Below are 57,671 nucleotides of genomic sequence, written 5' to 3' on the forward strand. Positions count from 1 at the left end.
GAATTCTAAATCTTGATTCTTGTATAGTTGCTACAACAGATTCAAAGCCGATAATTACTTCTTTTGCTCAATCAATGCACACTATGGTTTTGGATGGTAAGTTTTTGAACAAAATTAAATCTATCACCAATGAAAATGAGCGTATCTCTGAAGAAGATTTATTAAATGAACTTTCAAAATATAAAAGTTACAAAACCTACAATAATAAGAGTTGGAAATATATCTATGAATTTTCAAAATCAAGACTTCTTACAGAATTAGACTACTCAGGGTTTAACTCCTCTATAATGGACTTAAATTACTTTATTACTAAATATATTGCTGACGAACAAAAAAGAGCAATTTCATTAAGAATGGTCTATGTAATACTAGCACATACTCTTATTATAATGGATTTTATTTTAAAAGACATCGCCTTTTTAGAACAAAAAGATAGAGAATCAAAACTTTCTATTGGATTAAAGTATGGAAATTTAGGAAAAGAAGGAATTGATAAAATAATATCTATGGCAATGCATATCTCGGGAGTGACTTCAGCCAATACTATCATGAAGTCATTAGATAGTATCCCTGTAGATATTCTTAAAGACTTTTTTTTCAAAAAAATGAGAATGCAAAAAAAGCATTTGGTTGGGCTAAAGAACTCAGCATATTAGCATTCTCTTCCACATTAATATATCCAAATGAAATCGAGTCTTCCTTAAAAGGCGTATTATCTGTCATTTTAGATTTTCTATCCATTGACAGAAAGACTTTTTTCGAAACTAAATAAATTTTATAAAAAACAATCTACTATTTCCTCCATTTTACATAGAAAGGAACATTAAAAAAATTATGTTCCAAAATATCGAATACAGAAACAACGACAACCCTAGCATATAAACATCTATATAAGCTAGGGTTTAAATTTCCTCTTCCACTGGAGTATCAGGTAAAAAGTCCCGAGGAGAACAACCAAAGACTTTAGCAAGTATATTCAAATGGTTTAGATTATATTTTGCCCTCCGTTTAGGATTCTCAATATCAGCAATAAAACTTGCAGACATATTCATGTAATCTGCCAATTCCATCTGCGACCATTTTCTTTCCATTCGCATAGCCTTCACTTTCTGTATTACAAACTCTTCTATTTTAGTCATATACCAATTATTTAAATTGGTAAAGGAAAGATTATTGCAGAAATATTTTGAGCGTACATGTACGTGTATCATCTTTGCAGTCTCAATTATACAAGAAGTGTTTAACTAAAAAAAAGAAAAATGAAAAAGAAAACCATTTTTTTATTGACCATTTTATTAATGCCAATTTTCGTAACAAGCTGTTCAAGCGATGATGATAATGAAAAAACAGAATTCACATCAACACTAACAGTAAATGGAAGTGCTGTCAAGATTACAAATCTCGAAGGTAAAGCAATAGCGAATAGTATGTTTGAATTTTGGGTAAATGATGCAATATCCGATTTTTATATTCAAGGTAACATTGACTATCGTGAAGAGCTAACAACGGGGAAAGATGTAACCAAGGGTTGCAAAATGTCAATTGCTTTAGTAAAACTTGAAGAATGGTATTCCTCTGAAAAAGAGTATGTTTCTGGTACTGTTACAATTGAAAAATGGGATTTGGAAAATTTCAGAGTTACACTTGTATTTAAGGATTATAAATGCAAATCGGGTTCAAAGAGTATTGTTTTAAACGGTAGTGTTACCTTTCCAACATCCATAAATATTTAATCAATAGAATAAACAACTTTAAATTGAGTAGTTACATACAAGTATAACTGTTAAATACGGCTTCATTATTCCTATGAATAAAATTGCACTTGCACTTATTTCATTAATATTACCATTCTCTTTAGTCTACACATCACCACGAAAAAAGGTAGGTATCGTTTTAAGTGGTGGTGGAGCTAAAGGGGTTGCGCATATTGGAGTAATAAAGACCCTTGAAGAATTAAATATACCTATTGATTATATTGCAGGAACAAGCATCGGAGCTATTATTGGCGGATTATATTCTATAGGTTATACATCCGAACAATTAGAAACAATAGTGAAACAAACAGACTGGATAGACTTACTTACCGATAAAGTTTCACGCAAAGAAATTCCTTTTCCGTTTAAATCCGATGACAGTAAATACCTTATGTCATTTCCTATTAACAATAGTGGAAAGAATGGAGGTATAATAAAAGGGAAGAACATATCACAGTTATTACATCAACTTACAGAAGGCTATCAAAATGTAACTAATTTCGATAGCCTTCCAATTCCTTTTGCATGTATTGCCACAGATATGGTAAGAAATCAAAAAGAGGTCATCCGCTTTGGCAAACTTTCAGAGGCAATGCGTGCAAGTATGGCTGTTCCCGTTGTTTTTTCACCAATATATTCAGGACAAAAAGTTTTAATTGACGGAGGATTTAAAGACAATCTACCAATTGATGTTGTCAAAGCTATGGGAGCAGATATTATTATTGGCATTGATGTACAATCTGAATTATCAGATGCGGATAACTTGCATTCCATTGCAGGAATAGCCAATCAGCTTATGTTAATGATTTGTCAATCATCGCTTGATGAAAGTACTAAGGATATAGATGCTTATATAAAAGTTGATGTAGAAAACTATAATGCTGCAAGTTTTACAAAAGCCGCAATAGACACTCTCATTATAAGAGGAGAAAATGCCGCAAAAGCCAATTACAACACATTATTATCAATCAAGAATAGGGTAGGCATAGTAAATAATAAAAAAAACAATAAAACCAAATTCCCCTTGTTTTATCCGCAATATGCTCCAAGCAATGATAATCAACTAAGAATTGGACTAAGATTCGATAGCGAGGATATTGCAGCAGTGATTCTTAATATCAATTTGAATAAACAGAAAATCGGGAAAGCCGAAATAGTGGCAAGAGGAGGAAAACAATCTTTTCTCAGAACCCAATATCATCTTCCTATATCAAAACCACAATGGATAACACTTTCAAATCAAATTGGTTACAATGATATATTTTTATACAGTCATGGACACAAAATATCTAATCCAACCTTTATACGGAATACTAGCAGTCTGATTTACTCTATTATACCTTCAAGAAATCTTCAAATGGAAGTTGGAGCTTCATTAGATTACCATCGGTATTATAGAACATTGGTAAGTGAAGATGCAACACTAATGAAACGAAAGAATTTATTTCTTAATTATCATACAAAATTGAAATATGAAACTTTAGACAAAAGATATTTTCCTACTAAAGGTTTGAAAACTAATATTTCTTATACAATATATACCAATTTGCATACTAACACTGCATACTCATCACTTGCTGCCCAAATCACCAAGATATTTCCAATCACACTAAATACATTTATTATACCGACAATATACGGAAGATTTATTTTCAATAATGGTATTCCGTTTATGTACAGCAATGTTATCGGTGGAGAAGGATATAATCCACATTACGAGCAACAAATACCTTTTTCAGGGCTGACTCATACAGAATCCACCCTGAAATTATTGGGAAATGCACAAATCCAAGTAAGACATAAATTTCACGAAAAGCAATACCTTACCTTATCAGGAAATTATGCCATTCATCAAAATCAGTTTTCCAATTTCCTTCAAGGCAAAAAAATATATGGGACAAGTATTGGATATGGCTACGATAGTCCATTGGGACCTATAGAGGGATTTATATGTTACTCCAATAGGACTAACAAACTGGGATTTTATCTTAATATCGGATTTGGATTTTAAAAAATACAGATTTAAAAACTGAGCATATCATACGTTTCTAACAACTCTTCTGTTCTTAATCCTAAATAACGCCTTGTCGTTTGAATATCGGCATGATTAAATAATTCCGATAGTTTGATAAGAGCAAATTCCGAGTTTTCCCCAGCGGTCTCTACAACCTTCCTACCAAATGTTTTTCTCATCGAGTGGGTGGAAAAATGTTCTATCTTCAATCCATATTTAATTTTTATTGATTTAAATAACACATTAATTCGTTGCGTACTATACACTGTTTTTTTTCGACTAACAAAACATTTTTCATCTTTATCTACTATATCCAAAGCCTTGAAACAGTCTGCAATATGCTTTTGGAAATTGGAATTGACTTTTATTTCCCGTCTCTTACCTGTCTTCTTTTCAATGATAACAAACTTTTCATCATCTAATAACATAGACCATGTAAGAGCGAGAATGTCTGATATACGTAACCCAAAGAAGCTACCACAGCCTATTAACAATGACAAACGATATTCCTTATCCCTATATAGTTTGTGAACTAGCGATAACATTGAATCCCATTCCATATAGTCAGAAGTAACATAACTATTTTTTAAGCTCATAATATTCTTTTTTAATTGAAATCTATTGTTTTTAAATCTAACACGAACCCATTTATTATTAAAGCATTGATAATCAACTTATATTCAAAAGTTATATTAGTGAATATTAAAAAACTCTTTTAATTAGTCACCACAATAGAAATTGTTACCTCTTCTATATCCCATTGCATAAGAAAGAGTTTCTGAATCAATTCCTTTATACCAATTCTCATTTGTCTTGGCTTCTTTTCTTTCGTTGTGCGCTTTCCAACTTGCGGCTATCATTGCATCAAGCCTTGCTGCTTTTTCTTCGAGAACTTTGACTGCATCCCGTTCCCAACTCCAAGCTGCTCTAAGACACTCCGACCAAGAACGTCTCCTGCGTTGAAAATCGTTATTGTAAAGTCTATGAGCATCTTTCATCACTTGTCTTTTATTATACCGTTTCATATCGTCTTCGTTTTAATCACAACGCAAAGATATGACATATATTTAATACATGCAATTTATTTACACTAGAAATAGTTAAAAATATGACATTTATTCATTCTATGTCACACAATTACTATTTTTGCAAAAAACTATTGCATTATGGAAGAAAAAGAGAAGAAAGAACGGACAGTAATTCATCTTTATATAAAAGAGAACGACACCCACCACTATTACGGAAGCATAGCCAATGTTTTTGAATATTTTTCGCCTAATATACTTGGGATTTCCTACGGTTCTTTACGAAATTACGGATTATCCAATGAAAAAACTTTTCAAAACTCAAAGTGCATCATTCGAAAAGGAACCCTTTTGTCAAAATCGGGGAATAGGGGCAAAAAATAAATAGCAAACAGTGTGCTACCTAACATTCGTATATATATCCAGTCACTTATATTTCATATAACACATTGTATTACAACAAATTGATAGTACATCGCAAAAATCAGATAATAATAAGACACTTTATACCATACTTGTACTTTTTGAGGGCTTTTCAGGCAAAATTTCTTATTAAAAGGTGGTAATAGATATTAGAAAGTCGTATATTTGCATAAACAAAATATACTTATATTATATAGTTGAAAGTAGGCATACTTGGAAGTAATGGTTTGTTAAGGTTACATTGCCTCCTTTGTTCAACTATCAAACCTTAACATCCTAAATAAGTGACACGTACAAGTCACACAATAATATCAACCTTAACATGTACAAAAATGAAAAATTCTCTTTTAAACTGATGATTTCCGTCAATGGTTACACAGAAAAACCTACCAGTAAAGACTACAACAAAATATCCTTTGAAGAAAAGGAAATTACTATTTCTGGATTGGAGCAATTTATAAAACAAGGATATATATTCTCTTGCACATATATCGACAAGGAAATAAAATCCCTCTTTGGTTATAAGAAGAAAGAAAGGGCTTTACATACTAACATAATAGTATTTGATATTGATAATACATTATTATCATTCGATGAATTATTAGTAACATTGAAATATCAGCCAAGCATTGCGTATACCACATTTTCACATATTACTAAAGGAAACAGATATAGACTTCTATACATTTTCAATACACCACTAAATCAAAATCAATATCAGATACTATATGATAATATTATAACAAATATAGAATTAGATAATCATAATAGAGCAATCTACCAATTTTATTTAGGGAGCTACGCAAATTGTAAACTTATAAACAATCTTATCATTTATAATTATGATGATATTTCCATTTCTAACAGTATAAAAGAAAAGCCAACACCATACAATATACAGTTACAAATGGAAAAGAGGGATAAAGTTGTAGTTGAAATAAAGGACCATGAATATATTAGCAATTTTTGGAACCTTTCCCATAAAGACTTAATAGAAAAATACAGAGAAAAATATCCATTCTTTGAAAATAATTTGGAAGAAGCCAATGAAGATATTCCATATATTACAATACCTGAAAACTATTGCTGTATCAAAAGATATTGGTTCAAGGAAAAAACAAAACTTAATAATGGTAATTGTGTTTACTCCAACAGAGTATGTAAAATTAAAGACGGGAACGGGCGTAGAAAAAAACTCTTTTTAAATGCTATAGTACGCAAATATATGTACCCACAAATTGAATTTGAACATTTGCTGCACTGTTTAGCCAACGAACTATACTATTACATCAATAACAGCAAGGACCCAATAAGCAAACAAGAATTATATGATATCGCAGAAAATGCATATAATGAAAACATTGACAAATACTCAACAATGATTAAACAACAGCAGACAGAAAAAAGAAAATGGATAATAAACCCTCAATATTGCATCAAATACAATCTTTCAGCTAAGACTGTACGAAATATGGTAAAAGGGAAAATCAATAATGAATTAATTGGCTTATATTATGATTGTTCCAAATCCCTAAAAGAAAATCTATCAACCTTTAAAGCACTGAATTTAAAAGTAGGAAAAAGTAAATTATATGAATGGTGTAAAGAAAACAACATTCCAACCAATATAAAAAATAATCAATCAACTAAAAATACTGTTGGCTTATATCTGTATAACCCTATTTCGGCAATAGCAGGATAGGATTCCACTATAGAAATCCACCCGTTACAAACTATAGGGGGGACTACAAAAATCCTTCCCCTGAGTGAGGGGTTACGGTGGTAGGAATATTATTATTTATGACTCGGATAATAAACGTTCCAAGACCTTGTCATTGTGTGCTTTCCAATCAACTCTGTTCTCTTGTAAAGATTTTCTAAATTTTTCATTAAAAGGTACGCTTAAATCTTTATCACTATCTTCATAAGCATAAAAAGGGAAACATCCCATCCATCCTGTTTCTTGTATCATTTGATTAAATGTATCATAATCATACTCACCTGATTTAAACTCCACATATATTTTACTTCCACCATGATAAGTAATAATACGTGTACTTTTATCATACGAAAAACAATGTTCCGTATTATTAAGTAACCACCCCTGAAATTCAACACCATAATGACAATGCAATTCATCATAAAACATCTCCTCCTTTTTATAACGAGCGCATTTAATTGTTCCCCACATCTCCTCACCTCCTTTATAAGATACTACGACCAACAACCAAAGTTCATGTAAACGAAATATAGTAATTTTATCAATATATTCATCAACCATAGTCTTTACCAAATCCCTATTTTTCCTAATCTCATCCATTTTATTAATCAACAAAGGATTGGCATTCAAACGCTTCAAATTATCAATAGTAATTCTCTTTGTTGTGATTTCTCGTGACAATTTATCCATAGTTTTGTTCAACACGTTTTTAGTTTCATCATATTTATGTTTTGCATCTGAAATCAAATTCTTTGCAACCTCATCGTCTTCAATCGCAATAAGACGTTTAAGTGTCTTTTTATAAAGATTCTCCGCTTCAACCAATTCTGTATTCTTTGATGATTTTATTTGAACCAACTCTTCGATTTCTTTCCCTAAATTTTCTATCTTTAAAATATTGGTCTGCTGAATATTAATCTCAGCAAACATTTGAATTGACAACTGTAAAACAAGTCCATCCAATTTCCATTGTCGAAGTTCTGCCCCATTCGTGCATGTTCGTGGTTTATCTTTACGATTCACTCTACCATAACATTTGTAAGTACGTCCACCACTGATATAATTTTTAGATGTTTCATTTGATTTCCCTACAGAAAAATTAGCACCGCATTCGCCACATACCATTAAATGTTTCAATAAATTCTCATGCCTGACTGCATTATTCTTATTATAATGCGCTTTGGAAAGTTTATCTTCGGCTTGCTGAAACAACTCGTCTGATACAATTCGCAGACTTTCCACATGTTCCGAATATTCATAAACAATCTCTCTATCTTGCCTTTCGGATAACGGAAGTGGATTGGTAGGGTCTGGTTTATAAAATGTTATTCTACGATTTCCTTTATATAACTCATTGTGCATAAGTCTGTTTATTGTAGAAATACGCCATTTTAAATTATCTGTATCAAATTTATACTCTTTCACCTCCAATCCTTTTGCTTCTCTATTCTTCTTGTACTCATTCAATTTCCTTACGTATGGAGCAGGTACTTTCTCTGCATTCAATATCTCTGATATTTGAATTGAAGAATATCCACCAACATACATTTCAAAAATACGGGTAACAATCTTACTTTCGATAGGATTTATAACAATCTGTTTATTTTTATTGTGCATATAACCATACGCACGTTCATCCCCGCCTCCATGACCTGCTTGCACTTTTGTTATCTTGCCACTTAATGAACGTTCAATAAACAATTCTATCTCATAGCTTGACATAACAGCAAGCACATGCAATAAAATAATACTACCTACATCTTTATTACTATCTCTTACCCACAATTTTTGTTTATCAAAATACAAGTTAATACCTTTATCTATAAACAATTTGATTTGTTCTAATAACTCCGTAGCATTTCTTGCAAGACGAGAAAATTCAGAGAATAAAATTATATCAATATCCCCATATTCAACTCTTTCAAGCATCTTCACATATTCAGGACGGAACTCTCCCTTTTTAAAACCACTAATAACATCTATGAAAATATCCTCTTCTTCAACGTTCCAATGATTTTCTACTGCAAACTTCAACAATTCCTCTTTTTGTCTATCAGTTGTCTGTTGTTGCGTACTAACACGACAATAGATTAGTACCTTCTTATCCATATTATTCATTATCTTTGCGCTGTTAATTACATCAATATCAATTAATATGGAAACAAATATAGAAATAAATAAACCAAGTCCCAAGTTTCAGGATGTGTCAATCGCACCTATGCATACAGCAGAGCATTTACTCAATGCAACCATGGTAAAAACCTTTGGCTGCCCGCGTTCTCGCAATGCCCACATCGAAAGAAAAAAGAGCAAATGTGATTATATACTTTCGTCATGTCCGACAGCAGAACAAATCCAGTCCATTGAAGAGACAGTAAATGAAGCAATCAGTCAAAACCTACCTGTGACTATTGAGTATATGACACATGAACAGGCCAAAGACATCGTAGATTTAAGCAAGCTACCTGCTGACGCAAGTCCTACCCTTCGCATTGTCCGCATTGGAGATTATGACGCCTGTGCCTGTATCGGATTGCATGTATCAAATACTTCTGAAATGGGAACTTTCAAAATCATTAGCTATGACTATGACGAAGAAAGGCAAACATTAAGAATGAGATTTAAACTAATCGAGAAGAAATAGATACATTATCAAATTAATATCTATCTTATATAAAATAAATAAAAATAGAATACATTTTGTCATTATTATTGCAAATTTGGCATTATTATAATGACAAATAGACAATTTTAGTCTCAAAAATCACTTGGCATGAGGTTTGCACTTATAGAAACGAACAACGGTTCGAAAGCAGACGATGGAAACCGGGACAACCGGTACCATCAGAAGTGAAAATACCGAAGTTCAAGAATAATTAACTGAATGTTTAACTTAAAGATAGGAGACTAAAATTATGATGCCTGTTAGAAGAACTCAAAGTTGGTTACCAAGTATCTTTAATGATTTCTTTGATAACGATTGGATGGTAAAAGCAAATGCTACTGCACCTGCAATTAATGTTTTGGAAACAGAAAAAGAATACAAAGTGGAATTGGCTGCTCCGGGTATGACGAAGGATGATTTCAATGTTCGCATTGATGAAGACAATAACCTCGTTATCAGCATGGAGAAGAAGACTGAAAACAAGGAGGAAAAGAAAGACGGTCGCTATCTGCGTCGCGAATTCTCATACTCTAAGTTTCAGCAAACAATGATTCTACCGGATAATGTAGACAAAGAAAAAATTGCTGCATCTGTAGAACATGGCGTTCTAAATATCGAACTTCCGAAACTCTCTGAAGAAGAAGTAAAGAAGCCAAATAGACAAATCGAAATAAAGTAATACAGTAACCACTTACTATTCACCGGAGACGGTGATGAAAAGGATCAAAAACAGCTCTCTCCCTTAAAGGGAAACGAGCTGTTTTTTTATTGTCTTTGCAGGCAATGCCGCCTTATTAACATAACATACCCACAGGGTTTTCGGACTGCCCCCTTATTATCTTCAGTTGTTCTTCCGATAGCTAATTACCGCCCAACTATTAAACACGACTGCAAAAAGCAACAATATTCCGAACTGCGGCAGCAAATCAAAGAAACCACTCCCCTTCAGATATATCATTCGCATCACCTCCATAAAATACTTCAAAGGATTGAATATCGTTATTATTTGTGCCCATTCCGGCATGCTGCTAATGGGGGTAAACAAACCGCTCATCAAAATCACCACCAACAAACAGAACCACATAACAAACATTGATTGCTGCATCGTTGCTGAATAGTTGGAAATGACTAGTCCGAAGCCGGACATCACCAGAACAAAAAGAACCGCGAAAAAGTAAATCAACAGAAAATGCCCGACAGGTACTATGCCATAAATTAACCAGGCTAATATGAAACACACCGTCAGCACCAGAAAACCAATCAGCCAATAAGGCAGGAGCTTTGCCAAAATAAAAACAAACTTCGGAACCGGAGTCACATTGATTTGTTCTATTGTCCCCACTTCCTTCTCGCTAACCACATTCAACGCAGGCAAGAAACCACAAATCAAAGTCAACAACATGACCATCAATGCCGGAATCATATAGAGCTTATAGTTCAGATTCGGATTAAACAATCCCTGCGTATCAACCTGTATGGAAGGGAAAGTGCCGGAAACGGTAGCTGCTTCGGGATGTTCCGAACGTAGTTCGGCTGCATAATCATTAATGATAGAAGACAAATAAGAACTACCCAGACCGCCTTTCGTTCCATTCACGGCATTGGCTGCTATCAATACATGAGCATCCTCTCCATTCATCCAATCCCGTTCCAAATGCCTTGGAATTTCCATCACAATATCAGCCGTTCCAATTTCAATGTTTCGAAGACCTTCTTCATACGAGGTCGGTACTTCTACCAAACGAAAGTAAGTGGCGGCAGCAATCTTATTCACTAAACGTTGTGAAATAGCCGAATGGTCATTATCCACAATATTCAGCTGTATATTCTTGATTTCCAGATTTACCGCCCAAGGCATCAATAGCATAATCATGCATGGAAATACAAGAATCAATTTTGGAAGAAACGAATTGCGAAGCAATTGTTTAAACTCTTTTTCTATCAGGAACTTTATCATAAATAATTCTTCAATTTGCTGATATGTTTATATGTCAATGCCATGTAGTATAACACAGCCAATTGGCACATTAACATATTATTCTTATCTACTCCAATCTATACTTGAATTTCTTGATACTGATCGTAATAAGTACCGTCGCCATTAATAATAAGATACCAATCTCCTTATATACCAATACAACAGGTACTCCTTCAATCATCAACTTTCGCACAGCCTGAATATACCAACGTGCCGGAAGTATATCCGAAATCCACTGAAGTATCAACGGCATACTCTCAATAGGGAAAATCATCCCCGATAAAAGCATCGTGGGCATCATCAACATCAAACCGGAAACCAGCATGGCCGCAACCTGTGTACGCGTGACTGATGAAATCAATAAGCCCAACGCCAAGGATACGAAGATAAACAACAAAGAGACGGTTATCAACCAGAATAAACTTCCTACTACCGGAACATCCAGCACAAAGACCGAAAGTAAAAGAATTGTTATCAGATTGACAAACGACAACACAAAATAAGGCACAGCCTTTGCCAAAATAATAAATAGTGGCTTCACAGGCGAAACCAGTAATACCTCCATGGTCCCCGTCTCTTTTTCACGAACAATGGAAATCGAGGTCATCATAGCGCAAATCAGCATCAGGATCAACCCCATTACCCCCGGAACAAAGTTATAAGCACTCTTCATTTGCGGGTTATACAACAGTTTTATATCCGACGTTAAACGGGCAGCCGACATATTGGGCGGCATCATTTCCTGACCTACCATAGAAACAATTCCCGTCGCATAATTAACCTGCGAAGTCGACATATTCGGATCTGTTGCATCTACTACCAGCTGCACATGAGCATCACCCGTATAGAGATCATCAACAAAACGTTCGCTAAAAACAATCGCCATATCAACCTTATTCTTCAGAAAAGCAGCTTCCATTTCCTGGGGCGAATGAAAACGCGCGGTAACAGTGAAATATTCACTGGCGTCCAAACGATCAATTATTTTTCGTGTCACCACATCATTAGAAGGATCGAGTACCGCCAACCGGACATTTTTCACCTCTGTACTGATGGCAAAACCGAATAGTATAATTTGTACAACCGGCATCCCCAACAAAATCAGCATGGTTCGCCGGTCACGGAAAATATGATAAAATTCCTTCTTTACAAAAGCTATAAACTGTCTCATAATCAATCTGCTTTGCGCACCGCACCGCGGGCTAATTGCTGAAAAACATCATCCATCGTTTCTGCACCGAATTGTTGCTTCAGACGGGCAGGTGTATCAAGAGCTTTAATCTGACCGTCCACCATGATAGATATCCGGTTACAATATTCCGCTTCATCCATATAATGGGTAGTGACAAATATGGTGATTCCCTGGTCGGCTGCCTGATAAATCAATTCCCAGAACTGCCTTCTCGTAGCGGGATCTACTCCACCCGTCGGCTCATCCAGAAAAACAATTCTCGGCTCGTGGAAGATTGAAACTGAAAAAGCTAATTTCTGCTTCCACCCCACCGGAAGGCTCTTCACCAAAGTATCCCGCTCGTCAGCAAGCCCCAGGCGATCCAACAATTCTTCTGTCTTCCGCTCTATTTCTTGCTCTTTCATCCCATAAATCCCGGCAAACAGACGGATATTCTCCCACACTTTCAGGTCTTCATATAGCGAAAACTTTTGGCTCATATAGCCGATATGCTTCTTTACTTGTTCAGCTTCCCGGAAAATATCATATCCTGCCACCTTTCCTATGCCTGATGTCGGTTTGCTCAATCCGCAAAGCATGCGCATGGCCGTAGTCTTTCCGGCTCCATTAGCACCCAGAAAGCCAAATATCTCTCCCCGGTTCACCTGAAAGGAGATATGATCTACCGCTGTAAAATTGCCAAAACACTTTGTCAGCTGCTCCACTTCAATGACCGGAGCGGTTTCATGTCTCACCTCCTCCCGTTCCAAAGAAGGAGGACAAAGGATGGATGCAAATTGCTGAAGAATACGCTCGGGGGTATCAATTCCATGAATCTTTCCATGATTGATAAAAGCAATCCGGTCACATTGCCGGGCTTCATCCATGATGGGAGTAGAAACAACAATGGTAATACCTTGTTCCCGCAAGTTACGAAGCATTTGCCAAAATTCCTTGCGCGACACAGGATCCACTCCGGTAGTGGGTTCATCCAGAAATAAAATATCAGGCTTATGGATCAAAGCACAACTCAATGCCAGTTTCTGCTTCATTCCACCCGACAAAGCTCCTGCCCTTCTTTTCCTGAACGGTTCTATCTGCTGATAGATATCTTTAATTAAATCATAGTTCTCCTGAACAGTCGTATGGAATACGGTAGCGAAAAACTCCAGATTCTCCTCTACTGAAAGATCCTGGTAAAGTGAAAAACGACCGGGCATATATCCCACCTTCGTACGAATCTGTTTATAGTCTGTTGCCACATCCAGTCCGCCGATCGTGGCCGTTCCCTTATCTGCCAGCAGCAAAGTAGTCAGAATACGGAATAAGGTACTCTTACCGGCACCGTCAGGACCTATCAGCCCAAAGATCTCTCCCCGTTCTACCACAAAAGAAACATCTTTCAGCGCTTCCACCGTTCCATAGCTCTTGCCGACTTCTTTCACAACCACTATGGGTACATCCTTCTCCATTTCCCTGACTTTAATTTTTAATCTTCATTCTTTAATTTTACTCCGCCATACATACCAATCTTCAACGCTCCGTCATTCTTCACCGCAATCTTCACTGCATATACCAGATTAGCACGTTCATTCTTCGTCAGAATTGTTTTTGGAGTGAATTCCGAACGATCGGAAATCCAGGTCACTTCCCCCGGATAAGCTTTCTGCTCCGAGTTGCCATAGTCAGCATACACAGTCACTTGATCTCCCAGTTTCACTTGCGACAACTGTTCGGAAGTGATGTAAGCCCTTAAATACATACGATCCACTTCGCCCACCTTAAATAAAGGCTTGCCTATCGCCGCCAATTCACCGGCTTCCGCATATTTAGCCAATACTGTACCTGCGATAGGTGACTGAACATGACATTTAGCTAACTGATCCTCCACTTGCGCTACCTGTATAGCAACCGAATTGCCTTGTTCTGTAAGGCTATTCGTACTATTACGCAACGATGATTCCTGTGCAACGAGCTGTCGTTCGAGTAATTTGACTTGCGCGTCCCAATCATCCAGTTGTTTTTGATTGGCCGCACCTGCAGCAAGCAAGTTTTCCACCCGTTTCCTCTCACGCTCTGCCGTGACAATTTGCTGTTTGGTAGCGGCAATCTGTTTGGCAAGATCAGGACGCTGGTTTTCTACTGATTTCATACTGGCTTCCAATTGCAGTTTCTTTAAATACAATTGTACCGTATCTACCAACCCGATCTCCTCACCCGCTTCCAGCTTTGTACCCTCTTCTACTTCCAGTCGTAGCAATTTTCCGGCAGCCTCGGCGGACACTATTACTTCCGTAGCTTCAAATGTACCGGTTGCGTCATAATCAGGTGTTCCATTTCCACAGGCAGATAACATCATCAGCGTTATCCCCCACATTCCTATTTTTGTTATTCTTTTCATATCCGGAGAAGTTATATTAATCATTTATTGTATATTTCAATTGATAAATTCCCATTAACCGTTGAATCTCATGCATGGCTTTCGACTGACGCGCCAAGCTCTCATTAGTCAGTTCACGTAACATTTCAGTCACGGTCAATGTTCCATTTGCCACCTTTGCTTCGGCAGCTTTACGGATATTTGTACGCAACCGGATTATTTCATCATCATCCCGCATTTGCTTCTCCAAAGAATGGATAGCCTGATCCTGCTGCGTCATTTCCAGTCTTGTATTGAAAAGGAATATATCCCGGTTATTATCCAGTTGCTGTCTTTTCTTCTCGATCACCCGACGGTCATTTTTCAAAGTATACAGACTACCGAAATTCCATGAAAGCCGGACACCTGCCATATAATAAGGAGAAAATTCATTCTTCAGCATATCCAATCCGGGATTTCCGTATGCCCCCTGCACAAACAGTCCGAACTGCGGAAGATGACGCACATTCAAAGCCTTCTCCTGCACTTGCAGTCCGGCTCCCTGTGCATCAAACAAAGCCAACTCCGGCCGACGAATCTCACTGACAGCCGAAACCGTACTTTGAGGTACAGGTTTCTCCAGCACCGTCTCCGGAGACAGTGCTTCTCCTACCAACAGCGAAAGCATTTTCAAATAAGCTGCCCGTGATGATACTAAATCAATTCTTTTCTGTTTTGTATTCAACTGCTCCACTTTCACTGCATCCAAATCAGCTTGATTGGCTATTCCATTTTCCACATAAGCAGTAATCTGACGATAATTTCTCTCTAACTCATCTTGTAACAATGTATTCTGTTTGATTTGCTCGTCCAGCAGGAGAATTCCAAAATAAAGATCATTCACGCGGTCATTCAGCGCATACATATCTACATTCAGTTTTTCTTTCTCCACTTCAGCCTCTGCAATCGTCTGCTTCTTCTGCATACGGATTCCTCCCCCGTCCCATATCTTCTGTTGCAACTCCAACATGACCTGATATTGGTCTTTGGGCAATCCTTTTAAATCTACTCCGGGAAGTTTTACCGGAATTTCTGTCACATCACTCTGATAAGAAGCCTTTGCCGAAAGAGCAAATTGAGGTAAATATCCCTTGGCTGCATTTTCCAGATTATATTCCTTTGTCTTCTCCACTAAACCATACTGATGTACCAACGGATAATTATCCTGCGTCTTCCGCTGACATTCTTCCAATGTTATCTGCGCATACGCTCCTGCTACATACAGTAAAAAGGAGAAACTGAAAATCATTCTTTTCATATCCATTATTTCTTTGGTTTCTTCGAAAGACAAAGATAAGGATTTCAAAGATACTGGTCATTTCCAAGAGTTGGTAAATGTGTTCCATTAGTTCGATAAAACAGAAAAAAGCAAATAAGTATGCCGCATTTTATTACCTTTGCCGGAAAAGAGAAAAGAAAATGGGACAAAAAGAACCGATAGAGTTAGCACTTAAATTATTAGACAATCTTAAAATTGTCCGGCATAACGAGCATCGTTATATATCTTCTGATTTCGGATTCGTCAATAGCTTTGTAAAGATGGAAACGACTCTTTTCTCACTCGGTCAACCGTATCGTATTAAAGAAGGACGTATCGCATTCGTCAAGCAAGGCTCTGCCCGAATTCTCATTAATCTGATCGAATATACCATCCAACCGGGATACATCGCAGTGATCGCTCCTAACTCCATTATTCAAATCACAGAAGTGTCTCCTGATTTTGATATGCAAATGATAGCAGCCGACCACAATTTCCTTCCTATATCCGGAAAAGACGATTTTTTCTCTTACCTTCTCCATCATCAGAAAAACATCATATTGTTACTATCTCCACAAGAACAGCAACAAGTGGAACATTATTTCACCTTGACATGGGGAGTATTGCAGGAACCGCCATTCCGCAAAGAAGCTATACAACATCTTTTGGCCAGCCTCCTCTATTATTTAGAATATATCGCTCAAAACAGCATTGAGCAGAATCCTGCACAGTTGACAAGACAGGAAGAGATTTTCCAACGCTTCATCTCTCTTGTCAACACACACAGCAAGAAAGAGCGTAACGTGAACTTCTATGCGGATAAGCTATGTCTCACTCCGCGTTATCTGAATACAGTTATCCGGCAGGCCAGTCAACAAACAGTAATGGACTGGATAAACCAGTCCATTATACTAGAAGCAAAAGTATTGCTAAAACATAGCAATCTGCTCGTTTATCAAGTTTCTGATGAATTAAATTTCCCTAATCCTTCTTTTTTCTCGAAGTTCTTCAAACGAATGACAGGAATGACACCCCACGAATATCAGCAAACGAAATAATCTTTATTTCGAGAACTCTTTAATCCGTTGTTCCTCTTCCAGTTTACAAATCAGTAATGTATTATCTTTCTCTGCGATGATATATCCATCCAGTCCTTGAACGACAACTCGTTTTTCTTCGCTGGCATGCACAATACAATTCTTACTGTCATACAAACGTATATCGGTTCCTACCGTAGCATTTCCCGATTTATCCTGTGGCAAAAGACCGCGAAGTGCTCCCCATGTGCCTAAATCCGACCAGCCGAAAGAAGCCGGCAAGACGTAAATCGCTTCTGCTTTTTCCATCACCGCATAGTCGATAGAAATACTTTCGCAAGTCGGGAACAACTTTTTGATTGTTTCATTTTCTTTTTCCGTATAGAAATCCGGGAAAATACGGTCAAAAATCTGTGCGATACCCGGAGCATATACACGCATCACGGAAGTGATAGTACGCACGTTCCACACAAAGATTCCCGCATTCCAGAAGAAATTACCTTCCGCCAAATACTTTTCAGCTGTCTCTTTATCGGGTTTTTCCTTGAATGCGTCTACTGTATAAATTTCTTTATCTGTTTGAAGCTGGTTGGCAGCAGCAATATATCCGTAGCCTGTCTCCGGACGAGTCGGTCGAATACCTATTGTGACAATAGCACTGCTATCATCCGTAAAACGAAGTGCTTTCTCCATCACTCTACGGAACTCGCCCGTATTGATGACTAATGCATCCGAAGGAGTTACTACAATGTTAGCACGGGGATGCTTCTTTTTGATTTTCCAGCAAGCAAACGCGATACAAGGCGCAGTATTTCGTGCACAGGGTTCCGCTAAAATATTACTTTCCGGAATTTCCGGCAACTGCTCCCGAACAATATCAATGTATTTTTCAGAAGTTACCACCCACATATTTTCCCTGGGGCAAACACCATCAAAACGGTCTGCCGTCAATTGAATCAGTGACCGGCCACATCCCATTACATCAATAAATTGTTTAGGACATTCCGGAGTGCTCATCGGCCAGAAACGGCTCCCTATGCCACCAGCCATTATTACAACATGATTATCCATACCTATCATCCTCCTGTAAAAAAATATTATTTAAATAAGCGCGCAAGTTACATTAAAATGTCCAAAACAGCAAATAAAGACCAAGAGTATTTAATTTTCCAACTGAATAATCGAATAATTGTATTTCTACAATAATAGACAAAGGCCGCTCTCGAATAATAAGAACGACCTTTGTCTTTTCATTTCAATAGAATATAATCATCTTATTTATATTCTGCCCAGCTCTTGATAGCTATATCATCCACACTCATCGTACAGAAGGCATTGATAAACGCACTAGCCAGACGAGCGTTCGTAATCAACGGAATATTTAAATCGATGGCGGCACGACGGATTTTATACCCATTACTTAATTCTCCGGCAGTCAAGTTCTTTGGTATATTGACTACCATATCTATTTCCTTACTATGAAGCATCTCCAACGCCTGCGGATGTCCCTCTTCACTCGGCCAATAAACATGAGTACTCTCAATACCGCTCTCGGCAAGCGCTTTATGTGTACCGCCCGTCGCAAAGAGTTTATATCCCTTATTCACCAACATACGGGCTGCATCCATCATATCCGCTTTTTGCTTCATCGTACCCGTAGAAAGCAAGATATTCTTCTTCGGAATACGATAACCTACAGAAAGCATTGCTTTCAATACGGCACAAGAAGTATCCATACCAATACAACCTACTTCACCGGTGGAAGCCATATCTACTCCCAACACCGGATCGGCTTTCTGCAAACGGTTGAAGGAGAATTGGGAAGCCTTGATTCCCACATAGTCCAGTTCGAAAAGATTCTTTTCCGGTTTTTCGACAGGCAGGCCAAGCATAACTTTGGTTGCCAGTTCAATAAAGTTGATCTTCAGTACCTTGCTGACAAATGGGAAAGAACGACTAGCACGCAAGTTACATTCAATCACCTTGATATCATTATCTTTTGCCAAATACTGAATATTAAACGGACCGGAGATATTCAAAGCCTTGGCAATCTCACGGCTGATACGTTTGATACGACGAACAGTTTCTACATATAGCTTCTGTGGCGGGAACTGAATAGTCGCGTCACCGGAGTGTACTCCTGCAAATTCGATATGCTCACTAATAGCGTATGCCACAATTTCTCCATTCTGCGCCACGGCATCCATTTCTACTTCCTTGGCATGTTCAATAAACTGACTTACTACTACCGGATGTTTTTTCGAGACATTGGCTGCCAGTTTCAGGAAACGCTCCAGTTCTTCCTGATTGGAACAAACATTCATTGCAGCTCCCGAAAGCACGTATGACGGACGAACGAGTACGGGGAAACCTACTTCTTCAACAAACTCCTGAATGTCATCCATAGATGTTAATTCACGCCAACGAGGCTGATCCACACCGATACGGTCGAGCATAGCAGAGAATTTCTCACGGTCTTCAGCGTTGTCAATGCTCTTGGCACTTGTGCCAAGGATATTGATATTCTGTGCATCCAGACGCAAAGCAAGATTATTTGGAATCTGACCGCCGGTAGATACAATTACACCATGCGGATTCTCCAGTTCCAGAATATCCATCACACGTTCAAAAGTCAATTCGTCAAAGTACAAGCGATCGCACATATCGTAGTCCGTAGATACAGTTTCAGGATTATAGTTAATCATCACGCTGCGCCATCCTTCTTTACGAATAGTATTCAAAGCCTGCACACCGCACCAGTCAAATTCTACGGAAGAGCCGATACGATAAGCACCGGACCCCAATACGACAATGGATTTATGGTCGCCCAAGTAATGAACATCATTTGCCACACCGCTATAAGTAAGATACAGATAATTGGTTTGTGCCGGATATTCGGCTGCCAAAGTATCAATCTGCTTCACTACCGGAAGAATACCCGCCTCTTTACGATGTTTGCGGACATAAAGAATACCATCCTCCATATCACCTTCGTAGCCGATGGCACGGGCAACCTGGAAATCAGAGAAACCTTGAACCTTGGCTTTACGAAGCAGTTCGTTTGGCAGATCGGCTATTTGTTTGTGATTATTTCCCCAGCTATGCAGTTCTTCGGAAGTCTGCATGATATTCATCAATTTCTGAAGGAACCATTTATCAATCTTAGTCAGTTCGTGTACCTGATCGATGGTGTAGCCGGCACGAAAAGCCTTCGAGATAACAAAAATACGTTTATCAGTCGGTTCGCGCAAAGCCTTGTCGATGTCGGAAATAACTAGCTCCTTATTTTCTACAAATCCGTGCATTCCCTGTCCGATCATGCGGAGCCCTTTCTGGATAGCTTCTTCAAAAGTACGACCGATAGCCATCACCTCACCGACAGATTTCATAGAAGATCCCAATTCTTTATCTACACCGTGGAACTTACCCAAATCCCAACGTGGAATCTTACATACAACATAGTCCAGTGCCGGTTCGAAAAAAGCAGAAGTAGTCTTTGTTACAGAGTTCTTCAGGTCGAAGAGTCCGTAACCCAGTCCCAATTTGGCCGCAACGAAAGCCAGCGGATAACCCGTTGCCTTAGATGCCAAAGCCGATGAACGGGAAAGACGGGCATTTACTTCAATCACCCGATAATCTTCGGATTCGGGGTCGAAGGCATATTGTACATTACATTCGCCCACAATACCGATGTGGCGGATGATACGTATTGCCAGTTCCCGAAGTTTATGATATTCTTTGTTCGTAAGCGTTTGTGACGGAGCAATAACGATAGATTCACCGGTATGAATACCCAGCGGGTCGAAGTTTTCCATATTACAAACTGTGATACAGTTGTCGAAACGGTCGCGCACCACTTCATATTCCACTTCTTTCCAACCACGAAGAGATTTTTCCACCAATACCTGCGGAGAGAAAGAGAACGCTTTTTCTACAAGAATATCCAGTTGCTCTTCGTTATCACAGAAACCGGAGCCCAAGCCACCCAATGCATACGCAGCACGAACAATTACGGGATACCCCAGTTCTTTTGCTGCGCGACGCGCAGCTTCCGCATTTTCTACGGCTTCACTCTTAATGGTCTTTACATTGATTTCATTCAATTTCTGAACGAAAAGTTCACGATCCTCGGTATCCATAATGGCTTGTACCGGGGTACCAAGTACTTTCACATTATATTTTTCAAGAATACCTTCTTTGTACAATGCCACTCCACAGTTCAAGGCTGTCTGACCACCGAACGCCAGCATAATGCCTTCCGGTTTTTCTTTCTGAATCACTTTCTCTACGAAATACGGAGTCACCGGGAGGAAGTAGATTTGATCCGCCACTCCTTCGGACGTCTGTACCGTAGCAATATTAGGATTGATAAGAATCGTTTCAATGCCTTCTTCTTTCAAAGCTTTGAGTGCCTGCGAACCGGAATAGTCAAACTCACCGGCCTCACCGATCTTCAGGGCACCGGAACCCAACAGCAATACTTTCTTTATATTTTCTTTCATTGATTCTACTTTCTGGTTCACCACAGATTACACAGATAAACACAGATTTTTTATAATCCGTGATGAATATGGGTTATAATAGTTTTACAAATTCGTCGAACAGGAATTCCGTATCCGTAGGTCCACTCGCTGCTTCCGGATGGAATTGTGCAGAAAACCAAGGGTTTCTTTTATGCTTGATTCCTTCGTTAGAGCCATCATTCATATTAATAAATAACGGTTCCCAATCTGCACTCAACGTATTATTGTCTACGGCATAACCGTGATTTTGCGAAGTGATGAAGCAACGTTCCGTACCTACCATACGCACCGGTTGGTTATGGCTACGGTGACCGTATTTCAATTTATAAATCTTGGCTCCTCCGGCTTTCGATAGCAGTTGGTTACCCATGCAGATTCCGAAAATAGGCAGTTTCTCGTTTGCCATTGCCTTGCGGATATTCTGCACCGCAGCATCACAGGTATCCGGATCCCCCGGTCCGTTAGAAATAAACAGTCCGTCAAATTCGAATCCGTTATAATCATAATCCCAAGGTACACGAATCACCTCAACATTACGTTTCAGCAGACAACGAATGATATTAGTCTTCACACCGCAATCTACCAGGACAACTTTTTTTAATGAAGAATGAGGAATGAAGAATGAAGAATTAGCTGCGCTGTGGCTGCTTGTTCCACTAGGGAAATAATGAATAATTTCTTTACAGGAAACCTGGTCTACATAGTTTATATCGCTATAAGACGGAAATTCTTCATTCTTCATTCTTAATTCTTCATTTTCAAATACTATTTTCCCCATCATTACTCCATGTTCACGAAGAACTTTCGTCAACTCGCGTGTGTCAATGCCCGTGATACCAGGAACCTTTTCGCGTTTCAACCAGTCACCGAGGCTCTCCACAGCGTTCCAGTGGCTGTATTCATAAGAATAGTCACTTACGATAATCGCTTCCGCGTGGATCTTCTCACTTTCCATGAAAGTGGCAAGTCCATTCGGCTCGATAGTAAAAGGAGGAACACCGTAGTTACCTACCAAAGGATAGGTAAGCGTCATCAACTGTCCGGCGTATGAAGGGTCAGTAAGGCTCTCCGGGTATCCGGTCATGGCAGTATTAAACACTACTTCGCCCGCCACCGGCTTCTCGTAGCCAAACGACTTACCGGAAAACCGGCTCCCGTCGTCAAGGATTAATGTCACATTTCTCATTCTTATTATTGAATCGTTGTATGGTTGTTAGAATTGATACATTTGTTCTATATAGTCGATGAACGCCCGGTTCACCATTTTCACACCACCCGGTGTAGGGTAGTTACCGCTAAAATACCAGTCGCCTTTATGATGCGGACAAGCCTCGTGCAATCCCTCCAACGGTTGATAGACGATTTCCACTTTCGCCTTGGTTCCCTTGGGTGTCAGCAGTTCCACCATTTTGGCAGAGATTTCCTCATCAGTGAACGGAGCATAAATGTCTTTCACATAGTTTACCATCTGCTCTTTCGGCAGTCCTACCTGCTCTTTCGATTTACGGTAGGCGGCCGCAATCACATCTTTCATATCCCGTTCCTTTAAAAGTTCGACAGCAGCCCTGAAGGCGATAAACTCGCTCATCTTTGCCATATCAATACCGTAATAGTCAGGATAACGCACCTGCGGAGAAGAAGATACGATGACAATCTTCTTCGGACCGAGACGGTCGAGAATACCGATAATACTTTGTTTCAGCGTAGTGCCACGCACAATGCTGTCATCGATAATCACCAGATTATCAACACCGGGTACAAGACTTCCGTATGTAATATCATACACATGGGCAGCCAAATCATTACGACTGTTTCCTTCGGCAATAAACGTACGGAGCTTAATATCCTTGATTGCCACCTTTTCGCTACGAATACGACGGGAAAGAATAACTTCCAACTCCTCCATATTCGGGTTATGCCCCAATGCAGCGATCTGCTGCACTTTCTCCTCATTCAAGTAATCATCCAGTCCCTGCAACATTCCATAGAAAGCAACCTCCGCAGTGTTTGGAATAAAAGAGAAGACCGTATGATCGATGTCATTATTGATTGCTTTCAGTATTTTCGGAACCAACTTTTCGCCCAGCCGTTTCCTTTCTTTATAAATATCGACGTCACTGCCACGGGAGAAATAGATACGTTCGAAGGAACAAGCCTGATTTTCACGCGGCTTATTGATTTGCGAAGTACGTATCTTACCTTCTTTGCTAATCAACAATGCCTGCCCCGGTTGCAGTTCCTTGATTTCCTCAAACGGAACATTCAAAGCTGTCTGGATAACCGGACGTTCGGAAGCAAGAACAGCTATCTCGTCATCCTGATACCAAAATGCAGGCCGGATGCCCCACGGGTCACGGATAGCGAAAGATTCACCGCTTCCGGTCAATCCACAAATAACATATCCCCCATCCCATTCGCGACTGGAAGTACGCAGTACGTTTGCCAAATCAATATGTTCTTCTATATAATGCGTGATGCCCATGCCTGTAAGCCCTTCGGCTTCGGCAAGATTGAATACACGCTCCACTTCACGGTCAAGACGGTGTCCCACCTGTTCCAACATGATATATGTATCGGCATATTTACGCGGATGCTGGCCAATGGCAGTGATACGGGCAAATATTTCGTCCACATTCGTCATATTGAAGTTTCCGCAAAGAGCGAGATTCTTGGCACGCCAGTTATTTCTTCTTAAAAATGGATGCACGTATGAGATTCCGGATTTTCCCGTAGTGGAATAACGAAGATGCCCCATATATACTTCCCCGGCAAAAGGCAGGACTCGTTTGGCATACGCAGCATCATGCAACTGTTCGGAAGTGAGCTCCTTAAAATTGTTTTGAACATTTTCAAAAATCTCCGTAATAGCTCCGGAGCCTAAAGCACGTTCACGAAACATATATTCTTCACCCGGATTTGCTTCCAGTTTCACACATGCCAGTCCCGCACCTTCCTGTCCACGGTTATGTTGTTTCTCCATCAACAGGTAGAGCTTATTAAGACCGTACATCCATGTTCCGTACTTTTTCTCGTAATACTCCAACGGTTTAAGCAAGCGTATCATGGCAACGCCACATTCATGTTTCAATTGTTCCATCTATACTATTTACGATTTGACGATTTACTATTTACGATTTAAATTACCACCTGCCAATCAAACAACTTACTATCTATCATTGATTCTTCAATCGTAAATAGTAAATAGTAAATTGTCTAATTGTAAATCACATTACTCCACCGTTACCGACTTCGCCAGATTTCTCGGCTGGTCTACATCCATCCCCTTACATACCGCAATGTGATAAGCAAGAAGTTGGAGAGGTACTGTAGTAATTAACGGATCGAGACACTCTATTGTTTCAGGAAGTTCGATACTACAATCGGCAATCTTGCTGATAACCGTATCTCCCTTCGTAACGAACGCAATCACTTTTCCCTTCCTTGCCTTGATCTCCTGAATATTACTTAGCACTTTTTCGTACAGTCCATTCTGCGTAGCAATCACCACTACCGGCATTTCCGCGTCAATCAAGGCAATCGGTCCGTGCTTCATCTCGGCAGCCGGATAACCTTCGGCGTGAATATACGATATTTCTTTCAATTTCAATGCACCTTCCAATGCAACAGGATAACTATATCCGCGTCCCAGGTAAATAAAGTTATGCGCATACGTGAACGTTTTCGATAACTCCGCCAGGGTATCATTCAGTTTCAGCACTTCTTTCATCTTCTCCGGAATATGATTTAATTCCTGTACTATTGAAAGATAATGCCGTTCGTCAATTGTTCCTTTCGCTTTGGCAAGCGTCAATGCCAGCATTGCCAACACAGTGACCTGTCCGGTAAACGCTTTGGTGGAAGCGACTCCGATTTCCGGACCTACGTGGATATACGAACCGGTGTGAGTAGCACGGGGAATAGAAGACCCGATAGCATTACAAATACCATATATAAATGCTCCACGGCTTTTTGCCAATTCCACAGCAGCCAAAGTATCCGCAGTCTCACCACTTTGGGAGATTGCTATCACTACATCCTGTCCGTCAATCACCGGATCACGGTAACGGAATTCGGAAGCATACTCCACTTCCACCGGTATGCGGCAGAAACTTTCAATCAGATGCTTACCAATCAGTCCGGCATGCCAGGAAGTTCCGCAGGCAACGATAATAAACCGCTTGGCATTCAGTAGCTTTTCCCGATGATCGATCACAGCGGAAAGTACCACATTGTCTGCTTCCACATTGATACGTCCGCGCATACAATCATGAATACAATCGGGCTGTTCGAAAATCTCTTTCAACATAAAATGCGGATATCCCCCTTTTTCCAGCTGGCCGAGATTAAGCTCCACCTTTTTAATTTCAGGTGTCATTTCAACATTACTCAAGTTGACCACCTTTAATTCTTTTCCCAAATGGAGAACTGCAATTTCTCCGTCTTCCAGATAAACCACCTTATCTGTATATTCTACAATCGGAGTGGCATCCGAAGCAAGGAAGAACTCGTCCGCTCCAATCCCCACTACCAGCGGGCTACTCTTACGGGCAGCAATAATCTCATCGGGATGCTCTTTATCAAGAATCGCAATCGCATAGGCACCAATCACTTCTCCCAACGCCAATTGAACGGCTGTCAGCAAACTGACTTGATTAGTGACTTTCATGTATTCTATTAATTGAACAAGGACTTCGGTATCTGTACTACTTTTAAAAATATAGCCTTTGGCTTGAAGTTTTTCTTTGAGAACGGCGTAGTTTTCAATAATACCGTTATGAATGAGAGCGAGCTTTTCGGAAGAAGAGTAATGAGGGTGGGCGTTAGCGGAACAAGGTTCCCCGTGAGTAGCCCAACGAGTATGGGCAATTCCGATCGTACCGGAAATATCTTTTTGTGTGACGAAATTTTCAAGATCGGAGACTTTTCCTTTCGTCTTATACACATTTAACTGTCGGTCATCACTGATGATTGCTACCCCCGCGCTATCATATCCACGATACTCCAGTCGCTTCAGCCCTTTTATAAGGATAGGGTAGGCTTTTCGTTTACCAATATAGCCTACTATTCCACACATATTATGATATTTTTATTTCGACTGCAAATATACACATTACAAATAACATAAAGACAACAAAAAGCATATTTATTTGACAGAAACGCATAAAAAAGTTGTAAACACATCAAAAAGTTAAATAATATATTATTTTTAGGTCAAAAAGAAACAAATTACAATTAAATCACCATTCACCCAAAAGAGCTAACAAATTAAAAGTAAATCTCCTTCTTTTAATTACAAATTAGAAGAAGACAGGCTCTTCTTCTAATTTCGCGTTACAGAAAATTTATATTTTACTATCATTTTGAAATTAAACCACTAACTTTGCCGAACAAATTGACACTTCAATTAGGTATTATCATACAATAAAGCTAGTAAGAATGAAGAAACAAGAACTTTTTAACAACGTAACAGAAGGATCCCCTTACCAACGACAGCCCAAACAGATGGGCTTGTACAATGCGGCATACGAACACGATGCCTGCGGTGTTGGTATGCTGGTAAACATTCATGGAGAAAAGTCACACGACATTGTTGAGTCGGCTTTAAAGGTATTAGAGAACATGCGCCACCGTGGCGCCGAAGGTGCGGATAACAAAACCGGCGACGGTGCAGGTATCATGTTGCAAATTCCGCATGAGTTTATTTTATTGCAAGGTATTCCTGTACCCGAAAAAGGACGGTACGGCACAGGATTGCTATTTTTGCCGAAAAATGAGAAAGACCAGGCAGCCATTTTAAGTATCATTATTGAAGAAATTGAAAAAGAAGGACTCACATTGATGCATCTGCGCAATGTGCCCACCTGCCCTGAAATTCTAGGAGAATCTGCTTTGGCAAACGAACCTGACATCAAGCAGGTGTTTATCACCGGATTTACAGAAACGGAAACGGCCGACCGGAAGTTATATCTGATCCGGAAAAGAATCGAGAATAAGGTCAGACTGTCATCCATTCCGACAAAGGACGATTTTTATGTTGTTTCGCTTTCTACAAAAAACATTATATATAAAGGTATGCTTTCGTCGTTGCAACTGCGCAACTACTATCCGGACCTGACGAATAGCTATTTTACCAGCGGACTGGCACTGGTGCACTCCCGTTTCAGTACCAATACATTCCCTACATGGGGATTGGCACAACCATTCCGCCTTCTGGCACACAACGGTGAAATCAACACGATCCGTGGTAACCGCGGATGGATGGAGGCCCGCGAAAGCGTACTCTCCACTCCTACCTTGGGTGACATAAAAGAACTTCGCCCGATTATACAACCGGGCATGAGCGACAGTGCTTCTCTGGATAATGTACTGGAGTTCCTGGTGATGTCGGGGTTGAGCCTGCCACACGCTATGGCTATGCTCGTGCCGGAATCTTTCAACGAAAAGAATCCCATCAGCGAGGATCTGAAATCATTCTACGAATACCACTCTATCCTGATGGAACCGTGGGACGGACCGGCTGCACTTCTCTTCAGTGACGGACGATTTGCCGGAGGTATGCTCGACCGTAACGGTCTGCGCCCTGCCCGTTATCTGATTACTAAAAACGATATGATGGTAGTGGCTTCGGAAGTCGGTGTGATGGATTTCGAACCGGGAGACATCAAAGAAAAAGGTCGCTTACAGCCCGGTAAGATTTTGCTGGTAGATACAGAAAAAGGTGAAATTTATTATGATGGCGAACTGAAAAAACAGTTGGCTGAAGCCAAACCTTACCGCACCTGGTTGTCTACGAACCGAATCGAACTGGATGAACTGAAGAGCGGACGCAAAGTACCTCATCATGTAGAAAACTACGACTGTATGCTTCGCACTTTCGGCTACTCCAAAGAGGATATTGAAAAACTGATTATGCCAATGGCAAGCACCGGAGCAGAACCGATCCATTCAATGGGTAATGATACTCCGTTAGCTGTACTTTCGGATAAGCCGCAATTGCTTTACAACTATTTCCGGCAGCAATTTGCACAAGTGACCAATCCTCCCATCGACCCGCTCCGCGAAGAACTGGTAATGTCATTGACAGAATACATCGGGGCAGTCGGCATGAACATTCTGACACCCAGCGAAAGTCATTGCAAAATGGTCCGCCTGAATCATCCGATTTTGAGCAACACACAACTGGATATTCTTTGTAATATCCGCTATAAAGGTTTCAAAACAGTCAAACTGCCCATGTTATTTGAAGCAGCGAAAGGGAAAGCCGGATTGCAGGAGGCACTGAACAGCCTCTGTAAAATGGCGGAAGAATCTGTGACGGAAGGCGTAAACTACATTGTCCTGACCGACCGTGACGTGGATATTACCCATGCTGCTATTCCTTCATTGCTGGCAGTAAGCGCCGTTCATCACCATCTGATTTCAGTCGGCAAACGTGTACAAACAGCATTGATTGTAGAAAGCGGTGAAATACGTGAGGTGATGCACGCTGCGTTATTACTGGGTTTCGGAGCAAGTGCCCTGAATCCTTACATGGCATTTGCCGTTCTCGACCGCTTGGTTAAAGACAGGGATATTCAGTTGGATTATGCCACTGCTGAAAAGAATTATATCAAATCCATCTGCAAAGGCTTGTTTAAAATCATGAGTAAAATGGGGATCTCTACCATCCGCTCTTATCGTGGTGCAAAGATCTTCGAAGCCGTCGGTTTGAGCGAAGAATTGAGTAAGGCCTATTTCGGTGGACTCGGTTCGCCCATCGGAGGTATTCGCTTGGAAGAAATAGCCAGAGATGCCATCGCTTTCCATGAGGAAGGATTTTCAGAAATCAAAAATGGAAATGAAGGCACACAAAGTAATTCCCAATCTTCCACTTTCAACTTTCCATTATTAAAAAACAACGGTTTGTATGCCTTCCGCAAAGACGGAGAAAAGCACGCATGGAATCCGGAAACAATCAGTACACTGCAATTGGCTACACGGCTGGGAAGTTACAAGAAGTTTAAAGAATATACTCATTTGGTAGACGAAAAAGAGAAGCCTATTTTCCTTCGTGACTTTCTGGGATTCCGTCGTAATCCGATTTCAATCGATCAGGTAGAACCGGTGGAAAACATTCTGCATCGTTTCGTCACGGGGGCCATGTCTTTTGGTTCTATCAGCAAAGAGGCTCATGAGGCAATGGCTATTGCCATGAATAAAATTCACGGACGCAGTAATACCGGTGAAGGTGGCGAGGACGCTGCCCGTTTCCAACCACTGCCCGATGGCAGTTCCTTACGAAGTGCAATCAAGCAGGTAGCTTCCGGACGTTTCGGTGTAACGGCAGAATATTTGGTTAATGCGGACGAGATTCAGATTAAGATAGCACAGGGGGCAAAGCCGGGTGAAGGCGGACAACTTCCGGGATTTAAAGTGAATGATGTGATTGCAAAAACACGCCATTCCATTCCGGGAATTTCACTGATTTCTCCCCCACCTCATCATGATATTTATTCGATTGAGGATTTGGCACAATTAATCTTCGATCTGAAAAATGTAAATCCACAGGCCAAAATCAGTGTGAAACTGGTAGCAGAAAGCGGCGTCGGTACAATTGCCGCCGGGGTGGCAAAAGCAAAGGCGGACCTGATTGTCATCTCCGGTGCTGAAGGGGGAACAGGTGCTTCTCCGGCTTCTTCTATCCGTTATGCGGGCATCTCACCGGAATTGGGATTGAGCGAGACACAGCAAACATTGGTTTTGAACGGACTTCGTGGTCAAGTAGTTCTGCAAGCCGACGGACAACTGAAAACCGGACGTGACATCATCTTAATGGCGCTAATGGGTGCCGAAGAATATGGCTTCGCCACCTCGGCATTGATTGTATTAGGGTGTGTAATGATGCGCAAATGCCATCAGAATACTTGTCCGGTGGGAGTTGCCACACAGAATGAGGAATTACGTAAACGCTTTCATGGGCGTAGTGAATATTTGGTAAATTTCTTCACATTCCTGGCGCAGGAGGTCCGCGAGCATTTGGCCGAAATGGGATTCACCAGGATGGATGATATTATCGGGCGCACAGACTTGATCGAACGCAAATCCGTTGCCAATGACCCGAATCCGAAACATGCGTTAATCGACTTCACCAAATTGCTGGCACGCATTGATAACAACGCGGCTATCCGCCATGTCATCGATCAGGACCACGGTGTTTCTACTGTAAAGGATGTAACCCTCATTGATGCGGCACAGGAAGCTATTGAACATGAAAAAGAGATTTCTTTAGAATATACGATTGCCAATACAGACCGTGCAATAGGTGCGATGCTCTCCGGAGTGATTGCCAAGAAATACGGTGCCAAAGGATTGCCGGAACACACGCTGAATGTGAAGTTCAAAGGCTCGGCAGGTCAGTCTTTCGGGGCTTTCCTCGTACCGGGAGTTAACTTTAAACTGGAAGGTGAAGCGAACGATTATCTAGGTAAAGGATTGAGCGGCGGACGCATCTCCGTATTGCCTCCTATCCGCAGCAACTTCGAAGCCGAAAAGAATACAATTGCCGGTAATACCTTACTTTATGGAGCAACAAGCGGTGAAGTATATATCAACGGTTGTGTAGGAGAACGTTTCGCAGTTCGTAACTCCGGTGCAGTCGCCGTAGTGGAAGGTGTGGGCGACCATTGTTGCGAATATATGACAGGAGGTCGTGTGGTAGTCCTCGGACAAACCGGACGCAACTTTGCAGCCGGTATGAGTGGCGGTGTGGCTTACGTATGGAACAAGGATGGCAACTTCGATTATTTCTGCAACATGGAAATGGTGGAACTGTCACTCATCGAAGAAGCCAGCTACCGGAAAGAGCTACACGAACTAATCCGCCAACATTATCTGTACACAGGCTCAAAACTAGCCCGTACCATGCTTGACAACTGGAATCATTATGCAGAACAGTTCATCCAAGTAGTACCCATCGAATACAAAAAAGTATTGCAGGAGGAACAGATGAGAAAATTACAACAAAAAATTGCAGACATGCAAAGAGACTATTAGATTTACAATTTGACTATTTACAATTTACTATTTGAATGTATAGTCTGTAAATAGTCAAATAGCAAATGACAAGATAGTCTAAAAATAGTAAATCGTCAAATAGTAAATAACAAGATGGGAGATCCTAAAGCATTTCTAAATATACCTCGACAAGAGGCGGGATACCGCCCTGTAAACGAGCGAATCGCTGACTATAGTCAGGTAGAACAGACTTTGAATACAAACAGCCGTAAATTGCAGGCGTCACGCTGCATGGATTGCGGTGTACCTTTCTGTCATTGGGCATGCCCGATAGGAAATAAACAACCGGAATGGCAGGATGCATTATACAGGGGAAAATGGAAGGAGGCATACGAAGTATTGTCGTCTACTTGCGATTTTCCGGAATTTACGGGACGTATTTGTCCTGCTCTTTGCGAGAAATCGTGTGTGTTGAAACTTTCCTGCGATCAGCCGGTGACTATTCGCGAGAATGAAGCAGCTATCGTGGAAGCGGCTTTTCGTGAAGGATATATACAGGTAAAGACACCGAGAAGAAACGGAAAGAAAGTGGCGGTGATTGGTGCGGGTCCTGCCGGATTGGTAGTGGCTAATCAGCTGAATTTAAAAGGATATAGCGTTACTTTATTCGATAAGGATGAAGCACCCGGAGGGTTATTACGGTTCGGTATTCCTAATTTCAAACTGGATAAGAATGTAATTGACCGACGGATGAAGATATTGGCTGCAGAAGGAATACTGTTTGAAATGGGAGTAGAAATAGACGTCAATCATTTGCCGGAAGGATTCGACGCTTACTGCATCTGTACCGGAACGCCGACTGCACGTGATTTGAGTATTCCGGGACGTGAACTGAAAGGCATCCATTTCGCACTTGAAATGCTGGCACAGCAGAACAGGCTTCTGGCAGGACAGACTTTCCCGAAAGATAAATTGGTGAATGCCAAAGGCAAAAAAGTACTTGTGATAGGTGGCGGAGATACCGGTTCCGACTGCATCGGAACCAGTGTGAGACAGGGAGCCGTCAGTGTCACTCAAATCGAAATCATGCCGAAACCTCCTGTCGGCTACAATCCGGCTACTCCTTGGCCACAATGGCCGGCAGTCTTCAAAACGACTTCCAGCCATGAAGAAGGTTGTACACGCCGCTGGTGCCTGGCTTCCAATCAGTTCCTCGGAAAGAATGGAAAAGTGACAGGTGTAGAAGTGGAAGAAGTGGAATGGATTCCGGCAGCAGATGGCGGACGTCCCACGATGAAACCAACAGGGAAGAAGGAAGTCATCGAAGCTGATATGGTATTATTGGCGATGGGATTCCTGAAACCGGAGCAACCGAAATTTGCAAAGAATGTATTCCTTGCTGGTGACGCCGAGACTGGTGCCAGCCTGGTAGTACGCGCCATGGCGGGAGGACGAAAGGCTGCTGCGGAAATAGATGCTTATCTAATACAATAAGTTTTGCAACAGTGTACAACAAGAAGCTCGATTGCTATTATCGGTTCGTTCCATATCTGTGGAACTAAAGGATAACAGATATGGAACTAAAGGGAAACAGTTGTGGAACTAAACGATAACAATTATGGAACGAATTAAGAATAGCTAGTCAGCTTCTTAGAAATAGCGAATAAACAATCAACAGATTACATTACCCCCTCTAAAAATTAAAGTTATGTGTGGAATAGCAGGTATACTCAACATCAAAGTTCAAACGAAAGAACTAAGAGATAAAGCACTGAAAATGGCCCAGAAGATCCGTCATCGCGGACCGGACTGGAGCGGAATCTATGTAGGCGGAAGTGCCATCCTGGCACACGAACGCCTTTCTATTGTCGACCCGCAGAGTGGCGGACAACCGTTATACTCTCCCGATCGTAAACAGGTGCTCGCCGTCAACGGTGAAATTTACAATCACCGTGATATTCGAGCTAAATATGCGAGAAAATATAACTTTCAGACCGGAAGTGACTGTGAGGTAATTCTTGCCCTTTACAAAGATAAAGGCATCCATTTTTTGGAAGATATCAGCGGTATCTTCGCTTTCGTGCTTTATGATGAGGAAAAGGATGAATTTCTAATTGCCCGTGACCCGATAGGGGTTATTCCTTTATATATAGGAAAAGATAAAGAGGGAAAAATCTACTTCGGCAGCGAGTTGAAAGCTCTCGAAGGATTTTGTGACGAATATGAAGTATTCCTTCCCGGACATTATTTCTATAGTAAAGAGGGAAAAATGAAACGTTGGTATTCGCGCGACTGGACAGAATATGAAACCGTCAAAGAGAATGATGCACAAACCGAGGATGTGAAAGTGGCATTGGAAGAGGCTGTGCACCGCCAGTTAATGAGTGACGTACCGTATGGAGTGTTGCTTTCGGGCGGGTTGGATAGTTCCGTTATCTCTGCCATTGCCAAAAAATATGCGGCAAAACGCATAGAAACAGACGGTGCAAGCGATGCATGGTGGCCTCAACTCCACTCTTTCGCCATCGGTCTAAAGGGCGCGCCCGATTTGATTAAAGCGCGTGAGGTAGCCGAATATATCGGTACCGTCCATCATGAGATCAACTACACCGTTCAGGAAGGTCTGGATGCTGTTCGCGACGTAATTTATTTCATCGAGACGTATGATGTAACTACCGTACGCGCTTCCACTCCCATGTATTTATTGGCGCGTGTCATCAAATCAATGGGGATCAAAATGGTGTTGAGCGGTGAAGGTGCTGATGAAGTTTTCGGGGGGTATCTGTATTTCCACAAGGCCCCTACTCCACAGGCATTTCACGAAGAAACAGTACGTAAACTTTCAAAGTTGCACATGTACGATTGCCTCCGTGCCAATAAAAGTTTATCAGCATGGGGAGTAGAAGGACGCGTCCCTTTCCTTGATAAAGAATTTCTCGACGTGGCAATGAACCTGAACCCGAAAGCTAAAATGTGCCCCGGAAAAAACATCGAGAAACGAATTGTTCGCGAAGCCTTTGCCGATATGTTACCGGAAAGTGTGGCTTGGAGACAGAAAGAGCAGTTCAGTGACGGTGTAGGATATTCATGGATTGACACTTTGAGGGAAATCACAGCAGCTGCCGTGAGCGATGAGCAAATGGAACATGCTGCCGAACGTTTCCCGATCAATACGCCACAAAACAAAGAAGAGTACTACTATCGTAGCATTTTCGAAGAGCATTTCCCCAGTGAAAGCGCAGCACGCACCGTCCCCAGTGTTCCGAGTGTAGCCTGCTCCACAGCAGAAGCACTGGCATGGGATATCGCTTTCAGGAATCTGAATGAACCTAGCGGACGTGCAGTGAAAGGAATACATGAAGAGGCCTATACCTGATTAATAAAAGAGTGACAAACTCCTTTTGTGCAAACTATCAGACGTGTCCGGAGAATGTTTTTATGACAGACAGTCTTATTTTTGACACTCTTTTGTAGCATTTCTATTCTAAAATCCCAAGGATTAACGCAGATTAGCATATTATCGGCTGATTTGCGTTTTCTTTTTTATAATTTTGAGGCCAAACCCAATTAAATCTATCAAACTTTTAAAAGATCAAACAAATGAATTTAAAAAAAATGATGATGGCTTCTGCCCTTCTAATGGCTGCTTGTTGTATGCAGGCACAGACAAAAGTGATAGCTCACCGCGGTTTCTGGAAAACTCCGGGATCATCGCAGAACAGTATTTCATCACTTCTAAAAGCAGACTCCATCGGTTGTTACGGTTCAGAATTTGACGTATGGATCGCGAAGGATAACAAGCTGGTGGTTAACCATGATCCTGTATATAAGATGAGGCCGATGGAATATTCCAAAGGTGATGCACTGACCGGACTTAAATTATCCAACGGAGAAAACTTACCCAGCCTGGAACAGTATCTGGAAACCGGAAAAAACTGTAAAACCCAATTGATTCTCGAACTGAAAGCGCATAGCAACAAGAAACGTGAGACTAAAGCGGTACAAGGAATTGTTGCCATGGTGAAGAAAATGGGACTGGAAAACCGTATGGAATATATCACGTTCTCTCTACATGCCATGAAAGAGTTTATCCGTCTGGCTCCTGCCGGTACTCCGGTATATTACCTTAACGGAGAATTGTCTCCCAAAGAGTTGAAAGAACTGGGTGCTGCCGGTCTGGACTATCACATGGGAGTGATTAAGAAACACCCCGAATGGATCAAAGAAGCTCACGACCTCGGCTTGAAAGTCAACGTATGGACAGTAGACGAAGTAGAAGATATGAAATGGCTGATCGAACAAAAGGTAGATTTCATCACCACTAACGAACCGGTCATCTTACAAGAAGAACTTAAAAAGCTTCAATAAGAAAAAATATTCACATATTAAAGAATTTAATATCTGGCTTTAAGGAAACGGAATCTTCCTTTAAAAGAAACAGATTGTTTCTCGGTGTCAAACGGGTGTTTCCTTTAAAAGGAAACACCCGTTTCTTTAAATGAAAAAATGCTCTTCTATAATACTCTTAATACCAACACTTTAGAAATATCAATCTTTTAACGAAAAAAGAAAAGAGTCCTTTTTATGAATACCAATAAAAGATTACAGACAATTCATTGAAAATCATCCAATACCTCTTTTAATTCTTCTACCGTAAGCTCTCCTACCTGCCTCCAAAGTTCATGCCCCTTATGCAATAGAAGGAAAGCCGGTACTGTTTCTACATTATGAGCATCAGCAATTGCTCTATTCTCTTCTGCATTCACTCTAATCAATTCCACAGTTCTCTTTTCGTAAGTTCGAAGCACAGGCCCTATCCACTCATAATGAGGGGACCAATCGGCATAGAACACCACCAACACCAAATGGTTGGTTTTAATAGCTGTTTCTAATTGTTTCTCTATATTCATATCGCTACGTTTTTATATTAATGATAGTGCTAAAACAATGAATACAGAAAAAGGTTCTTCAAAACACTCCGCGAACAATATGATAGAGAAATAAGGATTTTCACTTTCATATCGTCAAAAGAAAAAGAATATATTTCTTGTTTTTATAACTGGTTTTATGGATTATTAGGACTAAATATTCTTCATATATTATGAAAGAATATGCAAAGCAATTCGCTCAAATAACAGTTTATTAATATATGAATATATATAATTCCAAATTATAACTAAACATAGCCGTATGAAAGGCAATTATAAGTTCACAGAAAATTAATAGAGATTAGACATACTTTTCAATAAAATATAAAGCAAAAAGTCATATCTTTGCATTGTAATAAAACAAAAGGATACAACAACCAATAAATACCAATCAAAATGACAGTAAGAATTAAGTTCACTAAAATGCATGGAGCAGGAAATGACTACATATATGTAGATACGACCAGATATCCGATAGCAGACCCTGAAAAGAAAGCGATCGAATGGAGCAAGTTTCATACAGGAATCGGAAGCGATGGACTAATATTGATTGGTGTCTCTGATAAAGCGGATTTCAGTATGCGTATTTTCAATGCCGACGGTTCGGAAGCAATGATGTGTGGTAATGGTAGCCGCTGCGTAGGCAAATATGTATATGAATACGGATTGACTGATAAAACAGAAATAACTTTGGATACACTATCGGGAATTAAAATTCTGAAATTGCAGGTAGAGGGAAAAACAGTCAGTACAGTCACCGTAGATATGGGCAGTCCGCAAGAAACAGGAGAGATTGATTGGGGAAAGAAATATCCTTTCCAATCTACTAAAGTATCAATGGGTAATCCTCATCTTGTCACATTTATTGATGACATTACCCGAATTAATCTGCCGGAAATCGGTCCTGAACTGGAGAATCATCCTCTCTTTCCCGACAGAACGAATGTAGAGTTTGCACAGATCGTCGGTAAAGACACCATACGGATGAGAGTGTGGGAAAGAGGATCGGGAATTACTCAAGCTTGCGGAACAGGTGCCTGCGCCACAGCAGTAGCCGCCTTCATCAACGGACTTGCAGGAAGAAAAAGCGATGTGATAATGGATGGAGGGACAGTTACCATCGAATGGGATGAAACCTCCGGACATATATTAATGACCGGACCGGCAACCAAGGTTTTCGATGGGGAAATTGTTGAAGAAGTTGAGAGTTGAGAATGGAGAGTTGAGAATGAATAGTAATAGAAACTTAAAACAATAACAATATGGCATTAGTAAACGAGCATTTTTTAAAATTACCGGGAAGTTATTTATTCTCGGATATAGCGAAAAAGGTAAATACTTTCAGGATAACACATCCCAAACAGGACATCATCCGGCTAGGTATCGGCGACGTTACGCAGCCACTTCCTCCAGCCTGTATAGAAGCAATGCATAAAGCGGTAGAAGAACTGGCCGGCAAAGATACATTCCGCGGATATGGTCCTGAACAGGGATATGATTTTCTGATTGAAGCAATCATAAAGAACGATTTCGCTCCACGCGGGATTCATTTCTCGGCATCCGAGATTTTTGTCAGTGACGGGGCTAAAAGCGATACCGGAAATATAGGTGATATTCTTCGCCACGACAATAGCGTAGGTGTTACAGATCCCATTTATCCGGTTTACATAGACAGTAACGTTATGTGCGGACGCGCCGGAGTATTGGAAGAAGAAACGGGTAAATGGAGCAACGTTACTTATATGCCTTGCACAAGTGAGAACAACTTTATCCCGGAAATTCCGGACAAACGGATAGACATCGTTTATCTCTGTTATCCGAACAACCCGACAGGGACCACCTTAACCAAACCGGAACTGAAAAAGTGGGTGGATTATGCCTTGGCAAACGATACACTGATTCTGTTCGATGCCGCTTACGAGGCATATATCCAGGACGAGAATGTCCCCCACTCTATCTATGAGATTAAAGGAGCTAAAAAGTGCGCGATTGAATTCCGTAGTTTTTCAAAAACGGCAGGATTTACAGGAGTACGCTGCGGATATACCGTGGTTCCGAAAGAGCTCACTGCCGCCACTCTGGAAGGCGATCGCATACCACTCAACAGATTGTGGAACCGTCGCCAGTGTACTAAGTTTAACGGCACTTCTTATATTACCCAACGGGCAGCAGAAGCCGTTTACAGTGCAGAAGGCAAGGCACAGATTAAGAAAACAATCGACTATTATATGACCAACGCAAAAATCATGAAGGAAGGATTGGAAGCCACAGGACTGAAAGTATACGGCGGCGTCAACGCTCCCTACTTGTGGGTGAAAACTCCGAACGGACTTTCTTCATGGCGATTCTTCGAACAGATGTTGTATGAAGCCAATGTGGTCGGTACTCCCGGTGTAGGTTTCGGGCCAAGCGGTGAAGGGTATATCCGTTTAACTGCGTTCGGCGAACGCAACGACTGTATCGAAGCGATGAGAAGAATAAAAAACTGGCTCTGATTGAATGAATAATGGATAGCGGGAAATAGAAAGTTCAACATGCCCCCATTAAACGGACATCATCATTCCTGCAGGATCAGTTATCCATAATCAGTTATCTATAAAAAACGATAGTATTTTGCGCGCTACTATATAACAAATGGACCGTACATCCACATTTTTCTAACTTTTAAAGGTAAAAAGACGATGAAAACGACGATTAACAACAAATTGGGGGTAATAACAGTAGCATTATTACTGTCAGGACTTGTCCCGTCTACAATGATGGCACAAGATAAGGTAGAAGCTTCCGTTGGAGCAGATTTGGTAAGTGGTTACATCTGGCGCGGTCAGAATTTAGGCGGAGTTAGCGTCCAGCCTTCACTGGGAATCTCTTACAAAGGTTTATCACTCGAAGCATGGGGATCAGTAGGAATTGAATCCAAAGATGCAAAAGAGTTTGATTTAACTCTCGGTTATTCAATTGGTGGATTTAGTGTTTCAATAACGGATTATTGGTTTGATAAAACATATACAGGGGATGTAGACGAATACGGAAAGGAGATTTATACAACCAATAAGTATTTCCAATATGGGGCCTATTCTACAGCACATGTATTTGAAGCACAAGTGGGATATGATTTCGGTCCGCTAGCCGTCAACTGGTACACAAACTTTGCAGGTGCCGACGGTGTGAAAGAAAACGGCAAAAGAGCTTATTCTTCTTACCTCGCACTTAGCGCACCTTTCAAATTGGGAGGTCTCGACTGGACAGTAGATTTAGGTATGGTTCCCTGGGAAACAACTTTTTATAATGGCTATACCAGTGGATTCTGCGTAACAGACATCAGTCTCGGAGCATCCAAGGAGATTAAAATCACAGATTCCTTCTCCGTACCGACATTTGCCAAAGTAACAGTGAACCCACGCACTGAAGGAGCCTACTTTGCTTTCGGACTAAGTTTTTAAGAGAGAGAATTTACAATACAAAGAGCGTATAGGGATTAGAAAAGGTAGTTAGAGTTTAGATTTTATCGGTTTGTTGTATGGTAACCTGCTATGGCTGCCGCTACCCTATACCTCTTTCTTTTACAGGACACACTAATATTTAAGGTATATGAAAAAGATTGAAGCTATTATCCGTAAAACCAAATTCGAGGACGTAAAAGACGCCCTACTCGAAGCGGACATCGAATGGTTCTCTTATTACGATGTAAGAGGTATTGGAAAAGCACGGCAAGGACGTATCTACCGTGGCGTAGTATATGACACCAGCACCATTGAAAGAATTTTGATCTCTATTGTCGTGCGCGACAAGAATACCGAGAAAACAGTGCAGGCTATCATCAAAGCTGCACAGACCGGAGAAATCGGTGACGGACGTATTTTCGTCATTCCTATCGAAGACGCTATCCGCATACGCACTGCCGAACGTGGTGACATAGCCCTCTACAATGCAGAACAAGAACGTTAAATAAGATTATACTATTATGGATACAAAATATAAAAGCCATAGCTTCGTAAAGCTGTGGATAGCCACTACTATATTCATTTTGTGCTGTTTTACTACTGATATGTCGGCACAAAACACGGCCGCTGCCGATACAGTTGCAGCAGTTACAGAAACAATTACCGAAGTCGTTACCGCTCCTGCCGAAGAAGCATCAGCAGCTCCCGATACGCTTGGTGAATTAGCTCTTGGATTGAATACTGTATGGATGTTGCTTGCAGCAATGCTCGTATTCTTCATGCAGCCGGGATTTGCATTAGTAGAAGCAGGTTTTACCAGAGTGAAAAATACTGCCAACATTCTGATGAAGAACTTTGTAGACTTCATGTTCGGCTCTTTACTATACTGGTTTATCGGTTTCGGATTGATGTTCGGCGCAGGCGGATTCATCGGAATGCCCCACTTCTTCGACCTTTCTTTCATTGATAATGGTTTGCCAACCGAAGGATTCCTCATATTCCAAACCGTATTTTGTGCGACAGCAGCTACAATTGTATCAGGAGCCATGGCAGAACGTACAAAATTCTCCATGTATATCGTCTACACCATCTTTATCAGTGTACTGATTTATCCGATATCCGGTCATTGGACATGGGGCGGGGGCTGGTTGATGAACGGTGAAGAAGGTTCTTTCATGATGAGTCTCTTCGGAACCACCTTCCATGACTTTGCCGGTTCTACGGTCGTTCACTCTGTAGGTGGATGGATTGCTTTGGTAGGTGCTGCCATTCTTGGTCCCCGTATCGGTAAATATGGTAAAGACGGCAAATCAAAAGCTATCCCAGGCCATAGCCTGACTATTGCAGCACTAGGCGTATTCATTCTGTGGTTCGGATGGTTCGGGTTCAACCCCGGTTCTCAATTGGCAGCAGCAACCGAAGCCGATGCTATCGCCATCTCCCACGTATTCCTGACAACGAATCTGTCAGCTTGTGCCGGTGGTTTCTTCGCTCTGTTGGTGAGCTGGATGAAATATGGAAAACCTTCTCTGTCATTGACACTGAATGGTATCTTGGCAGGGCTGGTAGGCATCACAGCAGGATGTGACGCAGTATCCCCCGCAGGAGCAGCCTTAATAGGTGCAATATGTGGTGTTGTAATGATATTCTCCGTTGACTTCATTGACAAGGTGTTAAAGATAGACGATCCGGTAGGTGCATCTTCTGTACATGGTGTTTGTGGCTTTTTAGGAACTATTCTTACAGGTTTGTTCTCCACCAGTGAAGGTTTATTCTATGGCTACGGTTTCGGATTCCTCGGTGCACAAATATTTGGAGCATTGGTAGTAGGTGCATGGGCAGCAGGCATGGGATTCATCATTTTCAAAACGCTTGATAAGATTCACGGACTTCGCGTTCCGGCACGTATCGAAGAAGAAGGTCTTGATATTTACGAACACGGAGAATCGGCTTACAACTAATTTAGTGATGAACGGTTGAGTGATTAGTGAAAGACAGCTACGCACAACTTACTACTAATCACTACCCCGCTAATCACAGAAAAAACTTCCGGGCAGGTTTGATCGCCTTTCCGGGAACCACATAACAAAGTAATTATTTACTCTAACATATTTAACAACAAATCAAATCAGGTATTATGTCAAAACTTAGATTCAGAGTAGTAGAGACAGCTTTCAAAAAGAAAGCTGTTGAGGTAGCAACACCTGCCGAACGTCCTTCGGAGTATTTCGCCAAGTATGTATTCAACAAGGAGAAGATGTTCAAATACCTTCCCAGCAAGGTATACAATGCACTGATTGACGCCATTGACAACGGTGCTCCGCTAGATCGCAGTATTGCCGACGAGGTAGCTGCCGGCATGAAGAAATGGGCCATCGAAATGGGTGTTACTCATTATACGCACTGGTTCGCACCACTGACCGAAGGCACAGCTGAAAAACATGACGCTTTCGTTGAACATGATGGCAAAGGCGGTATGATGGAAGAATTCACAGGTAAACTGCTTGTACAGCAGGAACCGGATGCTTCTTCTTTCCCGAATGGCGGTATCCGTAACACATTCGAAGCCCGCGGATACAGTGCATGGGACCCCTCATCACCTGCTTTCATTGTAGATGATACGCTTTGCATCCCAACTGTGTTTATTGCATACACTGGCGAAGCTCTCGACTATAAAGCTCCCTTGCTGAAAGCATTGCGGGCTGTAGATAAAGCTGCTGTAGACGTATGTCGTTACTTCAACCCGGAAGTGAAAAAAGTAGTTGCTTATTTGGGCTGGGAACAGGAATACTTCCTCGTAGACGAAGGATTGTATGCCGCACGCCCGGACTTGCTAATGACCGGTCGTACTTTGATGGGACATGACAGTGCCAAAAACCAGCAGTTGGAGGACCACTACTTCGGTGCTATCCCCACCCGCGTAGCCGCTTTCATGAAGGACCTCGAAATTGAAGCGTTAAAGTTGGGTATTCCTGTTAAGACTCGTCACAACGAAGTTGCCCCGAACCAGTTCGAGTTAGCCCCTATCTTTGAAGAGTGTAACCTTGCTAATGACCATAACTTACTGATTATGTCATTGATGCGTAAGGTAAGTCGCCGTCATGGTTTCCGCGTACTGCTTCATGAAAAACCTTTTAAGGGCGTCAACGGATCGGGTAAACACAACAACTGGTCGTTGGGAACTGACACGGGCATTTTATTAATGGCACCGGGTAAGACTCCGGAAGATAACCTGCGTTTTGTTACCTTCGTCGTAAACACATTGATGGCAGTTTATCATCATAACGGATTGTTGAAAGCTTCTATCTCCAGCGCTACCAACGCCCACCGTCTGGGAGCTAATGAAGCACCTCCTGCCATCATCTCCTCTTTCCTCGGGAAGCAATTGTCGCAGGTATTGGATCACATTGAAAACAGTACGAAAGATGATTTGATTAGTCTTAGCGGCAAACAGGGAATGAAGTTGGATATTCCGCAGATTCCCGAATTGCTGATTGACAATACTGACCGTAACCGTACCTCTCCTTTTGCTTTCACCGGAAACCGTTTTGAGTTCCGTGCCGTAGGTTCCGAGGCAAACTGTGCGTCTGCCATGATCGCATTGAACTCTGCCGTAGCAGACCAATTGGTGAAGTTTAAGAAAGATGTGGATGCTTTAATTGAAAAAGGAGAACCTAAAGTGTCTGCCATTCTCGAAATTATCCGTGGATATATCAAGGAATGTAAAGCGATTCATTTTGACGGCAATGGTTACAGCGACGAATGGAAGAAAGAAGCAGCCCGCCGTGGACTGGATTGCGAAACCAGTGTTCCTGTTATCTTCGATAACTACCTGAAGCCGGAAACCATTGCCATGTTCGAAGCTACCGGTGTAATGACAAAGAAAGAACTGGAAGCCCGCAACGAAGTGAAATGGGAAACGTATACGAAGAAGATTCAGATCGAGGCGCGTGTATTGGGTGACTTGGCTATGAACCATATCATTCCGGTGGCCACTCAATATCAAACGGATTTAATTAATAATGTCTATAAGATGCAATCTCTTTTCCCGGCAGAAAAGGCAGCGAAATTGTCTGCTAAAAACCTGGAACTTATTGAAGAGATTGCCGACCGCACAGCCTTCATCAAGGAGCATGTAGATGCAATGATTGAAGCTCGTAAGGTTGCGAACAAGATAGAAAGCGAACGGGAAAAAGCCATTGCCTACCACGACACGATCGTTCCGGCACTGGAAGAAATCCGCTACCACATCGATAAGTTGGAACTCATTGTTGACAACCAGATGTGGACGCTTCCGAAATACAGGGAACTGTTATTTGTGAGATAGAAAAAAAAGAACGGTGAACGATAAACGGTGAACGGCGAACAAGTTGTATTGCAACGCATTTACCGTTTACCACTCACAGTTCACCGTTATGAAATTATCTATTTCTTTTGTTGGTTGTTTTAAGTTTGCGGGGAGGGGTGCTGTGAAGCAGTCCTCTTCTTTTTTATTCGATTATCTTTGCATCCTCAATATCATCATCGTCATGTACCACCGGAGTCTTCGGACGACGACGGGTAAACTTGAACCAGTTGATTAATTCGGTAAGCGAATAAACCAAACTACTCACACCAATAATTATAAATGCAGTATTACGTGCTCCTGTCGGATTAAACAAAGCGATGATACCTGCAATAAGAATCAATGAAGGAACCAGGTAAAACGCTCCCGGAACAGGCATCCACCGACGTGCCATCGATAAAGAAGCAATCTGTTGCACTCCTCCCATTATCAGGATAAATCCCAATAGAAACATCAGAACATCTGCAAAGAATTCAGGCATCACAATCAGCCAAAGTCCAAATAATAAACTGCCGATTCCTTCTATCGGGAAACGGGGAGCCGCCTCACCTTCCTGTCTTTTCCGGCCGAAATAGCCAAAAAGGCTGATAACACCGGGAATTAAAAAGGCAACACCAACTGTAATGACAATATAGCTGGCAGCCGCATTTGGCCAAATCACGAGTACCAATCCTATCACAAGTGCAAAGAGAATACGAATAAGAGAATAATTCATTGTCTTCATAAATTCTATATTTTTTAACCGAGTCTGTTCCAATACTTTTGCGAATATAAGTGTTTCTACTGATATATAAAAATAACAAATAAACATTGTAATAAGTTCGTAATAATATCGTTATGACGATTACATCCCACATTGATATTTTTGCAAAAAATTTAGACGGTTCTCTTTCAGTATGAAACAAAGTGAAATAAAAAAATCACTGCAAGATATATATGAAACATTGAAAGCTCTCTACCGAACAGTGTATCAAGCAATATAAGTTGAAACCGGACCGGACCGATGTTATTGTACCTGCTGCTGAAATATTTCTCGAGATAGCTACTCATATAAAAGCCACCGGAATTATTGTACCTACCATCAGACTGTTCGACGGTATCATCAATAGTCTGTACACGCAAAATATGAACAAGGTTTAATTCTCTACAATCTTGATGCATCAATACAAAAAGCTCCTGATACTAGTGTATATTCAAACTTTGTATCGGGAGTTTTTGTCTCATCTTGCTATAATGTACAGATTCGTCCTTAAAGAGGTAAATATTCAAATTTTGTTCTCTATATTTGTGTAACTATATATTTGATAAGATGGATATAAAACTTAGAATTGAACAACCTTCGGATTATAATGAAACCGAAAATGTCACACGGGAAGCCTTTTGGAATCATTTTTCTCCGGGATGTGACGAACATTATCTGCTCCATATCATGCGTAACCATCCCAAATTTGTACCGGAACTCGATATTGTTGCAGAACTTAATGGCAAGATTGTCGGCAATGTGGTCTGCCTTAAATCATTTATCATGGCGGATGACGGTAACCAATATGAAGTATTGAGTCTGGGGCCCATTTCTGTTCTTCCCGAATATCAACAGAAAGGTATTGGAGGAAAAATGATTGCGCTGACCAAAGAACGAGCTTTCGATATGGGATTTCGTGCCATTTTACTTTGCGGTGATCCGGATTATTACCTCCGGCAAGGATTCATTCCTGCTGAAACATTAGGGATTCGCACCGAAGATAATATGTATGCCACAGCTCTTCATGTTTGTGAACTGTATGATGATGCTTTAGCCAACGCTAAAGGACGCTATATAGAAGATGAAATATATCAGATTGATAAATCAGCGGCTAATGAGTTCGATAAGCGATTCCCTCCAAAGGAAATTATAGTTGGCACTCCGTCACAAAAGCGATTCGATCAGATAGTAGTGATGCGGAGAAAAGCGATTTAAGGTTGAATAAACTTAAATCGCTTGATTTATACATTACGGAAGTTCTATCGTGCTATGCCATCAAGCAACTATTATTTAACATAGCTACTATTCTTTGTCTCTTCATAGTTACAAAGCATTAAAATATATAATTGGGACAGAGAGAAAAAATGCCTTAACAATTGATGAAACCTATCTTATAGAAACTATAGTTTACAAAAAGTCACCATTGACACTTTGTAATTCTTAATCTACCAGGAATCGTTTCTTTCCTCCCTTTTATTGGAATAAAGAGTTTCTGCCACTGTAGAGGAATTTGCTTAAATCGTTATTCTATAATCAGGCACGATATATACACTTTTTGATACGTCATCAAGTTTTTTACCACCAAAGAGATATTATCTATACCAATAAAGTTCCCTTTTATTCTTTTCTATTTATCATTATCAAAGACCGAAATAGAAAAGCCAATGGAAGGAAAGTAGAAAATACTAACAATATTTACGACATAGCGACACTATCCCAATGGTTTGCTTACTCTATCCATAGCTTTTGGTGACATTATCCGCATCTTTTGCTTACTTTATCCTTATGTTTTTCACAAATATAACGATGCTTTTCAGTGAAAAACACGGTGCTTTTGTACAAAACAAGCAAAATTTTCAGCATTTTAAAGTTTTTTGCTTGCTAACAGAGAAAAATAACAAAACATGTGAGATAGCAAAATCCCTGATTACACAAACAATCGTCAGTATAATCAGGGATTCTAAAACTTTATGTAAAAAGTGTAGAGATGACGAAAAGTTTAGTACTGAATCACCTTGTCACTACTAACAGTCTTATACCAATCTGTGGTTGAGCTCTGATCGTGTGCCCAATCTGCAAATTTAGAATATGCATTCGTTATCACTGTTGTTTCTGTTGGATAAGCAAATTTATCAGGAACACAAAGAGCCCAAGTATTATTAACTGCCTTGATTACTTCGAGCACTTCATTATCTGCTAATTGGCCATTCGCCGTAGCCGAATTAAAATGAGTCAAATGGATTTCCGTTCTCTTTTGACCTATCCCCTGATAAGCAATGAAGAAGTCTAAGCCATCTGTCACACTAGGGACAGATATTGTATTCTTAAGTTTGACGTTCACTTCAAGAATGTATATATCGGTCAGAGGGGTACTAGCATTCCCTGTATTCAACATGAGACGTTGTGCTCCTGTATATCCATATATAATGTGCGTCTCCTAAATGCGCTGTCACTGTGCCGTTTTCAATCGCTGCCGGTTGAACCAGATAACGTTTGTGCTCATCTATGCGTGCAACAAACACCTTATCAAGCGCTGTTGCACAATCCATCACCACATTCAAAGTCGTACTTTGATTGACAGTTCCTTCCGCTAAGAGTTTTGCTGTACTTCCCGGACTTAATGGATCGGCATCAAATATTTGTATCTTATAATCTACTCCCTGATCTCCATTAACTGACACACACGCTATCACACTTCGTGACACTGTCCAATCACCATCAAGATCGATGTTTTTTACAGGAAAAGTTTCTTCGTAAATTTGCTTCAGTTGATCTGCATCAAACAGGTTTTTCTCATTATCAACACAACTGATAAAACTGATGGAAGACGCCAACAACGAGAAAGTGAATACTTTTGCAATGTTCTGTTTCATAATCTTTTAATGCTTTAGTTTGTTTTATTTGCGAAAAACATAAATCACTACTAATCAATAACCAGCAATGACGCACAAAGATAATTGTATTTATAAACATTATACAAATTACATTGCATTTTCCGATTTGCAGTTAACATCTTTTAAAGCGCCTCACTCTAATTATTTATATTAGAAGACAGTTAGTTATATCGTTGAATATTAAAATTTTAATACTATTTATTCAATAGTATACAGCAAAAAAAGAGTTGCATGGAAATATGCAACTCTTCATAAAAAGACAAAGATTCAGCGCTACAAATCTCTATTTCTTTCATCTCCCCCACTGACAAGATAAAAATCAAAGACTAAAAGGGGAAAATCAATGGCAATACAAAAATCATCACGATTCCCATAATAATCTGCAATGGCAATCCTACTTTTACATAATCCATAAAGGTATATTGTCCGGCAGGCATCACCAAGGCATTAGGCGGCGTAGAGAACGGAGAAGCAAAACACATACTTGCACCTACCGTCACGGCAAACAGGAAAGGAACCGGACTGACTCCAATCTGTATGGCACTTTGCAAAGCAATCGGAGCAAGCAAAACAGCGGTAGCCGTATTACTAATAAACATCGTCATCAACGAAGTCGTAAAATAAATACCTGCCATCAATGCAATCGGTCCGTATGATCCCAAACCGTTCACCAATGTATTGGAAATATATTCCGAAGCTCCCGTTTTCTCCAATGCCAGAGACATAGGAAGCATGGCAGCGATCAATACAATACTTTCCCAGTTGATCGTTTTATAAGCCGCTTCCACATTGCGGAAACATCCCGTAAGCACCATCAATATACCCGCTATCATAACGGCTGTAACCGGAGCTACCGGAATGAAATCAAAAACCATCATTGCCACCATTAACACCATAATAGCAGCTGCTACCGGAGCTTTATAATCTAACGTAACTTTAGCCGCTTCCGCCAAAGGTTGCCCCAAAACAACCCAATCAGCATCTTCCTTGCTAAGACGGGCTATATTATTCCATGTTCCTTGCACCAAAAGCACGTCACCACTATGAATACGCTCATTCCCCAAATCTTGCAATAAATATTCCTTTTTACGACGAACCCCTAATACGTTCACATTAAACTTATCACGGAAACCAGCTTCTTTAATTGTCTGGTTTATCAAATTAGAAGATGGCATCAATACTATTTCAGCAATACCGATATCATAAAAATCAAGCGAATTAGTCGTACTTTTTGTTTCTTCCGTTGCATGGTCGCCCAAGATCTCCAGCAGGTAATCTTCCGCAAAGAGTTGCACCTTATCAAAGTCCCCAGTCACATACAAAATATCCTCTACTTCTAACATCGTGTCCGGTGCAGCAAACTTTTGAGTAATCGTTTTCAGAAAACGATGTTGCGATGCATCACCACGACGAACTTCCATAATATTCAAACCATATTTACGACGAATATCCAGATCGATTATTGTCTTCCCCAAAAGCCGTGAATCTTTTATCACCTGTAAACGAAACAAATTACTGGAAAGTCCATATTCATTAACCAACTGTTTCAATGACTTGCCCGAACGTTTATTATCATCTTTCTGTCCTTTTTTAGAAAGAAACCATTTACTAAGCGGCATCAGAACCAGTGTACCGACAATTACACAGACAATGCCGACAGGCAGGAAAGAGAAGAAAGAAAGCGGCTCAAGTCCGGCGGAAGTCAACGTATTCTGTATCACAAGGTTCGGCGGAGTACCAATCAGAGTCATCATACCTCCCATACTACTTGCAAAAGCCAACGGCATCAACAGCCTGCTGGGATTCATGCCGGCACTCATCGCCAGACTAACAACAATAGGAAGCATCAATGCCACCGTACCTGTGTTACTAACAAACGCGCCAATGACAGAAGTCACCAACATCACCAATAAAAACAACCGGATCTCACTGGTTCCCGCAAGTTTAAGAATTCGGGAACTAATCATTTTTGCCAGTCCCGTCTGGAAAATAGCCCCTCCTACAACAAACAATCCGATCATCATAATGACTACCGAATTGGAAAAACCGGAGAGTGCCTCGTCAGGAGTTAATATCTGAAAAACAAGTAAGGCTATCAGCGCACATAGCGCCACAATATCCGAACGAACCTTGCCGTTCACGAAAAAGACAGCCGAAAGAACGAGAATAATAATGGTTATCAGCATACGTAATTAAATGATTGTTTTATTTTGACTCTATCAAAACTAATTTAGATGAACAAAAATAGAAAATACTCCAGCGCTATTAAAACAAATTAGAAATGATTTTAGTTCATGAGACATCATTTAATATTTTAATACATTTTACCTCTAAAAAAAAGATTCAACATCACTCTAAATATCATACTATATAGGAATTATAAGATACCATACACCCACATTCTACACATTATATTTTATTACATCCTCACAATGTAACATTGAAAAATAATAGATTTATGTATTATCTTTTTGATAGTTAAAGAACAATTCATATCTTTACACCCTATTTATATCAAACATTTTATGGCAAACAATATTTTGTTAATTTTCTGGATTGGTGAAGTACCTTGGGGTTATAATTATTTACTAGTAATTATTTTACTCCTTATCATCAGCATTTTATTATATAGAATCCACAAATTACACAAAACGATTAAAAAGACCAATCATTCCTATCGTTTTTCTTTTGATATTCTCGACAACCTTCCTTTTCCGATCTTCGTAAAAGACATTGCAAATGATTTCCGATACTATTACTGGAATAAAGAATCAGCCGTTCAATCCGGTATCAGTAGTGAAGAGGCTATCGGACATACTGACTACGAAATATACGGAGAAGAAAGAGGAGAAAAATACCGGAATATCGACAAAGAACTCGTACAAGAAGGCAAAGTATACCGCAAAGAAGAAAAATATATCACTCCCGATGGAATCACCCATGATACGATTGCTGTAAAATCAATTATTTCATGGGAAGGGGAAAAAAGATGGCTGCTGGCAACCCGATGGGATATCACCCAACTCAAGAATTATGAAAGAGAATTGGTTGCAGCCAAAGAAGAACTGGAAAAAGCATTGAAGAAGCAGAAACTAGCTCTAAAAAGTATTGACTTCGGGCTTATCTATATTGATAAAAATTACCGGGTGCAATGGGAAGAAACAAGACAAATCGCCAGCCTGGTAAAAGGAAGACGATACATACCGGGAAAAATTTGCTATCAGACCAGTGCACTTCGTAATGAACCATGTGGGCAATGTGCTTTCAAGAAAGCAATCGAACAAGGCAAAATAATCCGACATACAATCAGAGTAGACGATGTAGATTTTGAAGTGACCGCAACTCCCGTTTTTGGCGACGAAAAAGAAACTGAAATTATTGGCGGATTACTTCGTTTTGAAAACATCACAGAAAAACTAAAAATGAATAGAATGTTGCAAGAGGCAAAGGAAAAAGCCGAAGAATCCAATCGACTAAAATCTGCCTTTCTCGCTAATATGAGCCATGAAATACGAACCCCACTAAACGCAATTGTAGGATTTTCCGAAATGGTTTGCCAGACAGAGGAGGAAGAAGAGAAACAGGAGTTCGTGAAAATAATCTCCAGCAACAACATCTTATTATTGCAACTGATAGACGATATTCTGGATCTTTCCAAAATCGAAGCCGGTACTATGGAATTCACATTTGCGCAAACTGACATTAATGAACTGATGGAAGGTATTTGCAGACAAATGCAAGAAAAAAACTCTTCACCGGACGTACAAATCGTATTCACAGAGAGAGCAAATCAATGTATTATTAATACAGACCGCATACGCTTATCACAGGTTATCATCAACTTTACAAACAATGCCTTAAAGTTCACTTCCAAGGGTTCTATCGAAATGGGATACCGGATTGAAGAAGCAAGTGATGAAATATACTTTTATGTAAAAGATACAGGTATCGGAATTCCTGCTGACAAAATAGACAAGGTGTTCGAACGTTTCGTCAAACTGAATTCGTTTATTAAAGGAACAGGTCTCGGATTAGCCATCTGCCGTGTCATAGTAGAGCGGCTGGGAGGAGTTATCGGAGCGGAATCTAAAGAAGGAGAAGGTTCTTGTTTCTGGTTCAAAATTCCAAGAACAGAGAATATTGAGAAATAGTAAACAGAATACCGAAAAGCCTTGGATTTATAAAATCACTCTTTTTGCTGTTACTGATTATGAAGTATACCCTGTAAGATGATAATACTGCCCCGCTACTTTACATTATTACCACTACTAATGAAATGTACCCCAAAAGTTTTATATCCAACTTTTAGGGTACACATTTTATTTAGCAAGAAGGATTTTTCGGAAACCTTCTTATTCTATAAACTTCATGTAAGAGTGTGCTTAAAGTGCAGTCTCTAATATTCTACGAGCAACAGCACCTGTTACATTTCCATTCTCACCATATTTAGCACCACGTTCATTGAAGCGGCGTTCGATTTCCAGAATAGTTTCCTGTCCGATGTTCTCTTCATGCAAACGTGTAGTCAGTCCCAGTGAACGGAAAAATTCTTCGGTACGGCAAATTGCTTCATCAATCCGCTCTTCTCTTGTACCGGAAGTAATTCCCCAAACTCTTTCACCATACTGCAAAAGTTTATCCCCTTTTTCTTCATGAAGCACTTGCAACGTGGCAGGAAGAACAATGGCTAACGTATGGCCATGTGTCAATCCGTGCAAAGCAGTAATTTCATGCCCGATCATGTGAGTAGCCCAGTCTTGAGACACTCCCATAGCAATAAATCCATTCAATGCCATTGTAGCCGAAAGCATAAAATCAGCCATCAGTTGATAATCATGCTGGTTTTCACGAATTTTCGGAGCAATCTCCACCAGAGTTTGCAGAATACCTTCTGCCCAACGGTCCATAACGCGACTCTGTCTGGGAGTAGTCATATATTGCTCCATCACATGAGCATAGGTATCAGCCAATCCACAAGCTACCTGATGAGGTGGCAAGGTAAAAGTTACTTCCGGATCAAGAATAGAGAAGATTGGATAGTTGGCATAAAAAGGATATTTCTCTTTCGTTTCACGACGGGAAATAACTGCTCCGTTATTCATTTCCGAACCGGTAGCAGGCAAAGTCAATACAGTGGAAAGAGGTACAGTATGAGTTACCGGGCGTCCGGCAAGTACTAAATCCCAGGCATCACCATCATACAGGATTCCTGCGGAAATCAATTTCGTACCGTCAATAACAGAACCGCCGCCAACAGCCAGCAAATAGTCCACTTTCTCTTCTTTTCCCAAAGCAATCGCTTTACGGAGAGTTTCGATGGCAGGATTGGGTTCGATTCCCCAAAATTCTACCGTAAAATGGTCCTTCAATGCTTCCTTTACCTGATCGTACACTCCGTTTTTCTTCACGCTTCCGCCGCCAAAAGTAATCATAATACGTTTGTCGGACGGTATTTCTTTAGCCAGCCGGGCAATCATCCCTTTTCCCATGATTAGTTTCACAGGATTTTGAAAAATAAAATTTTCCATATCTTAGTCTATTGTTACTATTTTGGTTATTAGTCACTATCCTTGCAAAGATACATGATTTATCCGAAGCCTGTCAGAATCAAGCAAAGAATTGTTGTGCCACGGAAGGAACCATAGCCGACAACCAGGGTTTCATATCCTCTGCTACCAATAACCAATACAATAATAATATAATGAAAATGGCAATAGCGATACCTACTAAAACTTTTCTCTGTTTCATAATTGTTTTTGTTTAAATATTCAATATTTATAAGAACAGTTCAGGTTGAAAATTGTTCTATATCAGAAAAATGAAGGCAAAAGAGAAAAAAAGTCATATTTTGTTTGCTGTTTCAAACAAAGTGTCTATATTTGCCCCCATAAAATTACAAAAGACAATGAGAACAATGTTAGTAAATACATATTGGTGGTGGCGCCCGTTACAACTCCGACAGTCGTAAGGGAGCAGTGCTCGTATGTATATACCTCATTAAAGATATAACAAATTTGAAAGAGCCCTGTCGCAACCTGCGACAGGGCTCTTTTTATTTACCCCCGTTTCAAAACAGATTCAATAATAACATAAAAATAGATATAGGATTATGAAAAGTTTTTTAGTTGACCAGGATGGCTATTACGGAGAATTCGGCGGTGCTTACGTACCAGAAATCCTCCACAAATGTGTTGAGGAACTAACGAATAAGTACCTCGAAGTGATTGAAAGCGAAGATTTTAAGAAGGAGTTCGACCAGTTGCTACGTGACTACGTAGGACGTCCCTCCCCACTCTATCCGGCCAAACGCCTTTCTGAAAAGTACGGTTGCAAGTTGTATCTGAAGCGGGAAGACCTGAATCATACAGGTGCTCACAAAATCAACAACACCATCGGACAAATCTTACTGGCACGCCGCATGGGAAAGAAGCGTATCATCGCCGAAACCGGAGCCGGACAACATGGAGTAGCAACAGCTACCGTCTGTGCATTGATGGATATGGAATGTATCGTTTATATGGGAAAGACGGACGTAGAACGCCAGCACATCAATGTAGAGAAAATGAAAATGTTGGGAGCCACCGTTATCCCCGTTACTTCCGGCAACATGACTCTGAAAGATGCAACCAACGAAGCGATCCGCGACTGGTGCTGTCATCCTGCCGACACTTATTATATCATCGGATCTACCGTAGGTCCTCATCCCTACCCTGACATGGTAGCACGTCTGCAATCTGTTATCAGCGAAGAAATCAAAAAGCAACTGCAAGAAAAAGAAGGACGCGATTATCCGGATTATCTGATAGCCTGCGTGGGAGGAGGAAGTAATGCTGCCGGAACGATTTATCATTATATCAACGACGAACGGGTAGGCATTATCCTGGCGGAAGCGGGAGGTAAAGGAATAGAAACCGGAATGACCGCCGCTACCATCCAACTCGGCAAAATGGGAATTATCCACGGAGCACGTACCTATGTCATCCAAAACGAGGACGGACAGATAGAGGAACCATACTCCATTTCCGCCGGACTGGATTATCCGGGCATTGGTCCGATACACGCTAACCTTGCCGCCCAAAGCCGTGCCAACGTATTGGCAATCAACGACGACGAAGCGATAGAAGCTGCCTACGAACTAACCAAACTCGAAGGTATTATCCCTGCATTGGAATCCGCCCATGCATTAGGAGCTTTGAAAAAATTGAAGTTCAAGCCGGAAGATATCGTTGTATTGACTGTTTCGGGACGAGGAGACAAAGATATTGAAACCTATTTGTCGTTTAACGAACAGCTATAAATAATTAGTCAACCATCATTCGCAATCAATAATCAAGCAATTATAGAAATGAAAACATTTAATTATACTACCCATAACAAACAAGTGCTCGGAGATATGCATACTCCCGTCAGCATTTATCTGAAAGTGCGCGACATGTATCCTCAATCCGCATTAATGGAAAGTTCCGATTATCATGCCGGAGAAAATTCCCTGTCATTTATAGCCCTTTGTCCCTTGGCAAGCATCGGTGTAAACGGTGGCATTGTCACTGCCAACTATCCCGATAATAGCCGTACGGAAGAACCGCTGACAAAAACATTCAATGTAGAAAAGGCTATGAACCGGTTTATCAACCAGTTCCAGGTGACCGGAGATAATAAGAATGTGTGCGGACTTTACGGATATACGACGTTTAATGCCGTGAAGTACTTCGAGCACATCCCGGTGAAAGAAAGTCATGATGAGCAAAACGATGCTCCGGATTTACTATACATATTATATAAGTATGTCATTGTTTTCAATCATTTCAAAAATGAGCTGACATTAGTTGAAATGTTGTCCGAAGGAGAAGAAAGCGGTTTGCCGGAACTGGAAGCAGCCATCGAAAACCGGAATTATGCTTCCTACAATTTCTCTGTAACAGGCCCCGTAACCAGCCCCATCACCGACGAAGAGCACAAAGCAAATGTGCGCAAAGGAATCGCACACTGTATGCGCGGAGATGTTTTCCAAATCGTGCTTTCCAGAAGATTTATCCAACCATACGCCGGAGATGATTTCAAAGTTTATCGCGCACTCCGCAGCATCAATCCTTCTCCTTATCTTTTCTATTTCGACTTCGGAGGATATCGTATCTTTGGTTCTTCGCCGGAAACACATTGCAAAATCGAAAACGGTCGCGCCTACATTGATCCGATTGCAGGAACCACCCGTCGCACGGGAGACACAGTAAAAGACCGCGAATTGACAGAGGCTTTACTGGCCGACCCTAAAGAAAATGCAGAGCATGTCATGCTGGTTGATCTTGCAAGAAACGACCTTTCACGTAATTGTCATGACGTACGGGTGGTATTCTATAAGGAACCACAATATTATAGCCATGTTATTCACTTGGTAAGCCGTGTCAGCGGTATGCTGAATGAAGGCGCAGACAAAATAAAAACGTTTATTGACACGTTCCCGGCCGGTACGTTAAGCGGTGCCCCCAAAGTACGCGCTATGCAGTTAATCAGTGAAATCGAGCCACATAATCGTGGAGCCTACGGTGGCTGCATCGGCTTTATCGGATTGAATGGCGAATTAAACCAAGCAATCACCATCCGTACTTTTGTAAGCCGCAACAACGAACTCTGGTTCCAGGCCGGAGGAGGTATCGTAGCACGCAGCCAAGATGAATACGAACTGCAAGAGGTGAACAATAAACTGGGAGCACTGAAAAAAGCAATTGATTTAGCTGTCAAATTAAAAAATTAACCGTCCCAAATAGTCAGCCTAAAAAATAATTGCTGTTGCCTGAAAAAAGATTCCCGTTGCCTAAACGCTTCTATTTCTTTAGGCAGAAAAGCAGAGATAGTATTTGAACAACCATTTTACAATGACAATAAAAATGAAAATATTACTTTTAGATAACTACGACTCTTTCACTTATAACCTGCTGCATGTAGTGAAAGAATTAGGGGCTACAGATATAGAAGTAGTCCGCAACGACCAGATAGAGCTTGATGAAGTAGATCGTTTTGATAAAATCATCCTGTCTCCCGGACCGGGCATACCCGAAGAAGCCGGCTTGTTACTACCTATTATTAAGAGATACGCTCCGACCAAAAGCATTCTAGGGGTTTGCCTGGGTCATCAGGCTATCGGCGAAGCCTTCGGAGCACGTCTGGAAAATCTCAAAGAAGTATATCATGGCGTACAAACTCCGGTAAGTATCATTCGTCAGGACCTGCTTTTTGAAGGATTAGGAAAAGAAATCCCTGTTGGAAGATATCATTCCTGGGTAGTCAGCCGGGAAGGCTTTCCGGACTGTCTGGAAATAACAGCAGAAAGCCAGGAGGGAC

The 57,671-nt window shown here is 40.7% G+C and carries 43 protein-coding genes and 2 pseudogenes (1 of these 45 running past the window's edge); 24 read left to right on the plus strand and 21 right to left on the minus strand.

Features of this window, described 5'->3' with window-relative positions:
• Positions 1 to 656: pseudogene (locus tag BSAG_RS0223360) on the plus strand (hypothetical protein); the annotation flags it as partial.
• Positions 657 to 902: 246 nt separating this feature from the next.
• Here the strand turns inward: BSAG_RS0223360 and BSAG_RS06535 are convergent.
• Positions 903 to 1,139 carry a helix-turn-helix domain-containing protein gene (locus BSAG_RS06535; protein ID WP_004312699.1) on the minus strand — a complete coding sequence of 79 codons (237 nt, stop codon included), beginning with the start codon at positions 1,137 to 1,139 and terminating at the stop codon, positions 903 to 905.
• A 120-nt stretch (positions 1,140 to 1,259) separates the two neighbouring features.
• On the opposite strand from BSAG_RS06535, the gene BSAG_RS06530 reads away from it, so the two are divergent.
• Together BSAG_RS06530 and BSAG_RS06525 are read left to right on the plus strand one after the other, a co-directional pair.
• Positions 1,260 to 1,733, plus strand: coding sequence for a hypothetical protein (locus BSAG_RS06530; RefSeq protein ID WP_008763152.1), 474 nt, complete (start codon positions 1,260 to 1,262; stop codon positions 1,731 to 1,733).
• Positions 1,734 to 1,806: 73 nt separating this feature from the next.
• On the plus strand, positions 1,807 to 3,765 hold the full coding sequence (locus tag BSAG_RS06525; RefSeq protein ID WP_004312698.1) for a patatin-like phospholipase family protein: 1,959 nt from the start codon (positions 1,807 to 1,809) through the stop codon (positions 3,763 to 3,765).
• 11 nt (positions 3,766 to 3,776) lie between these two features.
• On the opposite strand, the gene BSAG_RS06520 is transcribed toward BSAG_RS06525, so the two are convergent.
• Together BSAG_RS06520 and BSAG_RS06515 are read right to left on the minus strand one after the other, a co-directional pair.
• A complete protein-coding gene (locus BSAG_RS06520) occupies positions 3,777 to 4,364 on the minus strand; it encodes a tyrosine-type recombinase/integrase (protein ID WP_004312697.1) in 588 nt (195 codons plus the stop codon).
• Between the two features lie 123 nt (positions 4,365 to 4,487).
• On the minus strand, positions 4,488 to 4,793 hold the full coding sequence (locus BSAG_RS06515; RefSeq protein WP_008763150.1) for a hypothetical protein: 306 nt from the start codon (positions 4,791 to 4,793) through the stop codon (positions 4,488 to 4,490).
• A 141-nt stretch (positions 4,794 to 4,934) separates the two neighbouring features.
• Here BSAG_RS06515 and BSAG_RS06510 point away from each other — a divergent pair, with 141 nt between their 5' ends.
• Positions 4,935 to 5,177: a hypothetical protein gene (locus BSAG_RS06510; protein WP_004312695.1), complete on the plus strand. Its 243-nt coding sequence runs from the start codon at positions 4,935 to 4,937 to the stop codon at positions 5,175 to 5,177.
• A gap of 361 nt (positions 5,178 to 5,538) precedes the next feature.
• Positions 5,539 to 6,918, plus strand: a complete 1,380-nt coding sequence (locus BSAG_RS06505) for a hypothetical protein (RefSeq protein WP_004312694.1) — start codon at positions 5,539 to 5,541, stop codon at positions 6,916 to 6,918.
• Positions 6,919 to 7,014: 96 nt separating this feature from the next.
• Here the strand turns inward: BSAG_RS06505 and BSAG_RS06500 are convergent, their stop codons facing one another.
• Entirely contained in the window at positions 7,015 to 9,045 is a 2,031-nt protein-coding gene (locus BSAG_RS06500) for a recombinase family protein (protein ID WP_232286459.1), read from the minus strand.
• Between the two features lie 46 nt (positions 9,046 to 9,091).
• Here BSAG_RS06500 and BSAG_RS06495 point away from each other — a divergent pair, with 46 nt between their 5' ends.
• Together BSAG_RS06495 and BSAG_RS06490 are read left to right on the plus strand one after the other, a co-directional pair.
• The gene (locus tag BSAG_RS06495; protein ID WP_008770625.1) at positions 9,092 to 9,580 is read left to right on the plus strand and encodes a hypothetical protein; all 489 of its coding nucleotides are present in this window, start codon (positions 9,092 to 9,094) and stop codon (positions 9,578 to 9,580) included.
• A 271-nt stretch (positions 9,581 to 9,851) separates the two neighbouring features.
• Complete coding sequence (locus BSAG_RS06490; RefSeq protein WP_004300008.1) at positions 9,852 to 10,280, plus strand: Hsp20/alpha crystallin family protein; 429 nt, start codon at positions 9,852 to 9,854, stop codon at positions 10,278 to 10,280.
• A gap of 162 nt (positions 10,281 to 10,442) precedes the next feature.
• On the opposite strand, the gene BSAG_RS06485 is transcribed toward BSAG_RS06490, so the two are convergent.
• From BSAG_RS06485 to BSAG_RS06465, 5 genes are all read right to left on the minus strand, one after another.
• Positions 10,443 to 11,558 (minus strand): ABC transporter permease, encoded by a 1,116-nt coding sequence (locus tag BSAG_RS06485; RefSeq protein WP_004312691.1) that lies wholly within the window; start codon positions 11,556 to 11,558, stop codon positions 10,443 to 10,445.
• Between the two features lie 88 nt (positions 11,559 to 11,646).
• On the minus strand, positions 11,647 to 12,750 hold the full coding sequence (locus BSAG_RS06480; protein ID WP_004312690.1) for an ABC transporter permease: 1,104 nt from the start codon (positions 12,748 to 12,750) through the stop codon (positions 11,647 to 11,649).
• A gap of 2 nt (positions 12,751 to 12,752) precedes the next feature.
• Positions 12,753 to 14,222, minus strand: coding sequence for an ATP-binding cassette domain-containing protein (locus BSAG_RS06475; protein ID WP_008016393.1), 1,470 nt, complete (start codon positions 14,220 to 14,222; stop codon positions 12,753 to 12,755).
• Between the two features lie 17 nt (positions 14,223 to 14,239).
• Entirely contained in the window at positions 14,240 to 15,151 is a 912-nt protein-coding gene (locus tag BSAG_RS06470) for an HlyD family secretion protein (RefSeq protein WP_008997672.1), read from the minus strand.
• A 16-nt stretch (positions 15,152 to 15,167) separates the two neighbouring features.
• On the minus strand, positions 15,168 to 16,427 hold the full coding sequence (locus tag BSAG_RS06465) for a TolC family protein (RefSeq protein ID WP_032810779.1): 1,260 nt from the start codon (positions 16,425 to 16,427) through the stop codon (positions 15,168 to 15,170).
• A gap of 161 nt (positions 16,428 to 16,588) precedes the next feature.
• Between BSAG_RS06465 and BSAG_RS06460 the strand changes: the two genes are divergently transcribed.
• Positions 16,589 to 17,485 carry an AraC family transcriptional regulator gene (locus tag BSAG_RS06460; RefSeq protein WP_008640616.1) on the plus strand — a complete coding sequence of 299 codons (897 nt, stop codon included), beginning with the start codon at positions 16,589 to 16,591 and terminating at the stop codon, positions 17,483 to 17,485.
• A gap of 3 nt (positions 17,486 to 17,488) precedes the next feature.
• Here BSAG_RS06460 and BSAG_RS06455 read toward each other — a convergent pair whose 3' ends face one another.
• The 5 genes from BSAG_RS06455 to glmS all read right to left on the minus strand — a co-directional run bounded on the left by BSAG_RS06455 (position 17,489) and on the right by glmS (position 27,061).
• The gene (locus BSAG_RS06455) at positions 17,489 to 18,535 is read right to left on the minus strand and encodes a mannose-1-phosphate guanylyltransferase (RefSeq protein WP_008770623.1); all 1,047 of its coding nucleotides are present in this window, start codon (positions 18,533 to 18,535) and stop codon (positions 17,489 to 17,491) included.
• Positions 18,536 to 18,738: 203 nt separating this feature from the next.
• The gene (gene carB, locus BSAG_RS06450) at positions 18,739 to 21,966 is read right to left on the minus strand and encodes a carbamoyl-phosphate synthase (glutamine-hydrolyzing) large subunit (protein ID WP_004315739.1); all 3,228 of its coding nucleotides are present in this window, start codon (positions 21,964 to 21,966) and stop codon (positions 18,739 to 18,741) included.
• A gap of 73 nt (positions 21,967 to 22,039) precedes the next feature.
• Complete coding sequence (carA, locus tag BSAG_RS06445) at positions 22,040 to 23,173, minus strand: glutamine-hydrolyzing carbamoyl-phosphate synthase small subunit (RefSeq protein ID WP_008997675.1); 1,134 nt, start codon at positions 23,171 to 23,173, stop codon at positions 22,040 to 22,042.
• Between the two features lie 27 nt (positions 23,174 to 23,200).
• Positions 23,201 to 25,084, minus strand: coding sequence for a hypothetical protein (locus BSAG_RS06440; protein WP_004315737.1), 1,884 nt, complete (start codon positions 25,082 to 25,084; stop codon positions 23,201 to 23,203).
• Between the two features lie 132 nt (positions 25,085 to 25,216).
• A complete protein-coding gene (glmS, locus tag BSAG_RS06435; RefSeq protein WP_004315736.1) occupies positions 25,217 to 27,061 on the minus strand; it encodes a glutamine--fructose-6-phosphate transaminase (isomerizing) in 1,845 nt (614 codons plus the stop codon).
• Positions 27,062 to 27,423: 362 nt separating this feature from the next.
• Here glmS and gltB point away from each other — a divergent pair, with 362 nt between their 5' ends.
• From gltB to BSAG_RS06415, 4 genes are all read left to right on the plus strand, one after another.
• The gene (gene gltB, locus BSAG_RS06430; RefSeq protein ID WP_008016385.1) at positions 27,424 to 32,019 is read left to right on the plus strand and encodes a glutamate synthase large subunit; all 4,596 of its coding nucleotides are present in this window, start codon (positions 27,424 to 27,426) and stop codon (positions 32,017 to 32,019) included.
• Positions 32,020 to 32,133: 114 nt separating this feature from the next.
• Complete coding sequence (locus tag BSAG_RS06425; protein WP_004315733.1) at positions 32,134 to 33,474, plus strand: glutamate synthase subunit beta; 1,341 nt, start codon at positions 32,134 to 32,136, stop codon at positions 33,472 to 33,474.
• Positions 33,475 to 33,688: 214 nt separating this feature from the next.
• Positions 33,689 to 35,356, plus strand: coding sequence for an asparagine synthase B (gene asnB / locus BSAG_RS06420; RefSeq protein WP_004315732.1), 1,668 nt, complete (start codon positions 33,689 to 33,691; stop codon positions 35,354 to 35,356).
• A gap of 224 nt (positions 35,357 to 35,580) precedes the next feature.
• The gene (locus tag BSAG_RS06415; RefSeq protein WP_004315731.1) at positions 35,581 to 36,348 is read left to right on the plus strand and encodes a glycerophosphodiester phosphodiesterase family protein; all 768 of its coding nucleotides are present in this window, start codon (positions 35,581 to 35,583) and stop codon (positions 36,346 to 36,348) included.
• 245 nt (positions 36,349 to 36,593) lie between these two features.
• Here the strand turns inward: BSAG_RS06415 and BSAG_RS06410 are convergent, their stop codons facing one another.
• Entirely contained in the window at positions 36,594 to 36,890 is a 297-nt protein-coding gene (locus BSAG_RS06410) for a thioredoxin family protein (protein WP_004315730.1), read from the minus strand.
• Between the two features lie 414 nt (positions 36,891 to 37,304).
• Between BSAG_RS06410 and dapF the strand changes: the two genes are divergently transcribed.
• The 6 genes from dapF (at position 37,305) to BSAG_RS06380 (ending at position 44,678) form a co-directional block, all read left to right on the plus strand.
• Complete coding sequence (gene dapF, locus BSAG_RS06405) at positions 37,305 to 38,120, plus strand: diaminopimelate epimerase (protein ID WP_004315729.1); 816 nt, start codon at positions 37,305 to 37,307, stop codon at positions 38,118 to 38,120.
• Between the two features lie 50 nt (positions 38,121 to 38,170).
• Positions 38,171 to 39,403 carry an LL-diaminopimelate aminotransferase gene (locus BSAG_RS06400; protein WP_004315728.1) on the plus strand — a complete coding sequence of 411 codons (1,233 nt, stop codon included), beginning with the start codon at positions 38,171 to 38,173 and terminating at the stop codon, positions 39,401 to 39,403.
• 186 nt (positions 39,404 to 39,589) lie between these two features.
• Positions 39,590 to 40,351 carry a hypothetical protein gene (locus BSAG_RS06395; RefSeq protein WP_004315727.1) on the plus strand — a complete coding sequence of 254 codons (762 nt, stop codon included), beginning with the start codon at positions 39,590 to 39,592 and terminating at the stop codon, positions 40,349 to 40,351.
• A gap of 148 nt (positions 40,352 to 40,499) precedes the next feature.
• A complete protein-coding gene (locus BSAG_RS06390) occupies positions 40,500 to 40,856 on the plus strand; it encodes a P-II family nitrogen regulator (protein ID WP_004303701.1) in 357 nt (118 codons plus the stop codon).
• A gap of 16 nt (positions 40,857 to 40,872) precedes the next feature.
• Positions 40,873 to 42,312, plus strand: coding sequence for an ammonium transporter (locus tag BSAG_RS06385; protein ID WP_004315726.1), 1,440 nt, complete (start codon positions 40,873 to 40,875; stop codon positions 42,310 to 42,312).
• A gap of 176 nt (positions 42,313 to 42,488) precedes the next feature.
• Entirely contained in the window at positions 42,489 to 44,678 is a 2,190-nt protein-coding gene (locus BSAG_RS06380; protein ID WP_004315725.1) for a glutamine synthetase III, read from the plus strand.
• A gap of 163 nt (positions 44,679 to 44,841) precedes the next feature.
• Here BSAG_RS06380 and BSAG_RS06375 read toward each other — a convergent pair whose 3' ends face one another.
• On the minus strand, positions 44,842 to 45,420 hold the full coding sequence (locus BSAG_RS06375) for an HdeD family acid-resistance protein (protein ID WP_004315724.1): 579 nt from the start codon (positions 45,418 to 45,420) through the stop codon (positions 44,842 to 44,844).
• 193 nt (positions 45,421 to 45,613) lie between these two features.
• Between BSAG_RS06375 and BSAG_RS25735 the strand changes: the two are divergent.
• Positions 45,614 to 45,836 (plus strand): annotated as a pseudogene (locus BSAG_RS25735) (Ppx/GppA family phosphatase); the annotation flags it as partial.
• A 169-nt stretch (positions 45,837 to 46,005) separates the two neighbouring features.
• Complete coding sequence (locus BSAG_RS06370; RefSeq protein WP_004315722.1) at positions 46,006 to 46,653, plus strand: GNAT family N-acetyltransferase; 648 nt, start codon at positions 46,006 to 46,008, stop codon at positions 46,651 to 46,653.
• A gap of 784 nt (positions 46,654 to 47,437) precedes the next feature.
• Here the strand turns inward: BSAG_RS06370 and BSAG_RS26200 are convergent.
• From BSAG_RS26200 to BSAG_RS06365, 3 genes are all read right to left on the minus strand, one after another.
• Positions 47,438 to 47,779: an LruC domain-containing protein gene (locus tag BSAG_RS26200; RefSeq protein ID WP_232286458.1), complete on the minus strand. Its 342-nt coding sequence runs from the start codon at positions 47,777 to 47,779 to the stop codon at positions 47,438 to 47,440.
• A 31-nt stretch (positions 47,780 to 47,810) separates the two neighbouring features.
• Positions 47,811 to 48,311, minus strand: coding sequence for a hypothetical protein (locus tag BSAG_RS26205; protein ID WP_004315720.1), 501 nt, complete (start codon positions 48,309 to 48,311; stop codon positions 47,811 to 47,813).
• 347 nt (positions 48,312 to 48,658) lie between these two features.
• A complete protein-coding gene (locus BSAG_RS06365) occupies positions 48,659 to 50,518 on the minus strand; it encodes an SLC13 family permease (protein ID WP_004315719.1) in 1,860 nt (619 codons plus the stop codon).
• Positions 50,519 to 50,857: 339 nt separating this feature from the next.
• Here BSAG_RS06365 and BSAG_RS06360 point away from each other — a divergent pair, with 339 nt between their 5' ends.
• Positions 50,858 to 52,483 (plus strand): PAS domain-containing sensor histidine kinase, encoded by a 1,626-nt coding sequence (locus tag BSAG_RS06360; RefSeq protein WP_004315718.1) that lies wholly within the window; start codon positions 50,858 to 50,860, stop codon positions 52,481 to 52,483.
• Positions 52,484 to 52,714: 231 nt separating this feature from the next.
• Here the strand turns inward: BSAG_RS06360 and BSAG_RS06355 are convergent, their stop codons facing one another.
• Both BSAG_RS06355 and BSAG_RS25330 read right to left on the minus strand, forming a co-directional pair.
• Complete coding sequence (locus BSAG_RS06355) at positions 52,715 to 53,860, minus strand: iron-containing alcohol dehydrogenase (RefSeq protein ID WP_004315717.1); 1,146 nt, start codon at positions 53,858 to 53,860, stop codon at positions 52,715 to 52,717.
• 79 nt (positions 53,861 to 53,939) lie between these two features.
• The gene (locus tag BSAG_RS25330; RefSeq protein ID WP_004300101.1) at positions 53,940 to 54,080 is read right to left on the minus strand and encodes a hypothetical protein; all 141 of its coding nucleotides are present in this window, start codon (positions 54,078 to 54,080) and stop codon (positions 53,940 to 53,942) included.
• A 361-nt stretch (positions 54,081 to 54,441) separates the two neighbouring features.
• Between BSAG_RS25330 and trpB the strand changes: the two genes are divergently transcribed.
• The 3 genes from trpB to BSAG_RS06340 form a co-directional block, all read left to right on the plus strand.
• Positions 54,442 to 55,629, plus strand: coding sequence for a tryptophan synthase subunit beta (gene trpB / locus BSAG_RS06350; protein WP_004315716.1), 1,188 nt, complete (start codon positions 54,442 to 54,444; stop codon positions 55,627 to 55,629).
• A gap of 48 nt (positions 55,630 to 55,677) precedes the next feature.
• Positions 55,678 to 57,084, plus strand: a complete 1,407-nt coding sequence (locus tag BSAG_RS06345; RefSeq protein WP_008770620.1) for an anthranilate synthase component I family protein — start codon at positions 55,678 to 55,680, stop codon at positions 57,082 to 57,084.
• Positions 57,085 to 57,217: 133 nt separating this feature from the next.
• Positions 57,218 to 57,671 carry the 5' portion of an anthranilate synthase component II gene (locus BSAG_RS06340; RefSeq protein ID WP_008770619.1) on the plus strand. The gene runs 113 nt beyond the window's last position, so only the first 454 of its 567 coding nucleotides appear in the window; it begins with the start codon at positions 57,218 to 57,220; its stop codon lies off the right edge, out of view.

It is taken from the genome of Bacteroides sp. D1 (assembly GCF_000157095.2).
Classification (GTDB): Bacteria; Bacteroidota; Bacteroidia; order Bacteroidales; family Bacteroidaceae; genus Bacteroides; species Bacteroides xylanisolvens.

What these genes read in the sequence shown, in the direction of transcription:
- BSAG_RS06535 (WP_004312699.1), bottom strand. Translation starts at nt 1,139, where the DNA reads ATGACTAAAATAGAAGAGTTTGTAATACAGAAAGTGAAGGCTATGCGA.
- BSAG_RS06530 (WP_008763152.1), top strand. Translation starts at nt 1,260, where the DNA reads ATGAAAAAGAAAACCATTTTTTTATTGACCATTTTATTAATGCCAATT.
- BSAG_RS06525 (WP_004312698.1), top strand. Translation starts at nt 1,807, where the DNA reads ATGAATAAAATTGCACTTGCACTTATTTCATTAATATTACCATTCTCT.
- BSAG_RS06520 (WP_004312697.1), bottom strand. Translation starts at nt 4,364, where the DNA reads ATGAGCTTAAAAAATAGTTATGTTACTTCTGACTATATGGAATGGGAT.
- BSAG_RS06515 (WP_008763150.1), bottom strand. Translation starts at nt 4,793, where the DNA reads ATGAAACGGTATAATAAAAGACAAGTGATGAAAGATGCTCATAGACTT.
- BSAG_RS06510 (WP_004312695.1), top strand. Translation starts at nt 4,935, where the DNA reads ATGGAAGAAAAAGAGAAGAAAGAACGGACAGTAATTCATCTTTATATA.
- BSAG_RS06505 (WP_004312694.1), top strand. Translation starts at nt 5,539, where the DNA reads ATGTACAAAAATGAAAAATTCTCTTTTAAACTGATGATTTCCGTCAAT.
- BSAG_RS06500 (WP_232286459.1), bottom strand. Translation starts at nt 9,045, where the DNA reads ATGGATAAGAAGGTACTAATCTATTGTCGTGTTAGTACGCAACAACAG.
- BSAG_RS06495 (WP_008770625.1), top strand. Translation starts at nt 9,092, where the DNA reads ATGGAAACAAATATAGAAATAAATAAACCAAGTCCCAAGTTTCAGGAT.
- BSAG_RS06490 (WP_004300008.1), top strand. Translation starts at nt 9,852, where the DNA reads ATGATGCCTGTTAGAAGAACTCAAAGTTGGTTACCAAGTATCTTTAAT.
- BSAG_RS06485 (WP_004312691.1), bottom strand. Translation starts at nt 11,558, where the DNA reads ATGATAAAGTTCCTGATAGAAAAAGAGTTTAAACAATTGCTTCGCAAT.
- BSAG_RS06480 (WP_004312690.1), bottom strand. Translation starts at nt 12,750, where the DNA reads ATGAGACAGTTTATAGCTTTTGTAAAGAAGGAATTTTATCATATTTTC.
- BSAG_RS06475 (WP_008016393.1), bottom strand. Translation starts at nt 14,222, where the DNA reads ATGGAGAAGGATGTACCCATAGTGGTTGTGAAAGAAGTCGGCAAGAGC.
- BSAG_RS06470 (WP_008997672.1), bottom strand. Translation starts at nt 15,151, where the DNA reads ATGAAAAGAATAACAAAAATAGGAATGTGGGGGATAACGCTGATGATG.
- BSAG_RS06465 (WP_032810779.1), bottom strand. Translation starts at nt 16,427, where the DNA reads ATGAAAAGAATGATTTTCAGTTTCTCCTTTTTACTGTATGTAGCAGGA.
- BSAG_RS06460 (WP_008640616.1), top strand. Translation starts at nt 16,589, where the DNA reads ATGGGACAAAAAGAACCGATAGAGTTAGCACTTAAATTATTAGACAAT.
- BSAG_RS06455 (WP_008770623.1), bottom strand. Translation starts at nt 18,535, where the DNA reads ATGGATAATCATGTTGTAATAATGGCTGGTGGCATAGGGAGCCGTTTC.
- carB (WP_004315739.1), bottom strand. Translation starts at nt 21,966, where the DNA reads ATGAAAGAAAATATAAAGAAAGTATTGCTGTTGGGTTCCGGTGCCCTG.
- carA (WP_008997675.1), bottom strand. Translation starts at nt 23,173, where the DNA reads ATGAGAAATGTGACATTAATCCTTGACGACGGGAGCCGGTTTTCCGGT.
- BSAG_RS06440 (WP_004315737.1), bottom strand. Translation starts at nt 25,084, where the DNA reads ATGGAACAATTGAAACATGAATGTGGCGTTGCCATGATACGCTTGCTT.
- glmS (WP_004315736.1), bottom strand. Translation starts at nt 27,061, where the DNA reads ATGTGTGGAATAGTAGGCTATATTGGTAAACGAAAAGCCTACCCTATC.
- gltB (WP_008016385.1), top strand. Translation starts at nt 27,424, where the DNA reads ATGAAGAAACAAGAACTTTTTAACAACGTAACAGAAGGATCCCCTTAC.
- BSAG_RS06425 (WP_004315733.1), top strand. Translation starts at nt 32,134, where the DNA reads ATGGGAGATCCTAAAGCATTTCTAAATATACCTCGACAAGAGGCGGGA.
- asnB (WP_004315732.1), top strand. Translation starts at nt 33,689, where the DNA reads ATGTGTGGAATAGCAGGTATACTCAACATCAAAGTTCAAACGAAAGAA.
- BSAG_RS06415 (WP_004315731.1), top strand. Translation starts at nt 35,581, where the DNA reads ATGAATTTAAAAAAAATGATGATGGCTTCTGCCCTTCTAATGGCTGCT.
- BSAG_RS06410 (WP_004315730.1), bottom strand. Translation starts at nt 36,890, where the DNA reads ATGAATATAGAGAAACAATTAGAAACAGCTATTAAAACCAACCATTTG.
- dapF (WP_004315729.1), top strand. Translation starts at nt 37,305, where the DNA reads ATGACAGTAAGAATTAAGTTCACTAAAATGCATGGAGCAGGAAATGAC.
- BSAG_RS06400 (WP_004315728.1), top strand. Translation starts at nt 38,171, where the DNA reads ATGGCATTAGTAAACGAGCATTTTTTAAAATTACCGGGAAGTTATTTA.
- BSAG_RS06395 (WP_004315727.1), top strand. Translation starts at nt 39,590, where the DNA reads ATGAAAACGACGATTAACAACAAATTGGGGGTAATAACAGTAGCATTA.
- BSAG_RS06390 (WP_004303701.1), top strand. Translation starts at nt 40,500, where the DNA reads ATGAAAAAGATTGAAGCTATTATCCGTAAAACCAAATTCGAGGACGTA.
- BSAG_RS06385 (WP_004315726.1), top strand. Translation starts at nt 40,873, where the DNA reads ATGGATACAAAATATAAAAGCCATAGCTTCGTAAAGCTGTGGATAGCC.
- BSAG_RS06380 (WP_004315725.1), top strand. Translation starts at nt 42,489, where the DNA reads ATGTCAAAACTTAGATTCAGAGTAGTAGAGACAGCTTTCAAAAAGAAA.
- BSAG_RS06375 (WP_004315724.1), bottom strand. Translation starts at nt 45,420, where the DNA reads ATGAAGACAATGAATTATTCTCTTATTCGTATTCTCTTTGCACTTGTG.
- BSAG_RS06370 (WP_004315722.1), top strand. Translation starts at nt 46,006, where the DNA reads ATGGATATAAAACTTAGAATTGAACAACCTTCGGATTATAATGAAACC.
- BSAG_RS26205 (WP_004315720.1), bottom strand. Translation starts at nt 48,311, where the DNA reads ATGAAACAGAACATTGCAAAAGTATTCACTTTCTCGTTGTTGGCGTCT.
- BSAG_RS06365 (WP_004315719.1), bottom strand. Translation starts at nt 50,518, where the DNA reads ATGCTGATAACCATTATTATTCTCGTTCTTTCGGCTGTCTTTTTCGTG.
- BSAG_RS06360 (WP_004315718.1), top strand. Translation starts at nt 50,858, where the DNA reads ATGGCAAACAATATTTTGTTAATTTTCTGGATTGGTGAAGTACCTTGG.
- BSAG_RS06355 (WP_004315717.1), bottom strand. Translation starts at nt 53,860, where the DNA reads ATGGAAAATTTTATTTTTCAAAATCCTGTGAAACTAATCATGGGAAAA.
- BSAG_RS25330 (WP_004300101.1), bottom strand. Translation starts at nt 54,080, where the DNA reads ATGAAACAGAGAAAAGTTTTAGTAGGTATCGCTATTGCCATTTTCATT.
- trpB (WP_004315716.1), top strand. Translation starts at nt 54,442, where the DNA reads ATGAAAAGTTTTTTAGTTGACCAGGATGGCTATTACGGAGAATTCGGC.
- BSAG_RS06345 (WP_008770620.1), top strand. Translation starts at nt 55,678, where the DNA reads ATGAAAACATTTAATTATACTACCCATAACAAACAAGTGCTCGGAGAT.